General features: G+C 74.3%; 40 protein-coding genes and 2 pseudogenes (2 of these 42 only partly in view). 24 read left to right on the forward strand and 18 right to left on the reverse strand.

Annotated elements, in window-relative coordinates; translation table 11 throughout:
* The 6 genes from EKG83_RS13715 to EKG83_RS13740 all read left to right on the forward strand — a co-directional run.
* A protein-coding gene (locus EKG83_RS13715) for an AfsR/SARP family transcriptional regulator (RefSeq protein WP_033430862.1) crosses the window boundary here: on the forward strand, positions 1-262 show its final stretch. It extends 2,609 nt beyond the left edge of the window; 262 of the gene's 2,871 nt are visible here — the last part of the coding sequence; the start codon falls outside the window, past its left edge; it ends in the stop codon at positions 260-262.
* Positions 263-439: 177 nt separating this feature from the next.
* Positions 440-1,666: a PQQ-dependent sugar dehydrogenase gene (locus EKG83_RS13720; RefSeq protein WP_033430863.1), complete on the forward strand. Its 1,227-nt coding sequence runs from the start codon at positions 440-442 to the stop codon at positions 1,664-1,666.
* A gap of 197 nt (positions 1,667-1,863) precedes the next feature.
* Positions 1,864-2,304: a DUF6326 family protein gene (locus EKG83_RS13725; protein ID WP_033430864.1), complete on the forward strand. Its 441-nt coding sequence runs from the start codon at positions 1,864-1,866 to the stop codon at positions 2,302-2,304.
* A gap of 285 nt (positions 2,305-2,589) precedes the next feature.
* On the forward strand, positions 2,590-3,687 hold the full coding sequence (locus tag EKG83_RS13730; RefSeq protein ID WP_153278055.1) for a hypothetical protein: 1,098 nt from the start codon (positions 2,590-2,592) through the stop codon (positions 3,685-3,687).
* Positions 3,688-3,721: 34 nt separating this feature from the next.
* Complete coding sequence (locus EKG83_RS13735; protein WP_033430866.1) at positions 3,722-4,858, forward strand: hypothetical protein; 1,137 nt, start codon at positions 3,722-3,724, stop codon at positions 4,856-4,858.
* 507 nt (positions 4,859-5,365) lie between these two features.
* Positions 5,366-5,644 carry a hypothetical protein gene (locus tag EKG83_RS13740; RefSeq protein ID WP_033430867.1) on the forward strand — a complete coding sequence of 93 codons (279 nt, stop codon included), beginning with the start codon at positions 5,366-5,368 and terminating at the stop codon, positions 5,642-5,644.
* A 279-nt stretch (positions 5,645-5,923) separates the two neighbouring features.
* Here the strand turns inward: EKG83_RS13740 and EKG83_RS46850 are convergent, their stop codons facing one another.
* A complete protein-coding gene (locus EKG83_RS46850; protein WP_228122603.1) occupies positions 5,924-7,624 on the reverse strand; it encodes a serine/threonine-protein kinase in 1,701 nt (566 codons plus the stop codon).
* Positions 7,625-7,773: 149 nt separating this feature from the next.
* On the opposite strand from EKG83_RS46850, the gene EKG83_RS13750 reads away from it, so the two are divergent.
* Positions 7,774-8,322 carry a hypothetical protein gene (locus EKG83_RS13750; RefSeq protein ID WP_033430868.1) on the forward strand — a complete coding sequence of 183 codons (549 nt, stop codon included), beginning with the start codon at positions 7,774-7,776 and terminating at the stop codon, positions 8,320-8,322.
* 63 nt (positions 8,323-8,385) lie between these two features.
* Here the strand turns inward: EKG83_RS13750 and EKG83_RS13755 are convergent, their stop codons facing one another.
* Positions 8,386-9,060, reverse strand: a complete 675-nt coding sequence (locus EKG83_RS13755; RefSeq protein WP_033430869.1) for an SDR family NAD(P)-dependent oxidoreductase — start codon at positions 9,058-9,060, stop codon at positions 8,386-8,388.
* Positions 9,061-9,244: 184 nt separating this feature from the next.
* Positions 9,245-10,258, reverse strand: a complete 1,014-nt coding sequence (locus EKG83_RS13760) for an L-threonylcarbamoyladenylate synthase (protein WP_228122604.1) — start codon at positions 10,256-10,258, stop codon at positions 9,245-9,247.
* A 371-nt stretch (positions 10,259-10,629) separates the two neighbouring features.
* Between EKG83_RS13760 and EKG83_RS13765 the strand changes: the two genes are divergently transcribed.
* Positions 10,630-13,365, forward strand: a complete 2,736-nt coding sequence (locus EKG83_RS13765) for a SpoIIE family protein phosphatase (RefSeq protein WP_033430871.1) — start codon at positions 10,630-10,632, stop codon at positions 13,363-13,365.
* Between the two features lie 69 nt (positions 13,366-13,434).
* Here EKG83_RS13765 and EKG83_RS47685 read toward each other — a convergent pair whose 3' ends face one another.
* Complete coding sequence (locus tag EKG83_RS47685; protein WP_228122605.1) at positions 13,435-14,061, reverse strand: transposase; 627 nt, start codon at positions 14,059-14,061, stop codon at positions 13,435-13,437.
* A gap of 851 nt (positions 14,062-14,912) precedes the next feature.
* Between EKG83_RS47685 and EKG83_RS13775 the strand changes: the two genes are divergently transcribed.
* The gene (locus tag EKG83_RS13775; RefSeq protein ID WP_153278056.1) at positions 14,913-15,104 is read left to right on the forward strand and encodes a hypothetical protein; all 192 of its coding nucleotides are present in this window, start codon (positions 14,913-14,915) and stop codon (positions 15,102-15,104) included.
* Positions 15,105-15,239: 135 nt separating this feature from the next.
* On the opposite strand, the gene EKG83_RS13780 is transcribed toward EKG83_RS13775, so the two are convergent.
* The 5 genes from EKG83_RS13780 to EKG83_RS13800 form a co-directional block, all read right to left on the reverse strand.
* Positions 15,240-15,689 carry a hypothetical protein gene (locus EKG83_RS13780; RefSeq protein ID WP_153278057.1) on the reverse strand — a complete coding sequence of 150 codons (450 nt, stop codon included), beginning with the start codon at positions 15,687-15,689 and terminating at the stop codon, positions 15,240-15,242.
* 127 nt (positions 15,690-15,816) lie between these two features.
* A complete protein-coding gene (locus EKG83_RS13785) occupies positions 15,817-16,857 on the reverse strand; it encodes an NAD-dependent epimerase/dehydratase family protein (protein ID WP_051766765.1) in 1,041 nt (346 codons plus the stop codon).
* Complete coding sequence (locus EKG83_RS13790; RefSeq protein ID WP_033434566.1) at positions 16,854-17,858, reverse strand: 3-oxoacyl-ACP synthase III family protein; 1,005 nt, start codon at positions 17,856-17,858, stop codon at positions 16,854-16,856. Before EKG83_RS13790 ends, EKG83_RS13785 begins: the two co-directional genes overlap by 4 nt.
* The gene (locus EKG83_RS13795; protein WP_170191938.1) at positions 17,855-19,507 is read right to left on the reverse strand and encodes a fatty acid CoA ligase family protein; all 1,653 of its coding nucleotides are present in this window, start codon (positions 19,505-19,507) and stop codon (positions 17,855-17,857) included. The genes EKG83_RS13790 and EKG83_RS13795 overlap by 4 nt, the downstream gene beginning before the upstream one ends.
* A complete protein-coding gene (locus EKG83_RS13800) occupies positions 19,491-20,390 on the reverse strand; it encodes an alpha/beta fold hydrolase (RefSeq protein ID WP_033434565.1) in 900 nt (299 codons plus the stop codon). Before EKG83_RS13800 ends, EKG83_RS13795 begins: the two co-directional genes overlap by 17 nt.
* 286 nt (positions 20,391-20,676) lie before the next feature.
* Here EKG83_RS13800 and EKG83_RS13805 point away from each other — a divergent pair, with 286 nt between their 5' ends.
* From EKG83_RS13805 to EKG83_RS13835, 7 genes are all read left to right on the forward strand, one after another.
* Positions 20,677-22,242 carry a PfaD family polyunsaturated fatty acid/polyketide biosynthesis protein gene (locus tag EKG83_RS13805; RefSeq protein WP_033434564.1) on the forward strand — a complete coding sequence of 522 codons (1,566 nt, stop codon included), beginning with the start codon at positions 20,677-20,679 and terminating at the stop codon, positions 22,240-22,242.
* A gap of 216 nt (positions 22,243-22,458) precedes the next feature.
* On the forward strand, positions 22,459-28,122 hold the full coding sequence (locus EKG83_RS13810) for a type I polyketide synthase (RefSeq protein ID WP_033434563.1): 5,664 nt from the start codon (positions 22,459-22,461) through the stop codon (positions 28,120-28,122).
* Complete coding sequence (locus EKG83_RS13815; protein ID WP_051766764.1) at positions 28,119-33,077, forward strand: acyltransferase domain-containing protein; 4,959 nt, start codon at positions 28,119-28,121, stop codon at positions 33,075-33,077. The genes EKG83_RS13810 and EKG83_RS13815 overlap by 4 nt, the downstream gene beginning before the upstream one ends.
* Positions 33,074-34,894, forward strand: coding sequence for a hypothetical protein (locus EKG83_RS13820; protein WP_033434562.1), 1,821 nt, complete (start codon positions 33,074-33,076; stop codon positions 34,892-34,894). The genes EKG83_RS13815 and EKG83_RS13820 overlap by 4 nt, the downstream gene beginning before the upstream one ends.
* Positions 34,891-35,160, forward strand: a complete 270-nt coding sequence (locus tag EKG83_RS13825) for an acyl carrier protein (protein WP_033434561.1) — start codon at positions 34,891-34,893, stop codon at positions 35,158-35,160. The genes EKG83_RS13820 and EKG83_RS13825 overlap by 4 nt, the downstream gene beginning before the upstream one ends.
* Complete coding sequence (locus tag EKG83_RS13830; protein ID WP_033434560.1) at positions 35,157-35,735, forward strand: DUF6230 family protein; 579 nt, start codon at positions 35,157-35,159, stop codon at positions 35,733-35,735. Before EKG83_RS13825 ends, EKG83_RS13830 begins: the two co-directional genes overlap by 4 nt.
* Positions 35,732-36,106, forward strand: coding sequence for a DUF6114 domain-containing protein (locus tag EKG83_RS13835; RefSeq protein ID WP_153278059.1), 375 nt, complete (start codon positions 35,732-35,734; stop codon positions 36,104-36,106). The genes EKG83_RS13830 and EKG83_RS13835 overlap by 4 nt, the downstream gene beginning before the upstream one ends.
* 312 nt (positions 36,107-36,418) lie before the next feature.
* Here the strand turns inward: EKG83_RS13835 and EKG83_RS13840 are convergent, their stop codons facing one another.
* Entirely contained in the window at positions 36,419-36,691 is a 273-nt protein-coding gene (locus tag EKG83_RS13840; RefSeq protein WP_153278060.1) for a GlsB/YeaQ/YmgE family stress response membrane protein, read from the reverse strand.
* Between the two features lie 213 nt (positions 36,692-36,904).
* The gene (locus tag EKG83_RS13845) at positions 36,905-37,444 is read right to left on the reverse strand and encodes a nuclear transport factor 2 family protein (protein WP_033434558.1); all 540 of its coding nucleotides are present in this window, start codon (positions 37,442-37,444) and stop codon (positions 36,905-36,907) included.
* A 202-nt stretch (positions 37,445-37,646) separates the two neighbouring features.
* Between EKG83_RS13845 and EKG83_RS13850 the strand changes: the two genes are divergently transcribed.
* The gene (locus tag EKG83_RS13850; RefSeq protein WP_211269243.1) at positions 37,647-38,444 is read left to right on the forward strand and encodes a helix-turn-helix transcriptional regulator; all 798 of its coding nucleotides are present in this window, start codon (positions 37,647-37,649) and stop codon (positions 38,442-38,444) included.
* 98 nt (positions 38,445-38,542) lie between these two features.
* Here the strand turns inward: EKG83_RS13850 and EKG83_RS13855 are convergent, their stop codons facing one another.
* The 6 genes from EKG83_RS13855 to EKG83_RS13880 form a co-directional block, all read right to left on the reverse strand.
* The gene (locus tag EKG83_RS13855) at positions 38,543-39,481 is read right to left on the reverse strand and encodes an aminoglycoside phosphotransferase/kinase family protein (protein WP_033434587.1); all 939 of its coding nucleotides are present in this window, start codon (positions 39,479-39,481) and stop codon (positions 38,543-38,545) included.
* 644 nt (positions 39,482-40,125) lie between these two features.
* Complete coding sequence (locus EKG83_RS13860; protein ID WP_033434556.1) at positions 40,126-40,626, reverse strand: jacalin-like lectin; 501 nt, start codon at positions 40,624-40,626, stop codon at positions 40,126-40,128.
* A 15-nt stretch (positions 40,627-40,641) separates the two neighbouring features.
* Complete coding sequence (locus EKG83_RS13865) at positions 40,642-42,207, reverse strand: PEP-utilizing enzyme (RefSeq protein WP_153278061.1); 1,566 nt, start codon at positions 42,205-42,207, stop codon at positions 40,642-40,644.
* Between the two features lie 44 nt (positions 42,208-42,251).
* Positions 42,252-45,086, reverse strand: coding sequence for an ATP-binding protein (locus EKG83_RS13870; RefSeq protein ID WP_170191937.1), 2,835 nt, complete (start codon positions 45,084-45,086; stop codon positions 42,252-42,254).
* 360 nt (positions 45,087-45,446) lie between these two features.
* On the reverse strand, positions 45,447-46,193 hold the full coding sequence (locus tag EKG83_RS13875; RefSeq protein ID WP_063741468.1) for a phosphate signaling complex PhoU family protein: 747 nt from the start codon (positions 46,191-46,193) through the stop codon (positions 45,447-45,449).
* 151 nt (positions 46,194-46,344) lie between these two features.
* Positions 46,345-47,174 (reverse strand): IS5 family transposase gene (locus EKG83_RS13880; RefSeq protein ID WP_153278062.1). Its coding sequence is split into 2 segments (ribosomal slippage): positions 46,345-46,820 and positions 46,820-47,174, totalling 831 coding nucleotides; the frame shifts between segments, so codons are not numbered across the junction.
* Between the two features lie 586 nt (positions 47,175-47,760).
* Between EKG83_RS13880 and kdpF the strand changes: the two genes are divergently transcribed.
* The 7 genes and pseudogenes from kdpF to EKG83_RS13915 all read left to right on the forward strand — a co-directional run.
* Positions 47,761-47,862, forward strand: coding sequence for a K(+)-transporting ATPase subunit F (gene kdpF, locus EKG83_RS13885; protein WP_033434554.1), 102 nt, complete (start codon positions 47,761-47,763; stop codon positions 47,860-47,862).
* Complete coding sequence (gene kdpA, locus EKG83_RS13890) at positions 47,862-49,484, forward strand: potassium-transporting ATPase subunit KdpA (RefSeq protein WP_033434553.1); 1,623 nt, start codon at positions 47,862-47,864, stop codon at positions 49,482-49,484. The genes kdpF and kdpA overlap by 1 nt, the downstream gene beginning before the upstream one ends.
* Positions 49,481-51,535: a potassium-transporting ATPase subunit KdpB gene (gene kdpB / locus EKG83_RS13895; RefSeq protein WP_033434552.1), complete on the forward strand. Its 2,055-nt coding sequence runs from the start codon at positions 49,481-49,483 to the stop codon at positions 51,533-51,535. Before kdpA ends, kdpB begins: the two co-directional genes overlap by 4 nt.
* Before the next feature lies 1 nt (position 51,536).
* Positions 51,537-52,079, forward strand: coding sequence for a potassium-transporting ATPase subunit C (locus tag EKG83_RS13900; protein ID WP_033434551.1), 543 nt, complete (start codon positions 51,537-51,539; stop codon positions 52,077-52,079).
* A gap of 46 nt (positions 52,080-52,125) precedes the next feature.
* On the forward strand, positions 52,126-54,702 hold the full coding sequence (locus EKG83_RS13905; protein ID WP_153278063.1) for a sensor histidine kinase: 2,577 nt from the start codon (positions 52,126-52,128) through the stop codon (positions 54,700-54,702).
* A pseudogene (locus tag EKG83_RS49560) lies at positions 54,699-55,273 on the forward strand (winged helix-turn-helix domain-containing protein). The gene EKG83_RS13905 and the pseudogene EKG83_RS49560 overlap by 4 nt, the downstream one beginning before the upstream one ends.
* Before the next feature lie 670 nt (positions 55,274-55,943).
* Positions 55,944-56,287, forward strand: a pseudogene (locus EKG83_RS13915) (mycothiol transferase); the annotation flags it as partial.
* A gap of 71 nt (positions 56,288-56,358) precedes the next feature.
* On the opposite strand, the gene EKG83_RS13920 reads toward EKG83_RS13915, so the two are convergent.
* Positions 56,359-57,671, reverse strand: partial view of an ATP-binding protein gene (locus EKG83_RS13920; RefSeq protein ID WP_051766760.1) — the 3' portion only. It continues 1,057 nt past the right edge of the window; 1,313 of the gene's 2,370 nt are visible here — the last part of the coding sequence; the start codon falls outside the window, past its right edge; the stop codon is at positions 56,359-56,361.

The raw sequence follows: 57,671 nt of genomic DNA on the forward strand, positions 1-57,671 counted from the left end.
GCACCACCAGCAGGCCGTCGACCACTACCGGCAGGCCCTCGCCCTCTACCGCGACGTCGGCAACACGGCCGAGGCCGCCGACACCCTCGACTACCTGGGCCACCCCCACGCCGCTCTCGACCAACACGCCCAGGCGCGTGCCGCCTGGCGGGAAGCCCTGGACCTGTACCGGCAGTTGGGGCGCGACACCGACGTCGAACGCGTCCGGGGACAACTCGACGACCTGGACGCGGCGCAGGGGGGAGTCGCCCGCAGCGGGTGACCGACGTGGTCCGGGGAGGTCTCCCGCACCTGAGAACGCCCTCGCCTCCCGGTCAATCCCGTGCTCCTTTTCCCACCGGCGAAGGGGGCAGGACGGCGGCTGGAGGCCACCGGGGTGTCGCGGTACGTTTGGGAGCGCTCCCAGATTGTGGACCCACCCTGCTTGAGGAGCCGAACCATGTTGCGACGACGTTGTCGCCCGGTCACCCTGCTCGCCGGCCTGCTCGTGCCGGCCCTGTCCGCGTTCCTGCTGCCCCCGCCGTCGGTCGCCAGCACACCCCGCACCCACGCGGTGCCGCTCGCCGAACTGACCGTGGTGTCCGAACAGGTGGCGTCCGGTCTCCGGCGCCCGGTCGCGGTCACCGGGCTGCCCGACGGCCGGGTGCTGGTCGTGGAGAAGGCGGGCACCGTCCGCGCCTACCACCCCGACACCGGCCTGGCGGCCGAGCCGGTGCTCGACCTGACCGACCGGGTCGACGAGTCGGACAACGAGCGCGGCCTCCTCGGCATCACGCCCGCGCCGAACTTCGCCCGGACCGGAATCCTCTACGTGTCCTACACGAGCCTGCCCGCCGGCGAGCTGACCCTGGCGCGGGTGCCCCTCGGCGCACCCGAGCGGCTGCAGGTGCTGCTGACCCAGCAGCACGCCGAGTACGGCAACCACAACGGGGGACAGGTGGCGTTCGGCCGCGACGGCTACCTCTACTGGTCGACGGGCGACGGCGGCCACGCGAACGACCCGTTCAAGGCCGGCCAGGACCTCGGCACCCTGCTCGGCAAGATCGTGCGGATCGACGTCGACCGCACCTGCGGGGCGAAGCCCTACTGCGTGCCGGCCGGCAACCCGTTCGTCCGCGTGCCGGGCGCGCGGCCGGAGATCTGGCTCTACGGGCTGCGCAACCCGTGGCGGTTCTCCGTCGACCCGGTCGACGGCTCGCTGTGGATCGGCGACGTCGGCCAGGGCCTGGTCGAGGAGGTCGACCACATCCGCCCGTGGCAGGGCGGCGCGAACCTCGGCTGGTCCTGCAAGGAGGGCACCCCGGTGTTCGACCCGCAGCAGTGCCGGCCGGGCGGGCGGTACACCGACCCGGTCTTCGAGTACGACCACTACAACGACAACTGCTCGGTGACCGGCGGCGTGGTGTACCGGGGGTTCCGGACCCCGGAGGCGTGGGGGACCTACGTCGCGAGCGACTACTGCTCGACCCACGTGTTCGCCGTGCGCCCCAAGCCCGACGGCGGCTACGAATCCGCCACGATCGGCAACTTCCCCACCCAGCCGACCGCGATCGACACCGACGTGCATGGTGAGCTGTACGTGCTCAGCGACCTCCCGGGTTGGCTGAGCCGAGTGCGGTTCGAGCGGGTCAAGCCGGCCTCCGGAGGCAGGGGCGCGCACCGCTGAGACCCGGTGATCCCGGTAAGCCCGGACGGCCATCTGGGCGCGATTGCGGGCTTCCCCGGCGAGCCGGCGGATCGACCGGAAGACGGGCTCCGCACCCGGCCGATCGGCCAGGTCGACACCGGCCGGAACCCCGGTGCGCCCACGCACCCGACGCGATGACACTGGGCCTCCTCAGCCCGACCAGAGGAGCGGAATCCGTGCGGACGACACCGACCAGGCAGTACCGGGACACCCCGGTCGACGTGAAGCTCGCGCTCTGCGCGCTGTGGGTCACGATGCTCTTCGTGTTCGCCTACGTCGACATCTTCGGTTTCTACCGGGCCGACGTCCTCAACGCCGCACTCGACGGCAAGGTGGCGTCCACGCCGCTAGCGGTCGACCAGACGTTCCTGACCGCCACGCTGGTCTACCTCCTGCCGTCGATCCTGATGGTGGTCCTGACCCTTCTGCTCAAGCCGCGGGCCAACCGGGCGGTCAACCTCATCGTCGGCTCGTTCTACCTGATCACCGTCATCGCGTCGGGCATCGGCGAGACGTGGGTCTACTACCTCCTCGGCAGCCTCGTCGAGGCGGTGCTCCTCGTCGTCATCATCCGCACTGCCTGGAAGTGGCCGTCACCCGTGCCCTCGCTGCCTTGACAGGGGGAAGTGCTCGTCGGGCTGCGTTCGCGGCCTTCCGGTCAGGGGACAGCCGGCCGCACGACTGCTCCCCGGCGCGCGACGCCTATTCCCCCTCTCCCGGCCGCCACCGTTGTTTTGCGGCCACGAACACTTCCGGCGCTCGTCGTGGTGGGTGGTCGGGTGCGACGCCGAAAGGATCGGCGGTGGTTGAACCGCTCAGCGGGACACGCGTTGGCGGGCCGTCGTTACCTTCGTTCCCGAAGGCACAGCGTCGCCGAATCCCAGGGGGTTGTCGTGCGGTGGTTGTCGTCCGCCTTGACCGTGCTCGTCGTGCTCGTCCTCGCCACGCCCGCCAGGGCCGCCGTCATCGGCTTCGAAGTGCTGCCACCGCCCGCCGGGTGGACCTTCGCCGAGGCGCAGGTGGTCAACGAGGCCGGTCAGGTGGCGGGCACCGCCGGGGTGATCGGGAAACGCCCCGTGCCCGGTTTCCTGTACGGCGTCCGCTGGGACGGCACGACCCCCCTGGTCCTGGGCGGCGGTGAGACCGGTGGTCAGGCGTACGGCATCAACGAGCGCGGCGACGTGCTGTTCACGAGTCGCTTCGCCCACGTAGGGCTCAGCTTCATCAGCCTCCTGGTGTGGGAGGACGGTCGACTGGTCGGGCGGACACCGCGGGGCACCAGCACGAACGGCCCGATCGGCCGGGACATCAGCGACAACGGGGTGGTCCCGCTGGCGCACCAGAGGACCGCGGGCGCGTGGCGGGACGGCGTGTACGAGAGCGTGCCGCTGCCCCCGGAGGGCACGTACAGGGACCACGTGGCGGTGAACAGGCACGGCACGACGGCGGGCGTCGGCGACCTGAACGACGGCACGGGCTCGTTCGTGTTCCGCTGCTCCGCCACCGAGTGCACCAGGCTGCCGGCCGCCGGCGCCGGCGGCAGCTACTCCGTCGCCGCGATCAACGACTCCGGCTGGGTGGCCGGGACCTGGTCGGTGGGGTCGACGACCCGGGCGGTGCTGTGGGCCGACGACCGGGTCACCGTCCTGCCCGGTGAGGACGTCACCGTCTCCGACAGCAGGCGAGCCCTCAACGAGAACGGCGACGTAGTCGGCCGGCGCACCGTGGACGGCCTGTCCCGGGCGGTCCTCTGGCGCGACGGCGAGCTGATCGAGTTCGGGCTGCCCGACTGGAGCCAGGCGATCGCGGTGAACGACCGGGGCGACGTCGTCGGCTGGCAGGAGAGCGGTGGTTCGCCGCGCGGATTCCACTGGCGCGACGGTGTCGTCACCACGCTGCCGGCGCCGGCCGGCTCGCCCGCGTGGGCGACCGACATCAACAACTCGGGAGTGGTGGTCGGCCACTCCTACTCGCAGGCGTTCCGCTGGACCGTGCCCTGATCCTCCCCGCAACCCGATCCGAAGGAACGCCACCATGCCCTGGTCGTCGTCCGCCTTGACCGTGCTCGTCGTGCTCGTCCTCGCCACGCCCGCCAAGGCCGCCGCCATCGGCTTCACGGAGCTGCCGGCCCCACCGGGCTCGGCCGCGGCGATCGTGTCGGTGCTCAACGAAGCCGGCCAGGCGGCGGGTTCCGGGTGGACGCCGCCGGCCCGGCCCTACTACCCGGGCACGCTGCGCGCGGTGCGCTGGGACGGCCCGACCCCCACGGTCGTGGCAGGCGGTCACGCGGTGGGCATCAACGCACGCGGTGACGTGCTGACCTCGTTGGTCACCAAGGAGGGCGGCGCCCAGGTCTCCTACGTCGACCTGTGGTCCGACGGCCAGGTGGTCGACCGGACGCCGAGGCGCGGGTCCGGTGCGATGTCGGTCCGCGACCTCGGCGACAGCGGTGTCGTGCCGCTGGGCTACAACAACCTGGACGACCCCGCCTTCGGCGGGAACGACCGCGCCGGGGCGTGGCGACAGGGCGTGTTCGCCGACGTGCCGGTCTCCCCGCAGGGACCGAGCGCCGACCACCGGGTGGCCAACGCGAAGGGCTCGACGGCCGGCTCCCGGACAGCCGTCGAGGCCGCGAACACGTTCGCGTTCCGCTGCTCGGCCACCAACTGCACCCGACTGCCTGCGGCGGGCGAGGCGGACTACTACACCGTCGCGGCGGTCAACGAGTCCGACTCGGTGGCCGCCACCTGGTCGGTGGCCGCGACCACGCGGGCCGTGGTGTGGGTCGCCGACCGGCCCACCGTCCTGCCGGGCGGCGACGCCGGCGTCTCCGACAACACCCGCGCCATCAACGAGGACGGCGACGTCGTGGGCTGGGTCGAGGAGGACGGGGTGCGCAGGGCGGCGTTGTGGCGCCACGGCGAACTCGTCGACCTCGGCACGTCCGGGCAGGGCGAGGCGGTCGCGGTGAACGACCGGGGCGACGTCGTCGGCTGGCACGCGGTGGGCGGCGCGCCCCGACCGTTCCACTGGCGGGCCGGCGTGCTGACCACGCTGCCGACGCCCGACGACCTCCCGGCCAAGGCCGTCGCCGTGAACAACGCGGGCGTGGTGGTCGGCGGCACGTTGTACCGCGACAACTCGCGCGCGTTCCGGTGGACCCTGCCGTGACCGTGCCAGCTCGCGGCGCTCCCACTCGGTCAGCGCACCCGGCTTCATCGTCCGGCTCAGCAGAACCACACTCCGGGCGTCCTGCAATGAAGTGGCGTATGTCAAGACTTTTGGGAAGTCGAACTCGCGGGGAATGGAGAGAAGTGGGCCGGAGTTTAGTAGTTGTTTAGTGACGAATTCCTGTCGGATGCTATTCTCGGTAAGCACTTATTTTTACATGTACCGAGGGGTGGCGCACACCAGGGTGACGATTGTTTGATATGGCATTAAGTACGCGGGTGTTCGAGGCCGTGCAACCAGGTCCGATCAATCCTCCGTGTCCGGCCATCGTCGCCGTCGCCCTCCGGGTGTTGCGCGAGATCGCCCAGTGGCGTCACCGCGAGAAGTGTGGACTCGGAAGCCCGATTTTTCTGAGTTGATGCATTCGCGGTTGCCGGCATCGGTCAATCGAATGCGCGATCAATCCGACTGGAATGGGGGAGTGTCTTGCGAAGCAAGCTGGGGCGTATGGGTGTCATCGTGGTGACTCTGGGCGCAGCGATCCTGGCGGTCCCGACGGCGGCTTCGGCGAGCGCGGCCGACGACGTGCGGAACTGCCTGGAGAAGTTCCACTCGACCAACAGTGCTCTGGTCCAGTACAAGTACGACAGCTGCGGCGGTCGGTCGATCCGCTCCCGCATCGTGTTGAGCGGCGCCGTTGACGAGGCATGCCACACGCTGACCTACGGCCATGAGTACCGCGACACCTGGTCTTTCGGCAGCTACGACGGGGTCAAGGCATGCTGATCGATCGGTGAGAACCGATGGCGCGGCCGCTGTGCGTAGCGGTCGTGCCATCGGCGGTATGTGGAGTTCGCCCTGTGCGGCCCGGCCGATTCTGTTGCTGTCCGGTTGATTTGTCCATTCTCGTCGTGTCCGTCAGTGCACCGGTTGACGCGCCCGCACGAGACCGGCGCCTGCGATCGGGACCTGCCGGCGAGCTACCTGATTCCCCCGACGTGGGCCCGCTCGTCCCGCGGTGAGCAGGAGGTGGTCGAAACAGCCCACGTTCGTCGGCCGGCGCGATCAGCGCGGCTCGCGGCCGGTGCGGCGGATCACCTTCTTGATGTAGTCGAGGGTCGGCCCCCGGTCACCCTCCAACTCGCGCTGGTTGTTGAAGTTCCACGCGAACAGGCCGAGGCGGTTGAGGCCGGCGATCGACTCGTCGTTCAGCAGCACCCGGACGTCCAGGTCGAGCACCTCGCCCGTGGTGTCCAGGTAGGCGGCCACCATGACCTTGCCGTACTCACCCAGCACGCGGACGCTCTCCCGCACCTGGAAGATGTTGCCGTACGGCTGCTTGGCCACCACCGCCCCGTAGTCCGACGCCCGCAGCGCGCGGGCGAAGTGCGAGAACATGGACCGGCCCCCACCGCTCTCCGGGTCGTCGTCCTCGACCTGGTAGCCGTCCCAGCCCATCCCCACCTGCGCGTTCGGGGCGGTCTCCTTGATGATCCGCCGGACGTCGAGGTAGCTGTCCTGCAACGCCTCGTAGTACGCCGGGCTGGCGCCGTACGCGCTGTCCTCGCACGCCATCTTGTTGACCTCGTTGAACACCGTGACGTACAGGGGCGGATCGTCGACCTTGCCGGCGAAGATGCGCGCGAGCGCGCGCATGTCCTCCCCGAACGCGGGGGACAGCGGGTAGGCGCGCCCGCAGCCGGCGCCGTACTTGCCCTCGACGGGGACCTCGGGGTCGTCGATCTCCCAGTCCGCCACGATCACGTGCAGCGCGTACCCCCGCGCGTAGGCGTCGGGCACCTCCCTGTCCCGCCACCCCGCCATCGTCTCCAGGTCGCTCGGCTTGTGGTAGTTGGTGGTGAGCATCGTGACCGGCGCCTCCCGCACGAACTCGGACTCCAGCGCCGTGCCGATCTGGTCGCCGATGCCGTACAGGAGCGTGCCGGGCGGCGCGCTCGCGTCCGCCCTGTTCGAAGGGCTGCTGGACCCGGACAGCGTCGCCCCGAGCACGACCACCAGCGCCGCGGCCACCCCCGCCGTCACCAGCGCGTGCCTCGACAACCCGCGGGGAGCCCCGAGCAGCCGGGCCACCTCGTCCGCGCCGGGCCGGCGGGCGGGGTCCGGCTCGGTCAGCGCGGCCAGGATGCCCGCCAAGCGCTTGTCGGCCCGCCCCTCGGACGCGGCCGACAGCGTCACGCCGAGCGAGTACACGTCCGCCGCCGGGGTGGCGCGCCGGCCCTGGAGCACCTCGGGGGCCAGGTAGCCGGCGGTACCCGCGTCCTTCGCGCTCCCGGTCAGCGTGACCTCGTCCCACATCGCGACGCCGAGGTCGGCCAGCTTGGCGGTGCCGTCGGCGGTGACGAGGATGTTGGCGAGCGTGATGTCGCGGTGCACCATCCCCCTGGCGTGCATGGCGGACAGCGCGGTGGCGATCTGCGCGCCGATCCTGGTGGCGAGGTCGGGGGCGATCGGGCCGTCGGTCCGGCAGATCTCGGCGAGGCTGCGGGCGGGCAGGTACTCCATGACGAGCCAGCGCCTGCCCCCGTCGACGACGGTGTCGAAGACGGAGATCACGTTGGCGTGGTGCAGCCCGGCCCCGATCCGCGCCTCGCGACGGGCCGCCTCGCCGTCCCCCGTCGTGTCCAGCTTGAGCGCGACGACCCGGCGTAACTCCAGGTCGGTGGCCCGCCAGACCTCACCCATGCCGCCCGCGCCGACGACCTCATCGAGCCGGTACCGGCCCGCGATCACGTCCTTGTTACGCACCGATCCAGCTTAGTGACTCTGCGAAGTCGTCGTTAACACGCGCCGGCTCACCGGACTGCCCCGCACGCCCCGGCCACCTGCCCAAGCCGGGGGCTCCCGACCCGGGAAAACGTGATGCGCCGCGGCATCGGGTCACGGACAATCCCCGGATGTCCCACTTCGGCATCCAGGGCTACGAGCCCCGGTGGCTCAACGGCCTGTCGGCGACCACCGCGGCGCACGGCCGGCGGCTGCGGGCGCTGGTCGGCCGCAGCCTGCGACACGCCTGGCTGCTCTGGGACCTCGATGCCGACGAGTGGTTCGCCGACGGCCCGGTCCTGCTGGACTTCGACGGTGAGCAGGTCGAGGTCGACCACCGGAAGTTCGACGACCTGTCCGTCACCTGGAACACCGTCGACCCGTCGGGACAGCCCGCCTGGAACCACGGCGACCAGGGCCACCCCGACGACTACGTCTTCCGCCTCGCCTGGCGGCACGACGCCCGAGCGGAACTGGTGGCCCTGCGACGCCAACCCCTCCAGGCGGTCGAACTGCTCGAATACGCGGGCGGGGACATGGCCGACGGCATGGTGGCGGTCAGCTTCGCCTTCCCCGGCGGCCGGGTGACCGTCTCCAACGGCCTCGACGAGAACAGCCTGGAGTTCGGTCCCCCCGGACCCGCCTACGTCCGCCACCCCCTTCCCGACCGGATCGACTGAGGCTTCCGCACGTGCCCGGAGTCGTGGTACCCCAACGCCTCCGGGCACGCGTGCGGTCGGACCTCACCGCCCGACCCGCACCCCCGAGGCGATCCGCAGCGCCCGCGCCAGCACGGACATCCGCTTCGGGTACGACACCACGACCGGCCGCGTCCGCAGGGCGCGGACCAGCACGTCCACCGCCCGCTCGACACCGACCAGCATCGGCTTGACGTCGCCCTTGGCCATCTTGGTGTCGACGAACCCGAACCGCACGCACGTCACCGCCACCCCGTGCCGGCGCAGCGCCCCGGCGAGCCCCAGCAGGTACGACGACAGCCCGGCCTTGGACGCCGCGTAGCCGGGGGAGTCGGGCGACACCAGCACGTCGGCCAGGCTCGACAGGCCCACGAAGTGGCCCCGCCCGGCCGCGACCATCGCCGGCACCACGGCCTCGACCGCCCGCGCCGCGCCGAGCAGGTTCACCTCCACCGCCCGGGTCTGCGCCGCGAGGTCGCCCACGTCGAACACCTCGCCGACCCCGGCCGCGTACACGCACGCGTCGACCGGGCCGACCCCGGCCAGCACCGCCGGGAAGTCCGCGCCGGTCACGTCGGCCACGTGGTGCGCGTACCGCCCGTGCACCACCTCCGAGGCGCGCCGCGACACCCCCACCACGTCCCACCCGTCGGCGAGCAGCCGCCGCGTCAGGGCCAGTCCGATGCCGTCGCTGTTGCCGATCACCAGGGCGCGCGTCACGCTGGGAGGTTACGCGGGCGCGTGCCGCCGCGGTCGACATGACGGGCCGGTCCACCCGGTGCGCGCACGGCCGCGATCGACTGCGCTTCCTGCCGTGACGGTCCCGTGCCCGGCCGGGCGGACGTGGTCGCCTCCCGCAGGCCCGACGCCGCCGGATCCGGTTCCACCGCGTACCCCGCGCGGGTCAGGCGGTGGGCCGGGGGCCCGCGGCGCGGCGGAGCCGGTTGGCGATCGCCAGGCCCAGGCCCTCCTCGGCCGGCGGGGAGGCGAGGATGAGGTCGCAGCCCAGCTCGTCGAGTTCGCGCAGGAACCCGTACAGCCCGCGGGCGTAGGCGGCCGTCGACGGGGGAACGCTCACCACGGCGTGCGCCTTGACCGGGGCGTCGGCGAGGGCGGGCGGGAGGATGACGCCGACCCGGTGCCCCCGCTCCTGGGCGGCCCGCGCTTCGGCGGGGATCTCCTCGGGCTCGACGAGGACGACCCGCGCCCGCGGCGCGTAGTGCGACGGGTGCTGGCCCGGCACCCGGACCCGGCTCGACGAGCCGACCGCGACCGGGTGCCCCAGCGCCGCTTCGAGGTCCTCGCGGGTCACCCCGCCGGGCCTCAGGATGCTCGGGATCCCGCCGGTCGCGTCGACGATGGTCGACTCGACCCCCACCCGGCAGGGGCCGCCGTCGAGCACGAAGTCGACGGCGTCCCCGAGTTCCGCGCGGACGTGGTCCGCGGTGGTGGGGCTGACCGAGCCGAACCGGTTGGCCGACGGGGCCGCGACGGCGCCGCCGAAGGCCGTCAGCAGCGCGAGCGCCACGGGGTGGTCGGGCACGCGCACGGCCACCGTCTCCAGCCCACCGGTCGCTTCCAGGGGCACCCGGGGGCCGCGCCGCAGGACCAGCGTGAGCGGTCCCGGCCAGAAGCGCCCGGCCAGCAGGCGGGCCGTGTCGGGCACGTCGGCGACCCAGCCGTCCGATAGCCGCTCCGCGCCGGCGACGTGGGCGATCAGCGGGTGCGAGGGCGGGCGCCCCTTGACCTGGAAGACGCGGGCGACGGCGGCGGTGTCCTCGACGTTGGCGCCCAGCCCGTAGACGGTCTCCGTCGGCACGGCCACCAGGCCCCCGCCGCGCAGCACGGCGGCCGCCTCCTCGATGTCCCCGGTTCCTGCCGCCACCCCGGTCAACCTCCACTGCTCCGCTCCGCGCACCCGCGCCAGCGTAGAACCCGCGAACCGCACCCGGCCCGGCGGACTCGGTGTGGTGGTGCACCCGGAAGTGTGGTGCGCGGTGGTGCTGCCGGTGACTCGGCGCGACGGGTGGGGGTGCGGTCCGCGCGTGGTGCCGTCGTCGGTGGTCGGGTCTGCACCGAACGTGATCGGCGCCCTCACCGGGGCGGACCGGCGGTGCACCTCGTCGTGGCCGAGCCGGTAGCCTGCCAGGATGTGACGAAGTGTGCAGGTCACATCCCCCCGGCCAAGATCGGGTCGAGGCTTGGCGCGGTCGCGCGCGCGTCCTTCACCGGGGCGGCGGCGACCCCGGGAGGGGCCGGACCCCTGGCGCACGCGAGCGGGGGGCGGCCGTGACCGCTCCGGGGGGCACCGACCTGACCGGCCTCGTCGACGGCATGGGCCTGGTGGCGTGGGAGGTCGACGTGGCGTCCCGGCGCCCGACGTTCGTCTCCGGGCACGCCGAGGTGCTGCTCGGGTACCCGCCCGAGCGCTGGCGCGACGACCTGGACGTGCTGGCCGGGCTGATCCACCCGACCGACCGCGCCGAGGTGCTGCGCGCGTGGCGAGCCGGTGTCGACCTGGACTACTTCGAGGTGGAGTTCCGCGCCACCGCCGCGGACGGTCGGTGGCTGTGGCTGCGCACCCGGGCGCAGGTGGTGCGCGACGCCGCCGGTGCGCCGGTGCGGGTGCGCGGGATGCTGGCCGACGTGACCCGGCGCCGGGGGGCCGAGCAGCGCAACCGCTTCCTGGAGGCGTTGGAGCGGCGGTTGCAGGGGGTGGACGACCCCGAGCGGGTCATGGCGGCCGCCACCGGCCTGTTGCGCGAGCACCTGGCCGCGGACCGGTGCGCGTTCGCCGTGGTGGAGGACGACGGGGACCACTTCGTCCTCAGCGACGACCGGGCCGACGGGGTGCCGCCGCTGCGGGGCAGGTTCGCGCTGTCGGGGTTCGGGGAGCAGGCGCTGCGGGCGCTGCGTGCCGGGCGGCCGTGGGTGGTGGCCGACGTCGCGCGGGACCCCGGGCTGGTCGGGGTGGACCGCGACGCCTACGGGCGGGTCGGCATCCGCGCGGTGGTGTTCGTGCCGCTGCTGCACGACGGGCGGTTCGTCGCCGGGCTGGCGGTGCACCAGGCGTCGGTCCGCCACTGGGAACCGGCCGAGGTCGACCTGGCGTCCGTGGTGGTAGGCCGGTGCTGGGAGTCGCTGCAGCGGGTGCGGGCCGACCGGGAGCGGCGGGAGAGCGAGCAGCGGCACCTGCTGCTGTTCGAGCGAGCCACCGACGCCATCTGGGTGCTCGACCGGGAGTGGCGGTTCGTCGAGGTCAACCCGGCCGCGTGCGCGCTGCTGGGCCGCACCCGCGACGAGCTGGTGGGCACGGCCGTGGCCGACCTCGTGGTGTCCGGTCGGGGCGTCGACCCGAGCCGACGGGACGCCGACCCGGCCGGCGCGCGCGTGGTCACCGAGGTGTGGCGGGTGCGCCGCGGCGACGGGGGCGTGGTCGCGCTGGAGCTGAGCATGCGGACCACGCCGACCGGGGTGCAGGCCATCGGGCGCGACGTGACCGAGCGGCAGCGCGCCGAGGCCGAGCGCGAGGCGCTGCTGCGGCGCGAGCACGAGATCGCCGAGGCGCTGCAGCGCAGCCTGCTGCCCCGCGAGCTGCCGGCCCTGGACCGGTTGGCGATCGCGGCCCGCTACCTGCCCGCCTCCACGTACGCCCAGATCGGCGGCGACTGGTACGACGTGCTGGAGCTGGACGGGAGCACCGTGGCGCTGTGCGTGGGCGACGTCGTGGGCAAGGGACCGTCGGCGGCCGCGGTCATGGGGCAGCTGCGCAGCGCGCTGGCCGGCTACCTGCTCGAAGGGCAGCCGCCGGCCGCCGCGCTGGAACGCCTGGACGCCTTCGCCCGACGGGTCGACGGCGCCGCCGGCAGCACCTGCGCGTGCCTGACCTTCGACACCGCGACCGGGGTGCTGCGCTGGGCGACCGCGGGCCACCCGCCACCACTGGTGGTCGACGCCGACCACGCGGGATTCCTCACCGGAGGTCGGGGCGCGGTGCTGGGTGCGCCGGGACGGGCGCGCTACGTCGAGCACACCGCCGACCTGCCCGCGGGTGCGTCGGTCGTGCTCTACACCGACGGCCTGGTGGAACGCCGCGACCTGCCGGTCGACCGGGGCCTGGACCGGCTGCTCGCCGTCGTCCGGGCCTCCCGCGCCGCCGCGCCCGACACCCTGGCCGACGCCGTCACCGACGCGCTGCTCGCCGACGGCCAGGACGACGACGTGGCGCTCGTCGTCGCACGCCACCTGCCCCACCCGCTGCACGGCACCCTGCCCGCCCGGCCGCCGTCGCTGGCCGTCATGCGGCGGTCGGTCGAGGCGTGGGCGGCCACCGCGGCGCTGTCGGCCGACCTGTTCGACGACCTGCAACTGGCGCTGGGTGAGGCCGCGGCCAACGTCGTCGACCACGCCTACCCGGACGGGGACGGGGACTTCGAGTACGAGCTGACCGCCACCGCCACGGGCGTGCACGTCGTCGTGCGCGACCACGGCCGGTGGCGCCCGGTGCCCGCCGACCCCGGCTACCGGGGACGCGGCACGGGCATCATCCACACGCTCGCCGAGCGGGTCACCTTCGACCGCGGCGAGGACGGCACCACCGTCGACTTCCACCTCGCCTCGCAGCCCGACGCCCCCGCACCGCCGGTGCCGGCCGCGGGGGAGGCCGCCGGGCTGCACGACGACCCGGCCGACGGGCCGGCCCGGCGCGTGCGGCTGACCGGCGACCTGGACCTGGACACCGTGCGCGGGCTGCGGGCGCCGCTGCTGGCCCGCGTCGGCGGCGCCGACCACCGGCCCGTCGTCCTCGACCTCACCGACCTGCGCTACCTCAGCAGCTCGGGCATCGCGCTGCTGCTCGACGCCGCCGCGTCGGCCGCCCGCGCCGGCCGCGCGCTCACCGTGGTCGTCGCCGAGGGTTCACCGCCCGCGCGCGTGCTGGACATCGCGGGCCTGGACCACCTCGACCCGGTCGAGTCCCTGGCGGTCCGCACCACGCGGGCGGAGGCCGGCGCACGGCTGCCCTGAACGGGGGTCGGTCGCTGCTGCCGAGAGTGGTCGCTTTCGCTGTGCCGCTCGAAAAGTCATCGTTGCTGGTCAAGCGGCATGTCTGTACTCGTTGACGAGTCCGCCGAGGATGCGGGTGCGGTGCGGTCTGTGGGTGTCGGGGTCGTGTGCCGCGGTGGGGTGCCGCTGAGCTTCGGGTGGTAGTTGGTCGCGGGCCTGGTGGGGTCGGTGTCGGTTGTAGTGGTCTTCGTAGGTGTTGAGGACATGCCGTGCGTGGCTCTCGCCGGTGATCAGGATGTGGTCGAGGGCTTCGCGTCTGATGGTGCCGGTGGCCCGTTCGCAGTGGGCGTTCATCCGAGGTGCCTGTGGCGCGCTCTTGATGATGCGTAGGTCGTCGGCTTGGAAGACGGTGTCGAACGCTTCGCCGTACTTGCCGTCGCGGTCGCGTAGCAGGAAACGCGGGGGCTCCGTGCGCGTTCCGAGGTCAGTCGCGAGGTTCCCGGCCTGCTGGGTCGTCCACTCCCGTGTCGGGTGAGAGGTGACGCCGGTGACGTGCAGGCGGCGAGTGCCGTGTTCGAGGAACACCAGTGCGTACAGGCGCCTGCCGAGCACGGTGTCGAGGTGGGGGAAGTCCGCCGCGATGATGCCCTGGGCCTGGGCGGTGAGGAACTCCCGCCGGGTCGGGCCGGTTCGCCCTGGATCCGCCGGTGACCCCACCGCGGGTTCTCCCGGGCGAGCCGCAGCACGGGCTTCTTGACCGCCGCTCGAGTCGGTGGGCGTCCGGTGCGTCGACGCGCGGAGTGGTCCCACTTACGAGCCACGAGCTTGCGGTGCCAGGCGAGCAGGGTGCCCGGCGTGACCGGGAAGATCTCCCGCCATCGGTGACGGTCCACCAACCCGGACAGGGCGGCGAACCAGAACCGATCCGCGGGCGCGTAACGGACCGGACCCGTCAGTTGCCGACGAAGGACCGCGTTCTCGTGCCGCAGCACCAGCAGTTCGGCGTTCTTCGCCGCCTCGCCGCGCAGCAGCACCGACGGCACGGACAGCAACCTCCGGGTCACCTTGTACAGCAGGGACACGATCACCCGGCCATGCTCTCAACACGGTGGCCCCTTGCCCTACCAGCGACGATGACTTTTCGAGCGGCACACGATGTGATTACGTTCTGAAGTCAGCTTACCCGAAGCGGTGACTCTCGGTTGTGGTCACTGGAAACTGACATCGGTTGAAGCAGGTATTCCTGCTGGTGGAAGCCTCTCTGTGTGGAGTGTCGCGCTGGTTGGCGTCCCGACTGACCGTGCGATGCCTGGTTGGGGTGAGCTTCAGAGGGTGCAACTCCGTGCGCTGTGTTACCGGAGCGGCACCTGCATGTCACGGTTGGGTGAAGAGGGGCCTCACCCGCTTGTGGTGCACGTCACAGAGTCGCATCCTCTTTGCACGGTGTTCCAAATGGACGGTCCTGTTCAGACACTGCGAAACCTAAGCACAGTAAGAAGAACGTCCAATTTGGTGGAAGGTGTGGACTGTCTCCTGTTCAGGAACCCGCATCCCCCTTGGAGGTCATCATGACGATCCGTCACCGGGCCGCTCTGGCCCTGATCCTCGGAACCCTGGCCATGCTGCCGACCGCTGCCAGCACGGCTCTGGTCGCCACCCCCGCCTACGCTCAGGGCGTCCTCGACTGCAAGGACGCGGAGCTGCAGATCCCCGTGATCGACGGCAAGGCGGCCTGCAACAAGGCATCGCAGCTCCTGTAGTGGACCCCGGGGAGCGTCTCGGCGGCCGGGATCACCCCCGGTCTCCGTGGATGCGCGGTTACGGGGTGGCCGCGCTTGTTCGGCCGTCGGGGGCGGATTTGCAGCCACACCGTGGTCCGCCCCCGGTTCCCGCGCTCACCGCGATGCTGTCCGGCCGGGCGGCCGGTGCCGGATGGTGGTGGATGTGCTCTCCGGTCCGGCGCCGCGCGGTCGGGCCGCCTCGCGGGCGGTGGTGGCGCGGCGTGCGCGAACCCGACGTGTGAGGCGGTGGTTGAGCAGGGCGATCACGGTCCAGGTGACCAGTGTTCCGGCGTAGGCGGAGCTGGCCCAGATCGAGGTGATCTGGGGGTTGGGCAACTGGAGGCGCCGGAGCAGGTCACGGACCAGGTTCCAGTCGGCGACTTCAGCGGGCACGGCCATGACGACCAGGGGCCGATCGCCCAGGTCGATCGCCGCTCTGCGCTTGCGGTCGTTGATTTCTCGGCGGCGTCGCAGCCGCAGCCAGCCTTCCGGACGATCTCGGCGATCCTGATCGTCCGGGAGTCGATGGCGACGGCCACCGCTTCGGGTATGTATCCTCAGCAACCACGTAAGGTCAGCTCTCACCTGTCAGCTACCTCAGGCGCGGCGTGACAACGCTTGCGGGTTCATGACGGCAGCCGGTTCTTCGTAGACGGAGGGCACCTGTCAAACCCGGTGGTCCCACGACCCGTCAGGACCGGTCCCCTCCGGTGGTGACGGGCTCCTCCGCGGTAGGCGACCCGGTGGAGGCGATCCAGTCGGCCAGTCCGGCCAGTCCGGCCAGGAGGCCCACCTCGGGCTGGTAGCCCAGGTCGGTTCGGGCGGCGGTGATGTCGAACCAGTGGGCGGTGCCGAGCTGGTCCATCAGGAACCTGGTGATCGGTGGTTCGGTGGCGCGTTTGGTCAGGCGGAAGGCGAGTTCCACCAGTGTGCCCGCGAGACGGGCCGGCGGGCGCGGCACGCGGCGTTGTTCCGGGGGCAGGCCGGCGGCGATCAGCAGGCCGTTGACCACCAGGTCGACCGGGAGCGGGTGTCCCTGGGTGATGAAGTACGCCTTGCCCGCTATCGGCGCGCCGGGGGCCAGGCGTCGCAGGGCGAGCAGGTGGGCCCGGGCCGCGTTGGCGACGTGCACCGTGTCGATCATCTTGGAAGTGCGGCCGAGGTGGCGCAGGCGGCCCGCTCGGGCCTGGGCGGTGAGGCGGGGCAGGAAGTGCGGGTCCTCCGGGCCCCAGATCAGGTGGGGGCGCAGCGCGACGGTGGCCAGGGTGGGGCTGTTGGCGGCCAGGACGTGCTGCTCGGCGATCGCCTTGGAGGCGGGGTAGGGGGAGCGGAACCTGGTGGCGTAGGGCGCGGACTCGTCGACGCCGTCGAGGTCGCGTCCGCGGTGCACGACGGCGGGTGAGGAGGTGTGGACCAGGCGGTCCACGCCGTGCGCCCGGCAGGCGTCGAGCACGTGGTCGGTGCCGACCGCGTTGATCCGGTGGTACTCCTCGGCCGGGCCCCAGTGGCCGGCCTTGGCCGCGGTGTGGACGACCGCCGCGCAGCCGTCGACGGCGCGGTGCACGTCGTCGGGGTCGCGCAGGTCGCCGAGCACCTGGTCGACGCCCAGGTCGTCCAGTGCGGGGTGGTGGTGGCGCTGGAAGCCGCGCACGGCGTAGCCGTGGCGGAGCAGGACGCGGCACACGGCGCGGCCGAGGAACCCGCCGGCGCCGGTGACCAGTACGCGGGTCACCAGCGGACCACCGCGATGCCGATGCTGGTGCCGCTGGCCAGGCCGACCAGCGCGACGAGGTCGCCGCGCCGGACCCGGCCGGATTCGACGGCCTTGGTCAGCTGCACGAGCAGCCCCGCGGCGGCGACGTTGCCGTGCTCGGCGACGATGGGCACCATCTGCTCCTCGGTCAGGCCGAGTCGTTCGGCGAACTGCGGCAGCAGCCCGGTGTAGGGCTGGTGCACGCAGACGACGGTGAAGTCGGACAGCACCAGGCCCAGCGGCTCGAACGCCCGGTCCACCAGCCCGGTGTCGATGTCGAGGAACACCCGCTGGAGCTTCATGGCGTCGACCCGGAACGCGCCCAGGCGCGAGCTGCCCGGGGCGACGGCGATCGTCGCGGCGGCGGCGTCCCAGGCGCTGGAGTCGGCGTGGGCGGCGGTGCGCAGCACGCCGGGGGTGTCGGCGGCTTCCAGCAGCACGGCGGCGCCCGCGTCGGACACGGTGTGGGACAACGCGACCTCGAAGTAGTCGCGCAGGTCGCCCTCCTTCGCCTGCCACCTGATCACCGGCGACAGCCACTCGCCGCAGGCGATGAGCACGCGTCGGTAGCGGCCGGCGCTGATCATCGCGTCGGCGACCTCGATGGCGTTGAACACGCTGTTGCAGGCGTTCTTGACGTCGAAGACCGGGCACGAGGCGCCGAGCAGGTTCGCCACGATGTGGGCGGTCGCGGGCTCGATCACCGACATCGAGGTCGCGGCGAAGAGGAGCAGGTCGACCTCGGCGATGTCACGGCCGCAGTCGGCCAGCAGCTTGCGGGCCGCCGCGGCGGCCAGTTCGGCGGCGGTCCAGCCCTCCGGCGCGGTGTGGCGGTAGCGCACCCCGCTCATCCGCTCGATGAAGTCGCGCGGGACCTCCAGTCCCGGGTTGAGCTCGGCCAGGCGCGCCTCGATCTCGGCGGAGGAGGTCCGCCGCTCGGGCAGGTGCGCGGCGACGCCGACCACCCTGGCGCAGGTCATGGGGTCTCCCGTGGGGTCGGCGCGGGCAGTCGGCGTGCCGCCCACCGCGCGAGGCGTTCTCGGACGATCTTGCTGCGGTGCCGCGCGTCCACCGGGAACCGCCGGTGGAACAGCACGTGCGCGACGCCGGCGGTGGCGAGCAGGGCGAGCACGTCGGCGGTGATGCGGCGGCGGTCGGCGCCGCGCTCGGCCTCCACGCACAGCACCGGCACCTGTCGACCCGGCTCGCCCACCCCGACCAGTGCCGAGCGGCGGACCCCGGGCACGGTGTCGGCGACCGGCTCCACCTGCTCGGTGCACAGGTCGCCGCGCGGTGTGCGGACCCGCTGGGACTTGCGGCCGAGGAACCACAGCCGGCCGTCCTCGTCGACGCGGCCGAGGTCGCCGGTGCGGTGCACCACCCGGTCGCCGTCGCGGATCTTGGCCAGCGCGGTGTGCCGCTCCCGCCCGGGGTAGCGCTCGCTCGTGCTGGGACCGGTGACGGTGATCTCGCCGATGCCGCCGGGCGGGACGGCCAGGTCGTCGCTCCACGCCTCGATCGGGCCGTCGTCGACGCGGATGACGCGGACGGTGTTGCCGGGCAGCGGACGGCCGACGCAGGTGCCCTCGCCGCGTTCGGCGGCCCGCGCGGGGCCGTCGAGCAGCTCGCGGCTCTCGATCGCGCTCACCGGCAGGCACTCGGTGGCGCCGTAGACGGAGTACAGCAGCGCGTCGGGGGGCAGGCAGCGGCGCAGGCGCCGGGCCGCGCGGGGGGTGAGCGAGGCGCCGGCCGAGAGCACCAGCCGCAGCGTGCCCAGGACCAGCCCGCGGTCGACGCAGTGCCGTGCCAGCCGGTCCAGGGTGGCCGGTGCGGCGAACATCCCGGCCACCCCGGACCGCTGGATCTCCGCGGCCAGCGGGCCGGGCGGCGCCGTGGCGGACCGCACGGGGTCGACGTCCGGCACGACGAGCTCCAGGCCCAGCAGGGGGCCGGCCAGGGCGAACGGGGGGAACGTCGACAGCCACCGCCCGCCCGGCGGGAGGTCGATCACGCCGGCGATCAGCTCCACCTGGGCGGCCAGGTGCCGTCCCAGGAACTCCACGGGTTTGGCCGGCCCGGTCGACCCGGAGGTGAACGCGACGGCCCCCACGGCGTCGAGGTCGGGCGTCTGCGGCACCGCGGCCGGAGGTGCGCCAGCGACGAGGCGGTCGAGCGTCGGGCCGCCCCAGAACCAGCGCCGCCCCACCGTGATCGGCAGGCGCACGCTGCCGCGCCCCCAGCGCAGCAGGGTCCTCGCGGCGTGGGCGAGCGGGATGCCGATGAAGACCTCCGGGGCCGCCTCCGCCAGGCAGGCGGTGAGCTGCCGCGGGGGCATCCCCGGGTCGACCACGACCAGCACCGCCCCGAGCCGCGCCAGTGCCAGGAGCAGGGGACCCAGCTGCGGGCCGGGCGGCACCAGCAGGCACACCCGCGTGCCGGGGCCGACCCCGGCCGCGGACAGCGCCCGGGCGCAGGCGTCGGCCCGGTCGACGAGCCGGCGGAAGGTGACCACCGCGTACCGGCCCCGGCCGAGGGCCTGGCGCACGACCGGGGCGTCGGGGTGCCGGCGCGCGTGCTCGGTGAACACCGCGACGAAGTCGGTCGTGGGCCGGTCAGGCGAGGAAAGCACGGATCTCACCCACCAGCGCCTCGGTCTCGTCTTCGAGCACGTAGTGCCCGGCGCCGGGGTAGACCCGGCAGACCGCGCCGGGGAACCGCCGCAGCCACTCGTCCAGGAACTCGCGCCGGAACACCGGGTCGCGCCCGCCCCAGCCGATGAACACCGGGCGGTCGGCCAGCAGCCGGGTCGCCCGGTCGGCGGCCAGCAGCTCCGGCCACGCCGGGTCGGCCGGGGACAGCGGGACGTCTTGGACGAAGCGGAGGATCGCCAGCCGGTCCCGCGGGGTCCGGTAGGGTTCCAGGTAGGCGCGGCGGACGGCGGGGTCCAGGCGCCGCTTCGCGCCGATGCGCGCCGTGGCGCGGGCGAAGGCGTTGTGGCGCAGGAACAGGTGCCGCGCCAGGGCGGTGTTCCTGATGGCCCACAACGCCACCGCGAGGTGCGGTGGCAGCCGGCCCGAGGGGAACGGGTGGGGGAACGCCGCGGTGTTCAGCACGACCAGCCGGGCGACGCGCCCGGGGTGGCGGGCGGCCCACGCCATGCCGATCGGCCCGCCCCAGTCGTGCAGGACCAGCGTCCACCCGGTCTCCGGCACGCCGCGCTCGTCGACCAGGTGCGCGGTGAGCGCGTCCAGGTCGTCCACGCGCGAGGCGAGGGTGTAGGCGTACTCGTCCTCGGCCGGCCGGTCGGAGCGCCCCATGCCGATGTGGTCGGGCACCAGGCAGCGGTGGGTGCCGCGCAGGGCGGCGACCAGGTCGCGCCACAGGTAGCCCCAGCTGGGGTTGCCGTGCAGCATCAGCACCGGCGGGCCGTCGCCGGCGTCGAGGTAGTGCTGGCGCGCCGCGCCCCGTGAGAACCACCGCGACGGCGTTGCGGTCCGGTCGGTCTCGGGCACTGCGGGCTCCTCGCGGGCGGCGACGACGGGAGGCCCACCGTGGCACGGCGGGCGCGTCGGGTGAAACCACGGCCCACCTGATCGGGTGGGCGAGACGGACAATCCACACGATCGAGTGGACCGTTCCGGTGCGGACGTACGCGTCACCGGAGTTGTGGAATCCTCCGGCGGACGACATCGCGGCGACCCGTCGAGGTCACGGACCCGGCCGGCGTGGCGGTGGAGGAGAAGACGTGAGCGGCCCGACCGCGGTGGGCCGTGCCACCCCAGTGCTTGGAGCAGCGTGATGTCGGTGTCGGCACCCCCGGACGCCGTCGTGCCCTCCGCCGCGGGGGACGTGGTGGACTGCGCGCGGCGCTTCCGGGAGCACGCGCACGTGGTGACCGACCCGGGCGGTCGCCGGCTCGGCGTGGTCACCGGGCCGACGCCCCGCGCGAACCTCGTGGGGTCGCTGCCGCCGCTGTACCCGGAGTGGTTGGGCGGCCGGGTGTTCTGCGAGGCGCACGGCGTCCGCTTCCCCTACGTGGCCGGGGAGATGGCCAACGGGATCTCCACCACGCGCCTGGTGGTGGCGATGGCGGAGGCCGGGATGCTCGGCTTCTTCGGCGCGGCCGGCCTGGGACCGGGCGAGGTCGAGGCCGCGGTGCGGGAGTTGGGCCGGGCGCTGCCGGGCCGGGGGAACTGGGGCGTCAACCTCATCCACAGCCCCGGGGAACCCGCCTCGGAGCGCGCGGTCGTGGACGTGGTGCTGCGCCACGGGGTGCCGCGCGTCTCGGCGTCGGCGTTCATGGACCTGACCCCGGCCGTGGTGCGCTGCGCGGCCTCCGGCCTGCGACTCGACCGCGACGGCCGGATCACGCGGCGCGTCCGGGTGCTGGCCAAGTTGTCGCGACCCGAGGTGGCCGAGAAGTTCCTCTCCCCGGCGCCCGCCGCGCTCCTGCGGTCGCTGGTCGACCGGGGCGACCTGACCGGGGAGGAGGCCCGGTTGGCGGCGCGGGTGCCGGTGGCCGAGGACGTCACGGTGGAAGCCGACAGCGGCGGCCACACCGACAACCGGCCGCTGGGGGCGCTGCTGCCCACCGTCCTGGCGCTGCGGGACCGGCACGTCCGGCGGCACGGCCACCCCGTGCGGGTCGGGGCCGCCGGGGGACTGGGCACCCCCGAGGCGGTCGCCGCGGCCTTCGCGCTCGGCGCCGACTACGTGGTCACCGGCTCGGTCAACCAGGTCGCCGTCGAGGCCGGTGTCTCCGACACCGCCAAGCGGATGCTGTCCGAGGTCGACGTGGCCGACGTGGCGATGGCGCCCGCGGCCGACATGTTCGAGCTGGGCGTGCGCCTCCAGGTCGTGCGCCGCGGCACGCTGTTCGCGGCCCGCGCGGCCAGGCTGTACGAGGCGTACCGGGACCACCCGGGGCTGCACGCGCTGCCCGGCGAGGTGGCGGCCAGGCTGGAACGCGAGGTCTTCCGCATGCCGCTGGCACGGGTGTGGGAGCTGACCCGCGAGTTCTGGCGGCACCGCGACCCCGCCCAGCTCGACCGCGCGGAGCGCGACCCGAAGCACCGCATGGCGCTGGTGTTCCGGTGGTACCTGGGCAACTCCAGCCGGTGGGCCATCACCGGCGACCCGGACCGGCGCACCGACTACCAGCTGTGGTGCGGCCCGGCGCTGGGCGCGTTCAACCGGTGGGCGGCCGGGTCGTTCCTGGCCGAGCCGGGCAACCGGACCGTCGCGCAGATCGCGCTCAACCTGCTCGAAGGCGCCGCGGTCGCCACCCGCGCCCACCAACTGCGCACCCTCGGCGTCGCGGTGCCCGCGGCGGCGGCGGTGTTCCGGCCCGTGCGCCTGGCCTGACCCGACGACCATGCCGAGGAGGGCCCGGAACTTCCGCTTTCCTGTCCACAGTGGACTTCCGGCGGCCGGGTGGTGGCCGTCGTGCCCGGACCGGCCGGGCGCGGGAGGCGTGGTGACCGCTGGTCGTCGGGAGCGGGTCGGGACGTCGACGCACACCTGACGCCCGGTCGGGCGGGGCGTCCGACCACGAGTTCGATTCGAGGAGGAGAGGCCGCAGTGGTTGACCGGTACCGGCAGGTTCCCGTGGCGGTGGTCGGCGTCGGCGCGTTGCTGCCCGGTGAGCCGGGCGGCGGTGGTTACTGGCGCACCCTGGTCCGCGGGCGTGACCTGATGGTGGACGTGCCGCCGACGCGGTGGCTGGTCGAGGACCACTACGACCCCGACCCGCTGGCGCGGGACAAGACCTACGCCAGGCGCGGCGCGTTCCTGCCCGCGGTCGACTTCGACCCGGCGGCCTACGGGGTCCCGCCGCGCACCATCGAGTCCACCGACAGCTCGCAGCTGCTCGCGCTGCTCGTGGCCGAGCAGGTGCTCGGGGACCTCGCCGCGACCTCCGAGCCGGACCGGGAACGCGTCTCGGTCGTGCTCGGCGCTGGCGGGACCCCGCTGATGATCCAGGTGGGCGGCCGGGCGCAGCGCCCGGTCTGGGTCAAGGCCCTGCGGGAGTGCGGGGTGGCCGAACCGCTGGTGCAGGAGGTCTGCGAGCGCATCAGCGGCCACTACCCCGAGTGGCGGGAGGCCACCTTCCCCGGCGGCCTGGCCAACGTCATCGCCGGGCGGATCGCCAACCGCTTCGACTTCCACGGCACCAACCACGTCACCGACGCCGCGTGCGCCAGCTCGTTCGCCGCGCTGTCCACCGCGGTCGCCGAGCTGTCGCTGGGCAGGGCCGACCTGGTCCTCAGCGGCGGGGTCGACACCTACAACAACATCGAGATGTACCTGTGCTTCTCCAAGACGCCCGCGCTGTCGCCCACCGGCGACTGCCGCCCGTTCGCCGCGGACGCCGACGGCACCATGCTCGGCGAGGGCGTGGCGATGTACGCCCTCAAGCGCCTGGAGGACGCCGAACGCGACTGCGACCACGTCTACGCGGTCATCAGGGGCATCGGCACGTCGTCCGACGGCCGGGGCAGCGCCATCTACACCCCGACCCCGCAGGGGCAGGCACGCGCGCTGCGCCGCGCCTACCAGGAGGCGGGCTACGGCCCCGACACCGTCGAGCTGGTCGAGGCGCACGGCACCGGCACGAAGGCGGGGGACGCCGCCGAGGTCGCGGCGCTGCGCGAGGTGTTCGCCGAGTCCGGTCGGGACGACGAGCAGTGGTGCGCGCTGGGCTCGGTGAAGTCGCAGATCGGGCACACCAAGGCCACCGCGGGCGCCGCCGGTCTGCTCAAGGCGGTGTTCGCGCTGCACCACCGGGTGCTGCCGCCGTCGATCAAGGTCGAGCGCCCCAACCCCGAACTGGACCTCGACCGCGGCCCGTTCCACCTCAACACCGCGGCACGCCCCTGGGTGCGCCCCGCCGACCACCCGCGACGGGCCTCGGTGTCCAGCTTCGGGTTCGGCGGCACGAACTTCCACGTCACGCTGGAGGAGTACACGCCGTCGGGAGCCTCGTTCGCGCGCCGCGCCCCGCGGGCCAGGGCCGTGCCGACCGAACTCGTGCTGGTCAGCGCGCCCACCGCGAGCGCCCTGGTCGGGTGGAGCCCCGACCCGTCCCGCCCGCTCGCCGACCTCGCCCGGGACAGCCAGCGCGCCTTCGACCCCGGACAGCGGGCCCGGCTCGCCGTCGTCGCCGCCGACACCGCCGAGCTGGTGGACAAGCTCGCCCGGGTGGCGGCGGTGCTCGACCGGCGGCCGGACACCTCGTTCTCCCTGCCCGGTGGCGTGCACTGCGCCGTGGGCGAGCCGCGTCCCGGTCGGATCGCGTTCCTGTTCCCCGGCCAGGGCTCCCAGCACGTGAACATGGGCGCGGACCTCGCGATGCACTCGGCCACCGCCCAGGCGGTGTGGGACGAGCTGGGGCCGTGCCGCTTCGACGGCCGCGCGCTGCACCGCGTCGTGTTCCCGCCGCCCGCCTTCACCGACGACCGGCGGGCCGCCCAGCACGACCTGCTGACCGCCACCGAATGGGCCCAACCCGCCCTGGCCGCGGCCGAGGCGGCGCTGCTGGCCGTGCTGCGGGGGCTGGGCCTGGAGCCCGACCACCTCGCCGGGCACAGCTTCGGCGAGCTGACCGCCCTGCACGCCGCCGGGGTGCTCGACGCCGCGTCGCTGCTGCGGCTGGCCCGGGCGCGCGGCGAGGCGATGCGCGACGCCGCGGCCGACACGCCGGGGGCGATGACCGCGGTGACGGCCACCCGCGCCGAGGTCGACACCGTGCTGGACAGCTGCGGCGGCGGGATCTGGTTGGCCAACCACAACACACCCGACCAGTTCGTGCTGTCCGGCACGACCGCCGCGATCGAGGCCGCCGAGGGCAAGTGCGCCGCGCAGGGCATCGCCACCCGCCGGCTCGACGCGTCGACGGCGTTCCACAGCCCGCTGGTCGCCGCCGCGGCGCGGCGACTGGAGCGCGTCCTGGGCGACCTGGAGATCCGCGAACCCCGCATCCCGGTGCACGGCAACCAGGACGCGGCGCCCTACCCGACCGACCCGGCGGCCGTCCGGAACCGGATCGCCGGGCACCTCGTCGCGCCCGTGCTGTTCGACCGGCAGGTCGAAGCCCTCCACGAGGCCGGCGTGCGCACCTTCGTCGAGGTCGGGCCGGGCACGGCGCTCACCGGCCTGGTCGAGCGCGTCCTGGGGGACCGCGAGCACGCGGCGGTGGCCGTGCAGCCGCGCGGGCGCGACGGGGTCACCGGGTTGCACGACGCCCTCGGCCGGCTCGCCGTTCGGGGCGTCCCGCTCGACTTCGACGAGCTGTGGCGCGGGTACGACCAGCGCACCGCGCCCGCCGACACCCCGGCGCCGACCCTGACCGTGCCGATCGACGGCGGCAACCGCGGGTTGCGCTACCCGCCGGAGGGCGGCGCCGCCGCCCTGCCCGCCCCGAACCCACCCCGCGAAGAGACCCCGGTGACGCCCCAGCAGCCCGTTCCACCACCCGCCCCCTTCACCGTCCCCCTCCCCGCCGCCGGACCCGCGGCGGACAGCGGGTGGCTCGCCGCGATCGAGAGCGCCCAGCGGCACACGGCCGAAGCGCACACCGCCGTGCACCGGATGCTGGTGGAGAGCCACCAGGACTTCCTCCGGGCCTCCGAGGCGACCTTCGCGGCCCTGCTGACCGCGCAGGGCGCCGGGACCGCCGCGCCCCCGACGCCCACCGCGCCGGTTCCGGCGCCGGTCCCCCCGGCGGTGGAGCCGGCGGTGGCCTTCACCATGCCACCGGCGCCCACGTCCGCTCCGGCGCCCGCGTCCGGCACCGCACCCGCGGTCGGGTCCTCCCCGCCCCCCGACATCGTGCTCGGCAGCCTGTCCCCGGAGGAGACGGCCGACCTGGTGCTCTCGGTGGTGGCGGACCGCACCGGCTACCCGGTCGAGGTCCTCGACCTGGACATGGAGCTGGAAGCCGACCTCGGCATCGACTCGATCAAGCGGGTCGAGATCCTGGCCTCGTTCCGCGACCGGGTCGGGGAGCTGGCCGAGGCGGACATCGCCGAACTGGGGGCCTTGCGGACCCTGCGCGAGGTCATCGACCGGATCAACGGCATGGCCGTCGCGGGCGACGCGGTCGACGCGGTGTCCTGGCGGGCCGTCGAGCCCACCACCGACCACGAGGCCCTCGGCGCGGACACCCGGGAAGCCACCAGGCTCGCCGTGCGCGTGGTGCCCGTGCCGGCACCCGACCTGGCCCTCGCCGGTGTCGCCGGCGGCTCGTTCGCCGTGCTCGACGGTGGTTCCGGGCTCGCCGACGAGGTCGCGGCCGAGCTGGACCGGCACGGCGTCGCGGCCCGCGTCGCGGACCGGGTGCCCGACGACGCCACCGGCGTGGTCCACCTGGCGGGCCTGGCGGCCGTCGGGTCACCCGCCGAGGCGCTCGCCCGGCAGCGGGAGGTGTTCACCGCGGCGCGCGCGGTCGCCGAGCGGTTCACCACCGGGGGCGGCGTGTTCGTGACCGTGCAGGACACCGGCGGCGACTTCGGCGTCCGCGCGGACCGGCCGGAACGCGCCTGGCTCGGCGGTGTCGCCGCGCTGGCCCGCACCGCGGCCGCGGAGTGGCCCGCCGCGTCGGTCAAGGCGATCGACTGCGAACGCGGCGACCGGTCCGCCGGGGCGGTCGCGGCGGCGATCGTGGCCGAACTGCTGCGCGGCGGCGGCACACCCGCGGTGGGGCTGCGCGCCGACGGCACCCGCCTGGTCCCGACCGCGGTGCCCGCCCCGGTCGCCCCGGGGGCCGAAGCCAGGATCACCGCGGACTCCGTGGTCGTCGCCACCGGTGGCGGGCGCGGGGTGACCGCGGCGGCGCTGCGCCGGCTCGCCGGGACCCATCGGCCCAAGCTGGTGCTGATCGGCCGCACGGAGCCGGCCGACGAACCGCCCGGCCTGGCCGACGCGGTCGACGAGGCGGCGCTGGTCAGGGCGTTGGCCGGGCAGGACGACGGGAGCACCGCGCCGAGGGAGCTGGCGCGGCGGGCGCGGCGGATCCTCGCCGCGCGCGAGGTGCGCGCGACGCTCGACGCGCTGGAGCGCGCGGGCAGCCCGGTGCGGTACCTGGCGGTCGACGTGCGCGACGAGGACGCGCTGGCCGACGCGCTCGCCGGGGTGCGCCGCGACTGGGGGCCGATCACCGGCCTGGTGCACGGCGCGGGCGTGGTCGCCGACAAGCGGATCGCCGACAAGACCGACGAGCAGTACGACCGGGTCCTCGACACCAAGGTCGGCGGGCTGCGCGCGCTGCTCGCCGCGACCCGGACCGACCCGCTCGACCTGGTGGTGCTGTTCTCCTCGGTCGTCGCCGCCACCGGCAACCCGGGCCAGGCCGACTACGCCGCGGCGAACGAGGTGCTCAACCACGTCGCGAGCGCCGAGCGGGCGGCACGGCCGGACGCGCTCGTCCGCGCCATCGCCTGGGGCCCGTGGGACGGCGGCATGGTCACCCCCGCGCTCGCCCGGCACTTCGACGCCGCCGGCGTGCCGCTGCTCTCCGCGGACGCCGGTGCGGAGGCGTTCACCCGGGAGCTGGCCGCGGGCGGGGAAGACACCCGGGTCGTCGTGGTCGCGAGCCCCGACCTGCCCGCACCGCCGGCCGCCCCCGCCGAGGCGCGCGTCACCGCCGCGACCCACCCGCACCTGGTCGGTCTCGACGGCCTGCCCCCGGCGCAGGCGCTGAGCTGGCTGGCCGGCGCGGCCGTCGACCGGCGCCCCGGTCACCGGCTCGTGCTCCGCGACTTCCGGGTGCTCGGCGCGGCCCCCCTGCCGCGCCTGGACCCGGGCGGCCACGTGTTCACCGCGGTCCGGGCGGGCGAGCACCTCGAACTGCGCGACGACGACCAGGTGCCCGTGTTCTCCGCCGAGGTCGACACCACATCGGACAGCGGGTTCGCGCCCGTCCCCGACGACGTGCGGGACCAGTCGGACGACCCCCGCGCACCGGGGTGGCCGCGCGACCGCGGCCCGCTCGACGCCGCGGCGGTCGACGGCGCCCTGCGCCTGGCCGCGCGGTGGGCGGAGCGCGAACTGGGCGGCGCGGCGCGGCTGCTCGGCATCGCCGGCGTCCGGGCGGACGGGCCCGGACACCGGGAGGTGTCGCGGTGCGTGGTGCACACCGGACGTCCGCACGGCGCCGGCACGCGGTGCGACGTCGTGCTGCTGTCGGACGACGGTGCGCCGGCGGTGGAACTGCTGGGGGTCGAGTTCGCGCGGCGGCAGGGATGAGCGCGTCCGACCGAACCCCCCTCGGCGGCGGGGGCACCCCACCGCGCCTGGTCGTGTTCTCCGGCCGGGACCGGCGCGACGTCCTGGCCGCGGTGGACGCCGGGCGAACCGGCGGTGACGGCCCGGCCCGGCTCGTCGTGGTGGACGACGGCCGCGCCGACCGGTCGGCGGCGGCCCGCCGCTGGCTCGCCGAGGGCGGGGTCAAGCCGCCCCGCGCGCACTACCGCGAGCACCCGGTCGACGGCGAGGTCGCGTTCGTCTACACCAACGGCTCCGCCGCGGACCCCGGCGGCGGTGTGCTCGACCGCATCCGGGCGGCCACCGAACTGGCCGTCGCGCACACCCGGACGAGCACCGCCCTGGGGTTGGACCCGCGGGCCGCGATCGGCTACTCGTCGGGCGAGACCACCGCGCTGATCGCGCTGGGCGCCTGGTCCGACGCCGAGGGGCTGTACCGGGACGCCCGCGACAGCGGCCTGTTCACCCACGACCTCACCGGCGAGCTGCGGGCCGTGCGCCGCGCCTGGGCCGCGCTCGGCGTGCCGGGCGAGCGCTGGGCGACCTACCTGGTCACCCTGCCCGCCGACCGGGTGCGGGCCGCGTTGGCGGGGGAGCGCGCCGTGCACCTGATGGCGGTCAACGCCCCCGACGTGTGCGTCGTCGGCGGCGAGGCGCGGGCGTGCGCCGACGTGGTGCGCGGGCTCGGCCCCGCCAACGCGGTCCGGGTGGACTACGACCTGGCCGCACACGCGCCCGAGCTGGCCGGGGTCCGCGACCGCTGGCGGGCGCTGCACCTGCGCCCCACCACCCCCGTGCCGGGCGTCCGGTTCCACAGCGGCGCCACCACCGGCTGGTACGAGGCGACCGCGGAGGCCGCCGCCGACGCGGTCACCGCGCAGGCCCTGGGCACCGTCGACTTCGCCGGCACCGTCGAGCGGGCCTGGGCCGACGGGGTGCGGGTGTTCGTCGAGCACGGTCCGCGCGCGCTGTGCACGGGGTGGGTCAAGCGGGTGCTCGCCGGGCGCGAGCACGTCGCGGTCGCCTGGGACGGCGGGACGGGCGAGCCGGTGGACCGGGCGCGCGACGCGGTCGCCGAACTCGTCGCCGCGGGCGTCCGCGTGCGCGTGGAACACCTGTTCGGCGGCGAGACCACCGCCCGGCCGCGCACCGACCCCGTGGTGGTCCTGCCGCCCGCCCCCGAGCTGCCCCCGGTCGTCCGCCCCGTCGACCGGGCCCGGCCGGCGGCGGTCCTGGTCGAGCACCACGCGCGGCTCGTCGCGACCCACCGGGACGTGCTGGCCGCCCACGTCGAGTCGCACCGGGCGTTCCTCGCGGCCCGGCAGGCGCAGGTGACCGCGCTGGGCCGACCCGCCCCCGTCCCCGCCCACCCCGTCCCCGCCCGCCCGAGCTTCGACCGCGCGCGGCTGGAACGCCTCGCCACCGGCCCGCTCTCGGAGGTGTTCGGGCCGCGCTTCGCCGAACTGGACGCCCGCGCGGTGCGGACCGGCGTCCCCGCACCCCCGATGCTGTTCCTGGACCGGGTCCTGGACCTCGACGCCGAGCCCGCCGCGCTGGTCACGCCGGGCGCACACCCCGCGGGCACGATCCGCACGGAGACCGACGTGCGGCTGGACAGCTGGTACCTCGACCCCGCGGGTCGGATGCCCGCCGGGCTCGCGGTCGAGGCCGTGCAGTCGATCGCGCTGCTGGCCGGGTGGCTGGGCGCGGACCTGCGCCACGACGGCGACCGGGTGTTCCGGCTGCTCGGGTTCGAGGTGACCCACCACGGCGAGGCGCCGCGCGCGGGGGAGACGCTGCGCCACCACGTCACCGTCGACCGGTTCGTCGAGCACGACGGCGTGCTGCTGTTCTCCTTCCGCTGCGACGGCTCGGTCGACGGCGAACCCCGCCTGACCGTCCGCAACGGCCAGGCCGGGTTCTTCAGCCGCGCCGAACTCGACGCCGCCGGCGGCGTCCGGTGGAGCCCGGCCGACCTGGAGGCGGCCGGCCCGGAACCGGCCGACGACCACGAACCCGGTCCACCACGGGCACGCCGCGGCTTCACCGCCGAGCAGGTCCGCGCCTTCGCCGACGGCCGCCCGGCGGACTGCTTCGGCCCCGACTGGGCGTGGACGCGCTCCCACGTGCGCACACCCCGCATCGACGGCGGCCGGGCGCTCATGCTCCACGAGGTCGTCGACCTCGACCCGGCGGGCGGTCCCCTGAAACGCGGCCACCTCAAGGCCCGGGCGCCGATCAGCCCCGACGACTGGTACTTCACCGGGCACTTCCCCGGCGACCCCTGCATGCCCGCCACCCTCATGCTCCAGGGCGGCCTGCAGGCCATGGCCTTCCACCTCGCCGCCCTCGGGTTCACCGCCCGCCGCGACGGGTGGCGGTTCGCCCCGGTCACCGACCTCGCCACCACCGTCCGCTGCCGCGGGCAGGCCACCCCGCGCAACGCGGAGGTCGTCTACGAGGTCTTCGTCCGCGCCGTGCACGCGCGGCCCTTCCCGACGGTGCGCGCGGACCTGCTCGTCACCGTCGACGGGGTCAAGGCCCTGCACGCCGCCGACGTCGGCGTGCGGCTGGTGCCCGACTGGCCGCTGGACCACTGGCGGCACCTCGGACCTCCCCGCGTGCGGGCCACGGGGCGGCCCGTGCCCCTGCACCAGCTCGGCGGGCTCGTCGGGCACCGCGAGCGGGGCGCCGTGGCCACGACGAACGGGGTGGCGCTGGACTACGCGGCCGTGCTGGCGTGCGCGTGGGGCAACCCCGGCGCCGTGAACAGCCTGGCCGAGGGCGTCGACGGCACCGAGCACCTCGCGCGGCTGCCCGGTCCGCCGTTCCTGTTCATCAGCCGGGTCGTCGCCGTGGAGGGCGAACTCGGCGGCATGGCGGCCGGGGCGTCGGTCGTCGTGGAGTACGACGTGCCGGACGAGGTGTGGTACTTCGAGCAGAACGACCACCCGGTCATGCCCCTGGCCGTGCTCATGGAAGTGGCGCTGCAACCGTGCGGGTGGCTGGCCGGCTACACCACCGGCACGCACAACGTCGGCCTGCGCTACCGCAACCTCGACGGCACCGGCACGGTCACCGGCGAGATCGGCCCCGCGACCCGGACCGTGCGGACCCACGTCGAACTGGTGTCCCTGTTCCGCCTCGGCGGCGTCATCATGACCGGGTTCACGGTGCGCTGCCTCGCCGACGGCGCACCGGTCTTCACCACCGACCCCGTCTTCGGGTTCTTCCCGGCCGAGGCGTTCGACGACCAGCGCGGGCTGCCCGCGACCGACGCCGACCGCAGGCGCGTCGAAACGCCGGGCGACCACGTCGTCGACCTGACGGCCCACCCGCCGCACGGGATGCCCGGCCCCATGCTGCTGATGCCCGACCGGATCACCGACCACCGCCCGACCGGCGGCGCCGCCGGGCTGGGCGCGCTGCGCGCCGAGATCGACGTCGACCCCGACGCGTGGTACTTCAAGGCCCACTTCTTCACCGACCCCGTCCAACCCGGCTCCCTCGGGGTCGAGGCGATGACCCAACTGCTGCGCTACCACCTCCTCCGCGGCGGGGCGGAGCTGCCGCCGGGCACCCGCTTCGAACCGGTGCTGCCCGACCGCGAGGTGAAGTGGAAGTACCGGGGCCAGGTCACCCCCGACAGCGGGCTGGTCACCATCGAGGTCGAGGTCCGCGAAGCCGGCGAGGACGAACGCGGCCGCTACGCGGTGGGCGACGCCTCGCTGTGGTGCGACGGCCTGCGCATCTACGAGGTCACCGGGCTCGGCGTCCGGGCGGTCCCCGGGGACCGCCCGGCCGTGGTCGACCGGGTGCTCGACCCGGAGGTCGACACGTGGGTGCGGGCACACGCCCCGACCTGGACCACCCCGGTCCTGCCGCTGGCGTCGGTGCTCGACCGGCTCGCCGCCGCGGCCGCCACGCGCACGGGGCGCGACGTGGTCGGCGTCCGCGACCTGCTGGTGCACCGCTGGATCGCCGTGCCGGGCCCGCTGCGGTTGCGGACGGAGGCGACACCCGGACCCGACGGGGTGAACACGCGGCTGCTGCTGGCCCGCGACGGGGGCTTCGACGAGGTGGCGCGGGCGGTGGTGCTCGTGGACGGGCCGCCGGCCCGCCCCGGGCCGTTGCCGCTGCCCGACGACCTGGAGCTCCAACCCGACATCTACGACTCCGCCCACCAGTTCCACGGACCGGAGTTCCACTACATCACCGCCTGGTGGGTGGGCGCGGACGGCGCGCGGGCGCTGCTGGACATCGACCGCGGCCGGGTGCCGCGCGGGCAGCTGCACCAGGGGGTGCTCGACGCGGCGTTGCAGGCCGTGCCGAGCTTCATGCTGAACCGCTGGACCCCGGCCGCCGCGGGGAAGGTGGCGATCCCGCGCGGGGTCGCCGAACTGGACCTGTTCGAGCCGGTCCCCGACAGCGGGACCGCGGAGGTCCGCATCGGGTGGGCGGGCTTCGACGGGGGCAACGAGTCGTACCCGGCCTTCGACGTGCAACTGCTGGTGGGGGGACGGGTGGTGGTGCGGATGCGCCAGGTCAGCGCGCTGGTCCCGGCCGGCCGGTACGAGCGGTGCACACCCCGCCGGGTCCGGGACTTCGCGTTGCGGCGCTCGGTCGAACCGCTCGGCCCGGCCCGCTCCGAGGGCGACCGGACCGTGCTCACCGCCGGCGAACTCGCGCTGTGGGAAGGGCTGCCCGGCACCGCGGCCCGGGTGTTCGACCTGCCGACCGGTCACGTCCGCGACCCCCTGGCGCTCCTGGCCGTCAAGGAGCACGTGGGGCGGCTGGCGGCGGTCCACCCGTCCGCGGTCGCGGTGAGCGCGGACCTGCGCACCGCCACCGTTCCCGGCGACCCCCGCGCACACCGGGTCGAGGTGACCAGGACCGGTGGCGCGGTCACCGTCCGCACGGCGGGGGGAGCGTCGTGACGCCCGCGACCGACCGCTGGTCCGTGCTCGGCCTGGGCGTGCACACCGCCGGGTTCGCCACCCTCGACGCCTTCGAGCACGCGCTGTCCGAGGGGACCGCCGACCTCGCCGGCACCGTCGACGACCGGGACAAGGCCGCGGCCCTCGCGGTCGAGCAGGCCGCCGGCGACACCACCGGCGTCCCGGTGGTCCGCGTCGACCGGGTGGGCGCCGCACTGCACCGGGTGCGCGACGGGGGCGCGGTGCTGTGCGCCTCCGGCGACTACGGCGCGGTCGCCCTGCGCGTGGCACCGGGCACCCGGTCCGACGCCTACGCCACCCTCGAAGCCGCCCCGCCCGGGGCGGACGCGACCCCGGGGCTGGCCGCGGGCGCCGGTGGCGAACCGGTGGCCGTCGTGCGGGCGGCCCTGTGCCTGCACCACCACCACCTGCCGTCCGCCCGGGGTGGCGTGCGGCTGTGGATCGGGTCGCGGCGCACCGCCGTCGTCGGCGACGTGCTGCTGTCGGCCGCGGCCCGACCCGTGCGGACCTCCTGGAGCCGCGCCACCCCGCTGGCGCTGCTGCCGGTGTGCGGCCGCGACGCGGCCGACCTGGGCCGAGCCCTCGCGGGCATCAGGGACGCGGTGGCCGGCGGTGCGGACGTGGTCGACCTCGCCCGGCAGCACGCCGGCGACCTGCCCGCCGCCCGGCTGCGCGCCGTCCTGTGCGTCACCCCCACCACGGTCGCGCGGGAACTCGACCGGGCGGCCTCCACGCTGTCCGCCGTGATCGGCGCGGGGGCCGACTGGTCCAGCCCGGCAGGCGGCTTCTGCGCCGCCGACCCGATCGGCCCCGACGGGGGAGTGGCGCTGGTCTACCCGGGCATGTTCAGCTCCTACGCGGGCGGCAGCCGGGAACTGCTGCGCTGCTTCCCCGACGTGCTCCCGGCCCTGGACGCCGTGACCGACGACTCGGCCCGGCACCGCCCCGAGCACGAAGCGGTCGGCCTCCTGGAAGGGGAGGACACGGACGACGTGCTGGCGCGCACCCTGGCCGCCCAGGTCAGCGGCGCGGCGCAGACCGACGCCCTGCGCGGCCTGCTGCCCGGCAGCCGGTTCGGCGCCCTCGGCTACAGCCTCGGCGAGATCAGCATGGCCGTCGCCACCGGCCGCCGGTCGTGGCGGGCGCGGGACCTGGGGCAGGCCCTCGACGTGGTGGCCTCCTACCGGGCGCCGGCCCCCCGGTCGTGGGGGTCGCGGGTCGTCCTCGCCACCGCCGACGACGTGCGGCGGCTGCTGCCCCGGTTCCCCGGCGTCCACCTCACGCACGTCAACACCCCCGGCGAAGTCGTCATCGCGGGCGACCCGGGGCGGTGCCGGGCCCTCGCCGACGACCTGGGCCGACCCAGCATCGCCACCGCCCGCAGCCACCTGTTCCACACACCGCTGTTCGACTCCCACCGCATGGCACCCCTGTTCCGCGGCGACGACGACCCCGGCTGGGGAGCGGAGGTGTTCACCGGGCTGCGCGGCCGGCTCCTCGACGGACCGATCCGCGACGACCTGCTCGACGGCCTGCGGTCCACACTGGACTTCCCGCGCCTCGTCCGCGCGGCCTACGTGCGCGGCTACCGCTACTTCGTCGAGGTCGGCGCCGGCGGGACGACGTCGACCTGGATCGCCACCACCCTCCGCGGCCGGCCCCACGTCGCGGAGGGCGTGGAACGACGCGGCGCGGCCGGCGCCGCCGGCGCGGCCAGGCTGTTCGCCCGCCTCATCAGCCACGGAGCACCGATCGACCCCGCACCGTTCCTACCGACCCACCGGGAGCACCCGTGACCACCGCCGTCCCCACCCACGCCGAAGCACTGGCCGTCGTGCGCGGGGAACTCGCCCGGCAACTGGCGGTGGACGTCGAGCTGATCCCGCCCACCGCCCGCGTCTACGAGCTGCCCGAGGTCGACTCGATGAAGCTCATGGCCGCACTCGTGGCGATCGAGCAGCGGTACGGCGTCACCGTCGAGCAGTCGGCGGAGGTCGTGCACCTCACGATCGACGAGCTGACCGCCATCCTGGTCACCACCATCGAGGGACAACGAGCATGACCACCGCCACGACCCGACGCCCGGTCGGCCGCACCAGCCGACGGCGACTCCTGCTGGCGGCCGCGCCCACCGCGCTCGCCGCCACCGCCCTGCTCACCGGCATCGCCCGAGGCGCGGTCGGCGTCTCGTTCAGCAGCGACACCCCGTTCACCATCACGCTCGACCGGCTGGAGGCCACCGGCTTCGGCCTCGGCCTGTCCGCCTCCACCGCCGCCCCCGGCACGGCCACCCTGCTCACCCGCCTGGGCAGCGCCGAGATCACCGGCCTGTGCCAGTCGGCGAGCATCGACCTGCCGGTCATCGGCACGGTGACCACCGTGCTGCGCGCACCGCACGCCACCGCGACCGACCTCGTCCTGGAGACCCGGCACATCGCCGGCGCGCTGGACCTCCGGCAGTTCGCGCTGGGGCCGACCGCGCCCAGCGCGACCGTCGACTACCAGGCGGCCACCGTGACGCTGCAGGACGCCACCATCAGCGCCGGGGCCGCCACCGCCGGCACGTTCAAGCTGGACGGCGTCGACATCGGCCACCAGGTCGGTGGCGAGGGATGCCGCACCGGGGCCGACCGGTGACCGGCTTCACCCGCTGGCGCAGGTCGTGCCCCTTCACCGCGGGCGTGCTCACGACCCTCGCCGGCGCCGAACTGATCGCCGTGATCGCCACCTCGACCGGCGTGCTGCGCTTCTCCGGCACCGGGGCCACCGCCGGCTGGGTCCTGGGCGCGCTGCTCGTCGTCGCGGGCCTCACCCTGCTGTGCCAACCCGTGCTGCGCCACTTCGCCGGCGCCGTCGCCCTGGTGTGCGGCCTGCTCAGCCTCGTGCAGACCAACCTGGGCGGCTTCCTGCTCGGTTTCCTGCTCGCCGCCACCGGCGGCGTGCTCGCGCTGGCATGGGTACCGGTCCACGACGCGTCGCCGCGAGGCGGCGAACCGGCCAACCCGTGACCCGGACCACGACGGAGGGATGAAGAACTACCGCACCGCAACTTCGCACCGGGACGTCGAGTCGTGACGATCGTGCACCCCGGACGACGTTCGCCGCCGCCGTGCGGCAGGGCGGCGCGTCCGCCTACACCGACAGCTTCGGCCGGGCGTCCTGCAACGCCGACATCCCCACCGTGGTCCCCGCCTCCCCCGGACCACGCGGTTCCCGGCGGCACGCCGATACCCTGCGGCCGGCCAACCGGGTCGGGGCGCGGGACCCCGGACACGCGTCGGGCCCGCCGGTGTGAACCGGCGGGCCCGAAAGTGCTCGCGTCAGCCGTGGGCGCGGTGGCCCCGGCTGGTGACCAGGTGGTAGACGGCCAGCACCACGATCGAGCCGAGGATGGCCAGCAGCCAGGTGCTCAGGTCGAAGAAGCTGCCGATGTCCGAGCCGAAGAGCGCGCGGCCGATGAAACCGCCGAGGATGGCGCCCACGATGCCCAGCAGCATCGTGATGACGATGCCACCGGGGTCCTTGCCGGGCATGACGGCCTTGGCGATGGCGCCGGCGATGAGACCCAGAACGATCCAACCCAGGATGCCCACAGTGCTTCCTTGTCCTCGTGCCACACCGTCTCTGCAACGCGGCGTGATCGTTACAGGCGCCGGGGTGCCCAACTCGCACGGATCTCACACCTCCCGCCGTGATGTCGTGGGCACCGGGTCCCGGGAGGTCGCCACCGCACCGCCGCTCCCGAGCCCTCGCCGTCCTGGTCCGGGCGGGGCCACCCGCCTGTCGAGCGGCACGCGTTGACCGGGCTACCCGCCCGAACGGGAGGACCCGACAGGCGGGAGCAGGCGCCCGACCGCCCGGAGCAGCGCCCGGAACTCCACCCCGTTCGGTCGCACGCGCAGGCCGGCGTACAGGAACGCGTCCGCGTGCTCCACCATCCGGACGATCCCGCCGCCCTCGACGTCGAACCTGGTCACGTAGCTGTTGCGGTAGGGCTTGCCGGTGCGGGCGACGACCATGTCCCCCTTGCCGCAGAAGAAGATCCCGCGCGCCGACGCGGTCCACCCGTGGTCGCGCCAGGCGAGCGGGGTGAACTTGTCGAACAGCGCTCCCGTGTAGGCGAGCACCTCCGCCCGGCCCCTGAGGTCGGCGACGCAGATCCCCTTCCCCCGGCCGGCGATGACGTCGGCGACGCCGTCCGGTGTCCTGGTCCTGCGGGAGTGCACGAACAACTGCCGCACGTCGGGCGCCAGCGTCGCCGCGACGGCGTCGAGGTCCTTCGCCTCGACCGCGCGGACGAACTCCCGGGCCGGTTCGAGCGCTGCCGCCGGTTCGGGGGTGGTCATGCGCCCACCCCCTCGTCGAACCCCGGGCAGACGCACCCCGGGCAGACGAACTCCGCGCTGTCATCGTCGTGCCGCGGCCACATCCGCTCGCGGCGGTACCCACCGGTCATGGTCCTGAACCTGCGGGAAGCCGTGCGCGCGGGGAAGACCCCGCCGAGCCTGGTACCGGCAGGGCCACCCGGCGCCGGGCACAATGGCGCACGTGCCGAACGACGACCGGACGGCGTTCGGGGAGTACCTGCGCCGTCGCCGAGCAGCGATCACCCCGCCGGAACGCCCCGGCCGGGCCCGCACCCCGGCGCGGCGGGTACCGGGCCTGCGGCGGCAGGAGGTCGCCGAGATCGCGGGGATCTCCGTCGAGTACTACACCCGGCTCGAACAGGGCAGGGCGCCCCGTCCTTCCCGCGAGGTCATCGCCGCCCTCGCACGGGCGCTCGAACTCTCGGGAGCCGAGCGGGACCACGTGTTCCGGCTCGCGGGCGAGCCGCCTCCCGGACCCCGGTCACCGGGTGCCGCGATCCGCCCGGGCCTGCTGCGGATGCTGCGCGACCTGGACGACAGCATGCCGGTCACGGTGCACGACGGCCGGTTGGACCTGCTGGCCCTCAACGCGGCCTCCGCCGACCTGCTCCGACCGCTCGCCACCGCCGGCCCCTACCGGCGCAACATCGCCTACCAGGTCTTCACCGCCACGGCGCTGCCCGACCTGCTCGGCGACGAGGGCGCGGACCAGCTCACCAGGGTCGCGGCGGCCGAGCTGCGCACGGCACTGGGCCGGTACCCCGACGACCACTACCTGCGGTCCCTGCACACCGAGCTCACCGCGACCAGCGCGACCTTCCGCGACCGCTGGGAGCGGGGCGAGGTCGCGGCGTGGCGATCCGCGGTGAAGCGCATCCGCCACCCGGACCGCGGCTGGCTGAACTTCGGCATCGAGATGCTCCACGACCCCGAACGGGACCACTGGGTCATGCTCTACACCCCTCGAGACCCGGCCTGAAGGCGCGGCACCCGGCCGTGCCGCGCGACCGGGTCCACTGGGCGGATCCTCGTACCGGCGGGGTGCGGGCAGCACTGGCCCTGATCAGCCGACGCACCTCACTCCGGGGAAGCTTCCCCGCCCTGCCAGGGCTCGGTCGCCCGCCAGGTCTCCAGCGACGACGCCAGGCCGTCGGCCAGCAGCGGGAGCTGCGGGACCAGCGCCACGCAGGCGACCACCTGCAGGTCGCGCAAGCGCTCCATGGCGCGCAGCACGCCGGTGTCGACCGCCCGCAGGCCCAGATCGGCCGCGGCGGCGTTGTAGGCGGAGATCGCCTCCTCGCCCGTGTGCGCGAGGTCCCACTCGACCGGGGCGACGCCGACGTGCTCGTAGTCGGAGTACAGCACGGAGTCGGCGGTCTCGATCAGGTTGTAGTACGGGGCGTCGCCGTGCACCACCTGGACCGGGACGCCGGGGAACGCCCGCGCGAAAGCGGCGGGCGACGCGATGGCGGGCGAGAGCACGGCCCACTCGGCGCGGGCGCGGGCCAGGTCGGCGGCGGGCAGCAGGTCTTCACGACCTTCGAGGTCGTCGAAGGCGAGGTCGACGTACCCCTGCATCCCCGGGAAGAAGCCGGTCCCGCCCGGGTACTCGGCCAGGACCGCGTGCAGGCGGGCGACCGCGGGCATCCGCCTGACCGCGTCGTAGTCGTTGGGGAGCACGCCCTCGACCTTCTCCCAGAAGGTCATGGTGAAACCGTCGCGCTCGACGGGCTCCGCCGGGACGAGTCCACTCGGCACGACGGTCGGCTCGCCGCGCGACGCCAGCCACCTCGACACGTCCAGCTCCGTGCGCTGGAAGCCCGCCGAGGTGGTGCCGCGCGGGGTCACCACCGGCACGCGCGCGACGACCGGCGACGGTGCGAGGTCCACCACCACCGAGAAGACGTCGTACAGGACCTTCGCCTCGGACGCGTCCAGCCCCAGCGCCGTCGCGGCCGCGACGGCGGCGTCGCGGGCGCGTTGCGAGCGGGCGGTGCGTTCTTCCTCGGTGATCATGAACGCCACTCTAAACGCCGTCCCGACGGTCCCCACCGCCCGACGTCCTGGTGCTGCGGCCGCGGGGTCGGTTCCGGCTCTGTGGCGTGCCCGACGAACGGCCTGCTCCCGGGACCGCTGTCGAACACCTCCCGGTCGCGCGGTTCGTCACGACGCACCTCCAGGCCGGTGACATCGGCACACCGGCGGGGTTGCCCCGGTCATGCCTGCGGACCCCTCGGCCGGCGCGACGGACTCCAGGTGGCGGACACCGCGCGGGGGAGCGCCGACCCGGCTGGCGATCAGCGGTCCTGGGACCGCCTCGCGCAGGTAGCCGAGGAAGCCGATGACCTCGAACAGCTCCCCGCGGCCGAGTTTCGTCTGGAGGTCCGGCGACCGGGGCGTCGACGGACTTCCCGCGAGCGAGCACGCGACCGCGACACCGGCCACTCTCGACTCCTGCCGCGTGCCGGTGCACCTCGGCACTGGCACGCGGCAGGCCGCGGACGATCCGACAGGGCGGCAGCACACCACCGGCCCGGCCCCTGGTCGTCCCGCGGCCACGGGTGTGCGGCGCGGTCACCCCGGCGACCGTGAACGCCACCGCCGCCCCGCCGACCGGGTCGAGGTCTTCACGTCGCCGAAGACGCCGGTCCCCTGGGGAACTACCGCGACACCACGCCGGCGGGCGCGAGGGAGAGGCCGATCCGGCTGAGCACCCGCGAGGCGTTGTTGTTCGCCGGCGCGACCGAACCGAACAGCGCGCGGATCCGCTGCCACTCCGGGATGGAGGTCGTGAACGGCGTCGCCCCCTCGCCGTGGCTGCCCGTGCCGAACGGTCCGTGGACCTCGCCGCGGCGGGTCCTGAAGGTGATCGTCAGGACGTAGTCGCCGCCGAACCACCTGCCGTACTCGCCGGAGACCTCGACGATCGGGTCGTCCGGGTCGATCGGCACCTCGCCGACCAGGCCCGTGTTCGGGGGGATGCCGAGCCCGCCGTGCTCGTCGAGTTCCACGTCGACGTGCACCGCGGTGACGCAGTCGACCACGTCGCCCGACCGGAGCACCAGCTTGGTGAGCGGCTTGCCCTGCGCCTCCAGCTCCAAGGCCCGCGCGGTGTCGTCGAAGTACCCCGCGCCGACCGTGCTCAACGTGCTCTGCGTCATGACGGACGCTCCTCTCTACTCGGTGGACAGGTGGACGGTTCCGGCGGAGCCGTCCACGACGACGGCCTGGCCGTCGTGCACTCGGCTGGTCCCGTCACCGGTCGCGACGACCGCGGGAACCCGGAATTCGCGGGCGATGATCGCGGAGTGGGACAGCGGTCCGCCCCGGTCGGTGACGAGCGCGCCCGCGCGGCCGAGCAGGACCGACCAGACCGGCGGGAGCACCGGGCACACGATGACGTCGCCGGGGCGCAGCTTCGCGAAGTCCCGGTCGTCGCGGATCACCCGCGCCGGACCGCCGTAACGGCCCGGCGACGCCGGGATCCCGGTGATCGTCGTGCTCCCGCGCGCGTGGGTGCGGACGTTGCCGGCGGGCGCGGCGATCTGCTCCAGGGCCCACCGGAACGCCTCGTTCACGCGTCGAACGGGCTCGGGCAACGCCTCCAGCGGTGGTGGGGGCGCCGGAACGCCGTAGCTCGGGGGACCCGGGTGGGCCAACGCCCAGTCCCGCTCACGGCGGAACCGCCCGGCGACAGCCCGTGGGTCGGTCCCACCGCGCAACGCGGCGAGCATGTCCGGCACTTCCAGGAAGAAGACGTCGTCGGGGTCGTCGAGCGCGTTCCGCGCGACGAGCCGACGACCGGCTTCCAGCGCCGCGGCGCGGAGCAGCGCGAGCGGTGTGCTGATCGTCAGGAACTCGTTCTCCTCGCGCACCGGGTAGGCCGCACGGGCGCGGGCGAAGTCCGCCTCGAACCGCGTGCCGCCGACCGCCGCGCGTGCGGAGGCCGGGAGCGGTTCCGCGGCCGAGTCCGCCTCGGCGGGATCGCGCCGCCGCCGAGTGCGCGCGAGGTCCCGCAGGACATCCGGCAGCTCGGCGAGCGTCGGGTCGGCGAGGTCGTAGGTCAGCGCCCGATGTCCGTACCGCCGCACGTAGTCCTCGGGCGCGAGGGCTTCCAGTGCCCGCGCGGGCTCGGTCGAGCTCGTGGAGCCGCCCACCAGCAGGTCGGTGCTGCGCCCGGGCTCCCAGCCGAGGAGTTCGCGGCAGGTGAGCTCGAACGTGCCGAGCGCCACGACCACCGCGCCCCACAACCGGAAGTGGATCAGGCACCCGTCGTCGCCGAGCGCGAGCGCGGTCCCGTAGTGCCCGGCGAGCCCCTCGTCGGTCAGGGCGTCGAGGTCGACGCGGCGCAGGGCGTCGATCCGCGCCGACAGCCCGCCGCGCCACTCGTCGTGCCAGCGGCGCACGAGCCTGCCCGCCACGTCGGTCTCCACCGCGTTGACGCAGGCGCGGATCCGGCGCCGCACTTCGGGGATCGTCCGGTACAGCTCCGGCGTCAACGAGGCGGGCGGCGGCGGGCCGACCTTGTCCACGAGCGGGACCACGCGCAGGTACAGCCAGCCGCCGATCTCCTGGACGTCCAGCGTGTCGAACAGGAACCCCATCTCCTCGGCCACCACCCGCAGCCACTCCCGGTGCCGCCAGAACGGCCTGGTCAGAGGCGTTACCGGGGACGGGGCGTGGCTTGCTTCCCTGATCCAGAAACCAGGGGGCGGGTCGATGGGCACTTCCGCGGTCGACATGGACCCAGCATGGGGAAGACCTCACGGGCACACCATCGGTCGGACTACGTACCGGCACGGCGGGATTGCGTATCGGCGGCCCGTTCGGCGACGTACCGGGCGAGCTCCCGGCGTGACCTCAGGCCGAGCCGCCGGTAGATCTTCTCCAGGTGCGTGGTCACCGTGCGCGGGCTGAGGAACAGCCGCCGGGCCACCGCGGCGTTGGACAGGCCCTGCGCCACCAGCCAGGCGACCTCGGCCTCACGTGCGCTCAGCTCGCCGGCAGGCCGGTCCTTGGGCTTCGGCCGCACGCCCAGGTCGCGCAACAACCTCCGGGCCTCGGCGGACTTCGGCGCGGCGTCGAGGTCGTCGAAGGTCGCCAGCGCGCGGTTCGCGAACGCGACGGCGGCGGCCGGGTCGGTCTTCGCCGACGCGGCCGCCCGGTCCAACCGGCAGGCAGCCGCGTCGAACGGCAACCCCAGCTCTTCGAGCGCGGTCGCCGCCTTCGTGAGGAGACCGACGCCGTCCGGACCCGCGGCCAGGCCGCGCAACCGGTCGGCGACGGCCGCGGCGTACGGGAACCCCAGGGCGCGGAGGTCCGCGGCCACCCTGCCCACCTCGTCGTGGTCCCGCGCCAGCACGGCCAGCTCGCCCCGGACTCCCAGGTGCAGGACCGGGAGCGCGTACGGCCCGGTCCGCGGCACGAGCGCGGTCGCGCCGGCCAGGTCGCGGCGAGCCAGCGCGACCTGCGCGGCGATCACGTCGATCAACCGCCCGAGCCGCCGGTCGCGGTAGTTCGCGGACGCCTCGGTCAGGCACGTCTCGGCGTCGTCGACGTCACCGCGGTGCACCAGCACCATCGCCCGAGCGGCCAGCGCCAGTGAGATCCCGCGTGGGACGCCGAACCTGTGCCCCAGGGCCAACGCCTTGTCGGCCAGGGCGAGCGCGCTGTCCCACGAGCCGGCTTGGAACTGCGCGACACCGCAGAACGCCGTCGGCAGCACCTCCAGCATCGGCAGGTCCGCCGCCCGCGCCTGCTCGACGGCCAGGTCGACCCGCCGCGCGACGGCGGCGTGCTCGCCGCGCCCGAGCGCGGTGCCGAGCGAGATCAGCTGCAACGTGGTGGCGAACCCGGCACCGCCGTCGGCGGCGACCGCGGCGATCGCCTCGTCCACTTCGGACTCGTCCACGGTTCCGGTGCCGTACCCGGTGAGCTCCAGCCTGCCGTAGCGGGCGAGGGCGGACGCCCTCCGGTTCCCCGAACGCGCCGCGACCCGCTCCAGCTCGGCGACCTCGGCGGCGACCGCGGGCAACTCGTCCCGGCGGGTGTGCAGCACCAGGGCGACCTGCGCGATGTCGACCCTCAGCCCGGTCGCGTCGAGACCACGCAGCGCTTCCACGGCCTGGGCCAGGTGGTCCCGGGCCTCGGTCAACCGCCCGGCGTCCGTCTCGACCTGGGCGAGCCGCAGGAGGCGGTGGGACCGCTCGCGCGGGTCGGCCGCGCGGGTCGCCGCGTCCCACCAGGCCGCGGCGGCCTCCTCGGCGCGACCCGCGAACGACGCGGACTCGGCGAGCAAGGTCAGCAGCCACGGCACGAGGTCGTCACGGCCGAGGCGACCGGCCAGTGCCAGCGCGCTCCGCGCGTGCTGGACGCCCTCGGTGCCCGCCCGCCGGGCCGCCGCGTGTTCCGCGCCCCTCGCGAGGACTTCCAACGCCCGTGCCGGTTCGACGGCGGCACCCGCTCTGCCGACGTGGTGGGCGAGACGGCTCGCGTCCACGTGCCCTCGCCGGACGATCGCGTCGGCCGCGGCCGCGTGACGTGCCTGGCGCACGGAGGGCGGGAGGCGGGCGTACACCGCCTCGGCCAGCAGCGGGTGGGCAGCCCGGTACAGCACTTCACCGTCGACGAGTTCCTCCACCACCAAGCCGGCCAGGCGCAGGCTCGCCAACCGGTCGGCCACCTCGGGCACGTCCGCGCACACCCCGGCGAGGACGTCGAGGGTCGCGACGTCCGCGCAGACGCCGACCGCCTCCAGCACCGCCCGGTCCGCCGAGTCCAGGCCGTCCACCCGGTCCCGCAACAACTCCACGACGCTCGCCGGCACCGCGTCCACCGCGTCCGGCCCCAGCACCCAGCGGCCCGCGCTGCGGAACAAACGTCCGCTCCCGCGCAACGCCCGCACCAACTCCCGCACGAACAGCGGCACGCCGCGGGTCCTGTCCGCCAGCAGGTCCACCACCGGCGCCGGCGGCGAGTCGCCGAGCAACTCGGCCACCATGGCGGCCACGCCCTCCGGACCCAGCGGCCGCAGCGGGAGGTCCACCACCCACTCGCCACGCCGCAAGGACGCCAGCGCCGCCCGCACGCCGGCGCCCGCCTCGCTCGGGCGGTAGGTCAGCACCAGCAGGCACGACGTGCGCGCGATCGCGCGGCCCAGGTAGTGCAGCACGTCGACCGAGCTCGGATCGGCCCAGTGCAGGTCGTCCACGAGCATCGCGACCGGCCGGCGTTCCGCCGCACCGGCCACCAGCGAAGCGATCGCCTCGAACAGGCGGGTGCGCTCCAGCGCGGCGTCCCCCGACCGGGGCGCCGACCAGGGCAAACCCCCGAACAGCCGGGCGAGGTCCGGCGGCCCGTCGGCAGCGGCCTCGCGGACCAGCGGGCGCAACGCCTCCACGACCGGCGCGTAGGACAGGTCCGACTGGTAGGCGCACGCCGTGCCGCACAGCCGGCGGAACCCGCGCTCCTCCGCCCTGGCCAGGAACTCGCCGGCCAGCCGCGACTTCCCGACCCCGGGCTCACCGGCCACCGCGACGACCCGCCCGACGCCGCTCGCGACCTCGGCCAGCACCTCCTCGAAGGCCACCACCTCACGCCGACGGCCGATCAGAGCACCCACCTGGCCCCCTCGCGGCACGCCCTCCGGTGCAACCAGCCGAACCAGCATGCCGACCACCGGCCGCACCGGCCAGTGCCCGTCGCGTGAAATCAGCGGAACGGCCCAGCTGGACGAGGCCGCACCAGCGCGGACCCCGAGCACCCACGACGGGCGGCCGCACACCGGGGCCGACCCCCGTCCGCGCATCCCGATCGTCGCCGAAGCGGTGGCCCGGCCCGGGGTGCCGGAGGTGCTCACGGAGCCGGTCGCGCCGGATCGCCGGCCGGATGCCCGCCTCGACAGCGCGCAACCGAGGTCGTCCGCGTGTCCGGCACGGCGCTCGCACCGCGTCCCGGTTCCCCCGTACGCGATCTTCGCGAATCACCGCTGCGTGGTGACGACGTTCGTGCCGCAGGTCGGAGAAGTGTCGGGAACCGCGCCGGGGCCCGTCCGGTCGGCTGCGGCGGGGCTGGTCGTACCGGTGTGCTCACCGGTGGTCCCGGCGGGTGCCGTGGTGCCGCGGTGGGCGATCGTGACGGCGTGATCGGCGAAGCGCTCGTAGTTCCGGCTCAGGAGCACGGCGTCGACCGCGGCGGGGACACCGTGGGACCACCCCTGGTAGGACAGCACCGGGAACAGGGACCGGTGCAGCGCGTCGATCTCGTCGTCGGCGTGGGCCAGGGCGGTGCCGAGCACGGGATCCGGTTCGCGCACGAGGTGTGCCGCGGTCCCCGCCATGCGGACCGCGAGGTTGCCCATCTGCGCGAACCTGTTGTGCAGCAGGTTCGGGAGCACGGGGCGTGGGTGTCGGCGCAGCACGCAGGCGGCGATGTGGTGTGCGAGGTCGCCCATGCGCTCGGCGTCCTCGGCGCCGCGCAGCACCGACAGCACCAACCCCAGGTCGCCGCCGACCGGGGTCCGGGCGGAGAGCAGGACGTGCGCGTCGTGCTGGGCGTTGTCGCGTGCCCGGTCGAGGACCGGGTCGTCGGCGACGACCCGGTGCGCCAAGGTCGGGTCGTTGTCCAGCAGGGCCCGGGTGGCGCGACGCAGCGCGAGTCCGGCGAGGTCGCACATGCGGGCCAGTTGCAGCACCAGCACGTCCTGCCTGTGGCGGAAAGCGTCGCGCATCGCACCACCCCTCGGACGCGGGTCGAAAGGCTCCGGCGGGAAGTGGACCGCCGGCGTGCCCCGCACGCACGCCGCGCTCGCCACGCCCGTGTTCGATCCAAGGTCGTCGCCGGGCATGCGGCAAGGGGTGGGCAGGCGAACTTACGCGTTCCTATCGCCGCGTTAACTGGTCCTGACGAAGTCGTCGGACGTGTCGGTGGCAGATGGTGCGGGTGGCGAGGCCGGGTAGGGCTTCGTGGATGTCGTCGCGGCGTTCCCGGTGGATGCGCAGGCGCTTCATGCCGTGGTACCAGGCGATCGTGCGCTCCAGCACCCACCTGACGGTGCCCGGGCCGGGGCCGTGGGGTTCGCCTCGGCGGGCGATCCGAGGGGTGATCCCCCTGGCGCGCGGGCGCCGGCGGTACTCGTCGTGGTCGTAGCCGCGGTCGGCGTAGAGGGCCTTGGGACGGCGGCGTGGACGTCGGCGTTGGCCGCGCACGTCGGGCACCGCGTCCAGCAGCGGTTCCAGACCGATGACGTCGTTGCGGTCGCCGCCGGTCGGCAGGACGGACAGGGGGATGCCGCCGCCGTCGGTCGGGACGTGGTGCATGGAGCCGGGTCGGGCGCGGTCGACCGGACCCGGCCCGCCTGCGGGCCGCGTCGCGCGGCCCGGACGTGCGAGGAGTCGATGACGGCGCGGTCCCGGTCCGGCCTGCCCGCCGAGTGCAACTCCGCGAGCAGCACCTCGTGCGGCCACGACCGCGCACCGGCCTCGTTCCGGTCACGCAGCCGCCGCCGGCAGGTCATCCCCGAACCGAAGCCCGGCTCCTGCGGCGGGAACTCCCACCGGATGCCGGTGTGCGGCACCTGCCGGTCCGGCACCCGCTTCCGGCCCGGGTTGCGGGTCCTGCGCGGCACCACCGGCAACAACGGCTCGATCCGCTCCCACAGATCGTCGGGGACGAGCCACGGCGGCGACTCGCCCTCCTCACGATCGAACATGATCCACACCGGACGAACCCGGTACCAGCGCGGTGATCATTTTGTCAGGATCGGTAACAGGAAGCGCAGGCGGCGCACGGCGTGTCCGACGAGTTCCGGACGTTCGTCAACGCCGGTGCGGGCGCGATGATCCGTTCCACTCGTCGTGCCGGGCGAGCAGCCGCGCGCGGACAGCCGCCGAAGGAGGTGTTGGTGGCCGCCGCCGGCAGCACAGTGGTGGCGAACTGCCCCACGTAGTGGCCCGGGTCCGTGCCCAGCCCCGCGTTCACGATGGCCTCAGGACCGCAGCCGTGACTGCTGGTGACATCGGCATACCGGCGGAGTTCCCCCGATCGTGACCTGCGATCCCCCGCTGGCGTGCCCGCCGTCAACAACCCGTAAAGGAGCCGATCGGCGGCGTCAAGGACCCGTCAGCCCGTCCGGAACGCGCCCGGTGCCGGTGCACCCTTCTCGGGGTCGCGGTCCCGCGAACGGGGACCGCTCGGAGCCGGGAAGGGAGCACGCTCATGGCCGACCTGGCCTACGTGCTGCTGCTGATCGGGATATTTGCGCTGCTGGCGCTGGGCGTGCGCGGACTGGAGCGGTTGTGAGCGGTACGGGGGTGGTGGCCAACGCCGTCGGTGGCGTGTTGGCCCTGCTGTTGATCGGGTACCTGTTCGTCGCGCTGATCCGTCCGGAGAAGTTCTGATGTCCTCCACCGCGGCCGGCTTGCTCCAGGTCGGCCTGCTGATCGCCGCCCTGGCCGTGGTGTACCGGCCTTTCGGCGACTACATGGCGCGTGTCTACACCGACACCGGGCACCTCGGCGTCGAACGCGCGGTCTACCGGGTCGCGCGCGTCGACCCGGACTCCGAGCAGCGCTGGGGCACCTACGCGTGGGGGGTGCTCGGGTTCTCCTTCGTCGGCGTGGTCCTGCTCTACGTGCTCCAGCGCGTGCAGTCGTTGCTGCCGTGGGACTTCGGCCGCGGGAACGTGTCGCCGGGGATGGCGTTCAACACGGCGGTCAGCTTCGTGACCAACACCAACTGGCAGTCCTACGTGCCCGAGACCGTCCTGGGCCACACCGTGCAGATGGTGGGCCTGACGGTGCAGAACTTCGCGTCCGGCGCGGTGGGCATGGCGGTGGCGGTCGCGCTGGTGCGCGGGTTCGTGCGGTACCGGACCGACCGGCTGGGCAACTTCTGGGTGGACCTGACCCGTGGTGTCGTGCGCGTCCTGTTGCCGGTGGCGTTCGTGTTCGCCGTCGTGCTGGTCGCCACCGGTGTGGTGATGAGCCTGAAGTCCGGTGTGGACGTCGACGGGCGGACCGTGGCGACCGCGCCGGTGGCGAGCCAGGAGGCGATCAAGGAGTTGGGCACCAACGGCGGCGGGGTGCTCAACGCCAACTCCGCCCACCCGTTCGAGAACCCCAACGCCTGGTCCAACCTGATCGAGGTCTTCCTGATCCTGGTCATCCCCGTCAGCCTCACCCGCACCTTCGGCACGATGGTGGGCGAGCGCAGGCAGGGCTACGTGCTGCTGGGAGTGATGGGTGCGCTGTGGTCGGCGGTGCTCGCCGTGATCTGGGCCGCCGAGGCGCACGGCCTGCGCCCCCTGGAGGGCAAGGAACTCAGGTTCGGCATCCCCGGCAGCGCGCTGTTCGCCAACTCGACCACCGGGACCTCGACCGGCGCGGTGAACTCGACGCACGACAGCTTCACCGGCCTGGGCGGCGGGGGAGCGCTGCTGAACATGCTGTTCGGCGAGATGACACCGGGCGGTGTGGGCACCGGCCTGTACGGCATCCTGGTGATGGCCGTGATCGCGATGTTCCTGGCCGGGCTGATGGTCGGCCGCACGCCGGAGTACCTGGGCAAGAAGCTCGGCCGGCGCGAGGTGACGGCGGCGGCGGTGTCGGTCCTGGCCATGCCGACGGTGCTGTTGACCGGTGCCGGTGTCGCCGCGATCCTGCCGTCGACCGCCGGCGCGCTGAACAACCCGGGGGAGCACGGCCTGTCGGAGATCCTCTACGCCTACGCCTCGGCGTCGAACAACAATGGCAGTGCGTTCGCCGGCATCACCGTGACCAGCGACTGGTTCCAGTCCTCGCTGGGCGTGTGCATGGCGCTGGGCCGGTTCGTGCCGATCGTCGCGGTGCTGTGCCTGGCCGGTTCGCTGGCCGCGCAGCGCAAGGTGCCGGTCACGGCGGGCACGCTGCCGACCACCGGTCCGCTGTTCGCGACCCTGCTCGGCGGGGCGATCGTGCTCGTCGCCGCGCTGACCTTCGTCCCCGCCCTCGCCCTCGGTCCCATCGCGGAGGCCCTGCTGTGACCACCACCACCGAACACCCGCAGCGGACCCCGGGGGGAATCCGCGAGCGCCACGCGCGGAACCCGGGTCACCAGGTCGCGCCGGGCGCGTTCAACCCCCGGCGACTGCTCACCTCCTTCCCGGAGGCGCTGCGCAAGCTCGACCCCCGCCACCAGGCCCGCAACCCCGTCCTGTTCGTGGTCTGGGTCGGCTCGGCCCTGGTCACGGTGTTCGCCGCGACCGACCCGGACGTGTTCACCGTCGCCGTGGCGGGGTGGCTGTGGCTCACCGTCCTGTTCGCCAACCTCGCCGAAGCCGTCGCGGAGGGCCGCGGCAAGGCCCAGGCCGACTCGCTGCGCAAGGCCAAGACCGACGCCGTCGCCCACCTCACCGACGGCCGCACGGTGGCCGGCACCGAGCTGGGGGTCGGCGACCTCGTGGTCGTCGGAGCCGGTGAGGTCATCCCCGGTGACGGCGATGTGATCGAGGGCATCGCCACCGTCGACGAGTCGGCCATCACCGGCGAGTCGGCGCCCGTCATCCGGGAGTCCGGCGGCGACCGCTCCGCGGTCACCGGCGGCACCACCGTGCTGTCCGACCGCATCGTCGTGCGCATCACCGCCAAGCCGGGCGAGACGTTCGTGGACCGGATGATCGCCCTCGTGGAAGGCGCGCAACGCCAGAAGACACCGAACGAGATCGCGCTGACCATCCTGCTGTCCACGCTGACGATCACCTTCCTGCTCGCGGTCGTGGCCCTGCAGCCGTTCGCCGTCCACTCCGGCGGCGAGCAGTCGGTGATCGTGCTGACCGCGCTGCTGGTGTGCCTGATCCCGACCACGATCGGCGCGCTGCTCTCGGCGATCGGCATCGCGGGCATGGACCGGCTCGTGCAGCGCAACGTGCTGGCCACCTCCGGCAAGGCCGTGGAGGCCGCCGGCGACGTCGACACGCTGCTGCTGGACAAGACCGGCACCATCACGTGGGGCAACCGACGCGCCACCGACCTGATCCCGGCGCCCGGCACGTCGCTCGACGCGCTGGTGGAGGCCGCCCGCCTGTCGTCGCTGGCCGATGGCACCCCCGAGGGGCGCAGCGTGGTCGAGCTGTGCGCGGTCGGACACGGCCGCCCCGCAGAGGCCGACGGGCACGAGAAGACCGGCGAGTTCGTCCCCTTCACCGCTCAGACCCGGGTCAGCGGCATCGACCTCGACGGCCGCCGCATCCGCAAGGGAGCGGCGAGCGCCTTCACCCTCGACGAGCCCACCCGGGCCGTGGTCGACGGGATCAGCGCCGAGGGGGGCACCCCGCTGGTCGTGGCCGAGGACGACCGCGTGCTGGGCGTCATCCGGCTGTCCGACGTGGTCAAGCCCGGCATGCGGGAACGGTTCGCCGAACTGCGCGCGATGGGCATCCGCACCGTCATGGTGACCGGCGACAACCCGCTCACCGCCCGTGCCATCGCGGCCGAAGCCGGCGTGGACGACTTCCTGGCCGAGGCGAAACCCGAGGACAAGATGGCGTTGATCAAGCGGGAGCAGGAGGGCGGCAAGCTGGTCGCGATGACCGGCGACGGCACCAACGACGCCCCCGCGCTGGCGCAGTCCGACGTGGGCGTCGCGATGAACACCGGCACCTCGGCCGCCAAGGAGGCCGGGAACATGGTGGACCTGGACTCCGACCCCACCAAGCTCATCGAGATCGTGGCGATCGGCAAGCAACTGCTCATCACCCGCGGCGCGCTGACCACCTTCAGCGTGGCCAACGACCTCGCGAAGTACTTCGCGATCCTGCCCGCGATGTTCGCCGCGATCCACCCCCAGCTGGACCGGCTCAACATCATGCACCTGGCGTCGCCGCAGTCGGCGATCCTCTCGGCGGTGATCTTCAACGCCTCGATCATCGTCGTGCTGATCCCGCTGGCCCTGCGCGGCGTCCGCTACAAGCCCTCCAGCGCCGCCGCGCTGCTGCGGCGCAACCTGCTGGTCTACGGCCTCGGCGGCGTCGTCACCCCGTTCGCCGGGATCTGGCTGATCGACCTCCTCGTCCGGCACATCCCCGGGATCGGCTGACATGACCACCTTCGCCAAGCAGGCACTGGCCGGACTGCGCGTCCTGCTCGTGCTCACCGTGATCACCGGAATCCTCTACCCGGCCGCCGTCTGGGCGGTGTCCCGCGTCCCGGGCCTGCACGCGTGCGCCGAAGCCGTGGACACCACCCTGGTCGCCGTGCCGCGCGAGGGGGACCGGTGGTTCGCGCCCCGGCCCTCGGCCGCGACGCTGCCCGCGTCCGGCGGCTCCAACAAGGGCGAGCGCAACGCCGACCACGACGCGGTGATCGCCGAACGCCGCACCGAGATCGCCCGGCGCGAGGGCGTGAGCGGGGACCGCGTGCCCCCGGATGCGGTCACCGCCTCGGCGTCGGGCCTGGACCCGCACATCAGCACCGCCTACGCCGAACTCCAGGTGCCGCGCGTGGCCCGGGAGAACGGACTGCCCGAGGACCGGGTGCGGGAGTTGGTCGCCGGGCACACCGACGGGCGCGCCCTCGGGTTCCTGGGCGAACCGGGGGTCAACGTCACCGCCCTCAACCGGGCGCTTGACGCCGCGACGTGAGGTCGGAAAAGGGGCGCTGTCCCGACACCTACCGGGACCGGTGCGGATGAGAGAGCGCACTGGGGCCGTGAACCGCAAGCGCGGGGAGCTGCGGATCTACCTGGGAGCCGCGCCCGGCGTGGGCAAGACCTTCGCCGTGCTCGGTGAGGCGCACCGGCGTCGCGAACGCGGCACCGACGTCGTGATCGGGCTGGTGGAGACCCACGGCCGGGACAAGACCGCCGCTCTGCTGGACGGGCTGGAGGTCATCCCGCGCCGCGAGGTCCACCACCGGGGCGCGAGCGTCACCGAGATGGACGTCGACGCGCTGCTGGCCCGGCGGCCCGAGGTGGCGGTGGTGGACGAGCTGGCGCACACCAATGCGCCCGGCTCCCGCAACGCCAAGCGCTGGCAGGACGTCGAAGAACTGCTCGACGCCGGTGTCGACGTGCTGTCCACCGTCAACGTGCAGCACCTGGAGTCCCTCAACGACGTGGTGCGGCGCATCACCGGGGTCGAGCAGCGCGAGATCGTGCCCGACGAGGTCGTGCGCCGCGCCGGGCAGGTCGAGCTGGTCGACCTCACCCCCGAGGCGCTGCGCCGCCGCCTGGCCCACGGCAACGTCTACGCCGCGCACAAGATCGACGCGGCGCTGGGCAACTACTTCCGGGTCGGCAACCTCACCGCGCTGCGGGAGCTGGCCTTGTTGTGGGTGGCGGACCAGGTCGACGTGGCATTGCAGCGCTACCGCAGCGAGCAGCACATCACCGACACCTGGGAGGCCCGCGAGCGGGTCGTCGTGGCCGTCACCGGCGGCCCGGAGAGCGAGACGCTGATCCGCCGGGCCCGCCGCATCGCCGTGCGCGCCGGCGCCGACCTGCTGGTCGTGCACGTCCTGCGCGGCGACGGGCTCGCCGGACCGCCACCGGGGTCCGTCGCGGCCCTGCGCAAGGTCGCCGAGCACGTCGGTGCGACCTTCCACACCGTGGTCGGCGACGACGTGCCCACCGCCCTGCTGGAGTTCGCCCGCGGCGTCAACGCCACCCAGCTCGTCCTGGGCACCTCCCGCCGCTCGCGGCTGGCGCGGGTGTTCGACGAGGGCATCGGCGCGACCGTCGTGCAGGCGTCCGGGCCGATCGACGTGCACATGGTCACCCATGCCGAGGCGCGGCGCGGGGTGAGTTGGCGCCTGGACCGCAGCGCGCTGACCCCGTCGCGTCGCCTGCTGAGCTGGGTGCTGGCGTTGCCGTTGCCCGCCGCGGTCACCGGTCTGGGCCTGCTGACCGGGGACGAGGTGTCGTTCTCCACCGACCTGATCGGGTTCTTCCTGGCCACCGTCGTGGTGGCGCTGGTCGGCGGGCTGTGGCCCGCGGTCGCCGCCGCCCTGCTGGGCGCGGGCCTGTTGAACTTCTTCTTCACCGAGCCCTACTACAGCCTGGCCGTGGCGACCCCGGAGAACGTGGTCACGCTGATCGCGATGCTGGTCGTGGCGGTGCTGGTGGCCGCGGTGGTGGACCGGGCGGCGCGGCTGGCCGAGCAGGGTGCGCGGGCCCGCACCGAGGCCGCGTTGCTCGCCTCCTACGCCCGCACGGTCCTGACCGGCCCCTATCCGCTGGCGCGGTTGCTGGAGAAGGTGCGGGAGAACTTCGGCTTGGACTCGGTGGCGCTGCTGGAGCGCCGCGACGGGGAGTGGGAGCGGGTGGCCTGCGTCGGGCCGAAGCCGTGCGACGAGCCCGACGAGGCCGACGTCGACGTGCCGGTGACCGCCGACGTCCACCTGGCGCTGCGCGGCCGCACCCTGCCCGCCGGCGACCAACGAGCCCTGGAGGCCGCCGCCGGTCAGGCGCTGCTGGCGCTGCGCCAGCAGCGCCTGGCCGCCGAGACCGCCGACGCCCAGCGCCGCGCGGCGACCACCGAGCTGCGCACCGCCATCCTCTCCGCCGTCGGCCACGACCTGCGCACCCCGCTCACCTCGATCAAGGCCGCCGTCGGCAGCCTGCGCGACCCGCAGTTGCGCCTGCCGCCCGAGGACACCGCCGAGCTGCTGGAAACCGTCGAGATCTCCGCCGACCGCCTCAGCGGACTGATCGACAACCTGCTCGACTCCTCCCGCCTGGCCACCGGCGCGGTCGCGCCCCGGCTGCGCCCGGTCACCTACGACGAGGCCGTCGGCCGCGCCCTGGCCGGCGTCGACGACCGCGCGCTGGTGGCCGTGGAGGTGCCCGACGACCTGCCGCCGGTGGCCGCCGACGCGGGTTTGCTGGAGCGGGTCGTGGCCAACGTCGTGGACAACGCCCTGCGCCACGGCCGGCTCGCCCCGCGCCGTGCGGTGGACGTGGGCGGCGACGGCCACGTCACCGCCGACGAACCAGAAGTCGCCCTGCGCGCCAGCGCCCACGGCGACCGGGTGGAGCTGCGCGTGGTCGACCACGGCCCCGGGCTGCCCAAGAACACCGTCGACACCGTCTTCGCGCCTTTCCAACGCTTGGGCGACCGCGGCAACACCCCCGGTGTCGGCCTGGGGTTGAGCGTGGCCAAGGGGTTCACCGACGCCATGGGCGGCACCATCACCGCCGAGGACACCCCCGGCGGGGGCCTGACCGTCGTGCTGTCCTTCCCCGTGGCCGAGGCGGTGTCGGGGTGACCACCGTCCTCGTCGTGGACGACGAACCGCGGATCGTCCGCGATCCGCGCATCACCCTCTCCACCCGCGGCTGTCGGGTCCTCACCGCGCACGACGGGACCACGGCCCCGCACCAGGTCGCCGAAGGGCGTCCCGATCCGGTGGTGCCCGACCTGGGCCTGCCGGACATGGACGGCGCCGAGGTCATCGCCGGTCTGCGCGGCTGGAGCACGGTGCGGGATGCCGGCGAACCGGTCGTGCGGACCGCGTCGTCCAGGCCGCGTCGACCTGGCCGTGGAGGAGGTCTACCGCGACGAGGCCGAGGTGCACCTGGCCCCCACCGAGCGGGGGCGTGCCGGAGGTCCTGGTCCGCAGCGACGGCAAACGCGTCACCCGGAAGCAACTGCTGCGACAAGTGTGGAGTGAGCAGCACACCACCGAGACGCAGTACCTGCGCGTCTGCCCGGCCCAGCTGCGGCGCAAACTCGAACCCACCCCCTCCCGCCCCCTGCTCGCCGAACCCGGCACGGGCTACCGCTTCGCCCCCCGACGTCGACACCGCGCCGGGCATCGCGCCGTGATGAGGTTCTGAGCACGCGAAGGACCATTCGCCCCGGAGTGCGGCGCGGCCGAGGAGAAGGGACCGGGGCGTGACCGCCAACCGCGTCGAGGCCCGACCGGGCAGGCCGCCGTCGACCGGGGCGCCGGATGCCGCGGCTGCTCGCCATCCGCCGGTGGACCTCGCCGACCGGGTCGCCAGGACCTTCCGCGCTGTGCCCGCCCGGGGACCAACCACGCAGCCGGGCGGCGCGCGGCAGCCACGGCGAACGCCTGATCGCCCTCGACGCCTGGCCCACGGTGTTCGGGGCCACGCTCCACGACCCGACCACCGCTGCCGCTCCCTTCCCGCGAGGGAGGTGTCCAGAGGCGCGGTCGCGGCGGTACCGGTCGGGTGCGGGTGTCACGGACGATCGCGTCGTAGGCGTTCAACGCGTCCACGTCGCTGTAGTGGGTGCCCGGGCGCTGGTGGGCGGCGGCCCGGACCGCGGCGGCGTCGGCCGGGGGACAGGCGGCGCAGGTCGACGGCGAAGGGGCCGCCGGGGCCATGTCGGGCAGGGTGCCGGGACCCGCTCGACGGTGTCGGCGATGGCGGCGTCGCGGACGCACATCGCACCGTGCTGGTCGCTCCGGGCCATCGCCCGGACCACCGCGCCCAGGGCGGTGAGGCGCGGGGAACGCAGCGCGCGCTCGGACTCCTCGGCCGAGGTGCGCTCGACCGATGCCTGGACGGGCTCACCGAGGACCAGGCGCGCCGATCGCCGGTGCCCTCCAGGACCACGCTGCTGGGCCTGGCGAAGCGTGCGACCTCCGTCGAGAAGGTCTGGTTCGACGAAGCCGTCACGGGCCGAGATCGGCATCCCCGCCACACCGGGCCGCGTGCGAGGTGTCCCGCCGCGCGACCTCGTCGTTGGCCCTGGACGACGTGGTCCACGGCAACCGGCGCGGCCCCCTCCCGCTGCGCTGGGTGTACCTCCACGTCCTGCGCGAACTCGCCCAGCACTGCGGACACGCGGACATCCTGCGCGAGCAACTCCTCGCCGAGTAGCGCGCCGCGCCCGGCCGTGGTCACCGGCTTCTACCGCACCTGCGTGATCGACCGGGCAGGTGAACGTCCGCTCACTCCCCGTCGACGGGAGGCCGCGCGGCCAGCAGTCGCCGGACCCGTGCGATGTCGTGCTCCCGTTGCTGCTCCTCGCACCTGTTGAGCGTTTCGAGCCATATGCGGCGGGCCTGGTCCTGGTCGCCGAGCGCGGCGTGCGCGTGGCCGAGGCGTTCGAGGACGTCGGCTTCGCCGTAGGTGTGACCGAGGCGGCGACGCAGGACGAGGGCTCGTTCGTAGTGGCGGATGGCATCGCGGTGACGGCCGCGGGCGTGGTCGACGTAGCCCAGGCCGTCCAGGGCGGTGGCCTCGCCGTCGGGGTTCCGGTGTTGCGCGTGCAGGGACAGGGCCACCCGAAAGCGCTCGTGGGCGATGTCGTGGTCGCCGAGGTGAGCCGCGTACCAGCCGATCTGGTTGAGGGTGTCGGCCCTGCGGACGGGTTGGTCGAGCCGGTCGTGCAGGGCCAGCGCCGCATCGGCGTGGTCCCGGGCTCGTCGGAAGTCACCACACCACTGCCAGGCCCAGCCGAGCATCTGGTGGGTCCGGGCCTGTTCGGAGACGGCGTGGTGCTGTTCGGCCAGGGTGAGGGCCTCGTGCAGGTGCACGATCGCCGACCGGGGGTCCTCGAAGACGGCGTAGGCGATGCCGAGATTGCGGTGCGCGCTGATGCGGGCCGTGGGGTCGGCGATGTGCGAGGCGGCGTGCACGGCGGCTTTCCAGACGGACAGGCGGTCGGCGCGACGCCCTCGCCGGAAGTGGAAGGTGTCCAGGGTCCAGGCGAGCTGCCACACGGTGTGGTGCCACTCGTGGGTGGCGGCGGTGTGCAACGCGGCGAGCAGGTTCGGGTGTTCGGTGTCGAACCACGCCATGGCCTCGTCCGCGCCGGGTAATCGCTGGATCCGGGTGCCCGCCGCCGGTGGCGCCGTCCGCAGGGGATCGCGGTGCGGGTACAGGAGCCGGTCGGCGTGCCGGCCGGTGTGCAGGTAGTGGTCGACCAGGCGGCGCAGCGCCTCGCGGGATTCCCCGGGTTCTTCGACGCGTTCGTTGGTGCAGCGGCGGACGAGGTCGTGCATGCGGTACCGGTTGCGCCCGTCTTGTTCGAGCAGTGATGCCTCGTGCAGGACGCGCAGTGCTCTCGCCGCCTGGTCCGGTGCCGTCCCGGTGAGGGACGCGGCTGCGGTCGGGCCGATGTCCGGGCCGGGCGCCAGGGCCAGCAGGCGCACCACGTGCCGGTGCTGCCTGGACAGGGCGCGGTAGGAGGTGCCGAGCACGGCGGGCAGGCTCGCGGTGGGGTCGTCGTCGTCCAAAGCCGTCACGCCGAATTCGTCGA

Source organism: Saccharothrix syringae (genome assembly GCF_009498035.1).
GTDB lineage: Bacteria > Actinomycetota > Actinomycetes > Mycobacteriales > Pseudonocardiaceae > Actinosynnema > Actinosynnema syringae.

Excerpts from the sequence above, each read along its gene's own strand:
- EKG83_RS13720 (WP_033430863.1), top strand. The coding sequence starts at position 440 with ATGTTGCGACGACGTTGTCGCCCGGTCACCCTGCTCGCCGGCCTGCTC.
- EKG83_RS13735 (WP_033430866.1), top strand. The coding sequence starts at position 3,722 with ATGCCCTGGTCGTCGTCCGCCTTGACCGTGCTCGTCGTGCTCGTCCTC.
- EKG83_RS13740 (WP_033430867.1), top strand. The coding sequence starts at position 5,366 with ATGGGTGTCATCGTGGTGACTCTGGGCGCAGCGATCCTGGCGGTCCCG.
- EKG83_RS13750 (WP_033430868.1), top strand. The coding sequence starts at position 7,774 with ATGTCCCACTTCGGCATCCAGGGCTACGAGCCCCGGTGGCTCAACGGC.
- EKG83_RS13775 (WP_153278056.1), top strand. The coding sequence starts at position 14,913 with ATGACGATCCGTCACCGGGCCGCTCTGGCCCTGATCCTCGGAACCCTG.
- EKG83_RS13790 (WP_033434566.1), bottom strand. The coding sequence starts at position 17,858 with ATGACCTGCGCCAGGGTGGTCGGCGTCGCCGCGCACCTGCCCGAGCGG.
- EKG83_RS13805 (WP_033434564.1), top strand. The coding sequence starts at position 20,677 with ATGTCGGTGTCGGCACCCCCGGACGCCGTCGTGCCCTCCGCCGCGGGG.
- EKG83_RS13815 (WP_051766764.1), top strand. The coding sequence starts at position 28,119 with ATGAGCGCGTCCGACCGAACCCCCCTCGGCGGCGGGGGCACCCCACCG.
- EKG83_RS13830 (WP_033434560.1), top strand. The coding sequence starts at position 35,157 with ATGACCACCGCCACGACCCGACGCCCGGTCGGCCGCACCAGCCGACGG.
- EKG83_RS13845 (WP_033434558.1), bottom strand. The coding sequence starts at position 37,444 with ATGACCACCCCCGAACCGGCGGCAGCGCTCGAACCGGCCCGGGAGTTC.
- EKG83_RS13855 (WP_033434587.1), bottom strand. The coding sequence starts at position 39,481 with ATGATCACCGAGGAAGAACGCACCGCCCGCTCGCAACGCGCCCGCGAC.
- EKG83_RS13860 (WP_033434556.1), bottom strand. The coding sequence starts at position 40,626 with ATGACGCAGAGCACGTTGAGCACGGTCGGCGCGGGGTACTTCGACGAC.
- EKG83_RS13865 (WP_153278061.1), bottom strand. The coding sequence starts at position 42,207 with ATGTCGACCGCGGAAGTGCCCATCGACCCGCCCCCTGGTTTCTGGATC.
- EKG83_RS13875 (WP_063741468.1), bottom strand. The coding sequence starts at position 46,193 with ATGCGCGACGCTTTCCGCCACAGGCAGGACGTGCTGGTGCTGCAACTG.
- kdpA (WP_033434553.1), top strand. The coding sequence starts at position 47,862 with ATGTCCTCCACCGCGGCCGGCTTGCTCCAGGTCGGCCTGCTGATCGCC.
- EKG83_RS13900 (WP_033434551.1), top strand. The coding sequence starts at position 51,537 with ATGACCACCTTCGCCAAGCAGGCACTGGCCGGACTGCGCGTCCTGCTC.
- EKG83_RS13905 (WP_153278063.1), top strand. The coding sequence starts at position 52,126 with ATGAGAGAGCGCACTGGGGCCGTGAACCGCAAGCGCGGGGAGCTGCGG.